This is a genomic window from Occultella gossypii, from assembly GCF_019947135.1.
Lineage (GTDB): Bacteria > Actinomycetota > Actinomycetes > Actinomycetales > Beutenbergiaceae > Occultella > Occultella gossypii.
In genome coordinates this window covers 457139-514809 of record NZ_JAGSHT010000010.1, presented here as the reverse complement: position 1 = coordinate 514809, position 57671 = coordinate 457139, and the positions used below count along the sequence as shown (strand labels likewise).

Sequence of the window (57671 nt, the reverse complement as noted above, 5' to 3'; positions counted from 1 at the left end):
GCTATTGCCCGGACTGCGCGTTCGTCTACAACACCGGCTTCGACGCCGACCTGAACGCCTACGGACACAGCTACGACAACGCCCTGCACTTCTCAGCAGTGTTCCAGGCGTATGAGCAGGACCTTGCTCAGCGGCTCATCGACACCTATGACATCCGAGACTCCGACGTCGTCGAGATCGGCAGCGGAAGTGGGCATTTCCTCGGGCTCGTGTGCGCGCTCGGGGAGAACCGCGGAACGGGCTTCGACCCGAGCTACGACGCGGAACACGCCGAACCGCTCCCGGCCCGGGTGCAGGTGGTGAACGAGTACTTCTCCCGTGAACACGTGGACGCGAAGGCGGACCTGGTGGTCTGCCGGCACGTCCTGGAGCACGTCGACGACCCGGCCGGGATGCTGCGCTCTCTGCGCGAGGGCATCGGTGACCGCTCGGACACCGTGCTCTACCTTGAGGTCCCGAACGGACTCCTGGCGTTGCGCCGACTGTCCGTTGGCGACCTCATCTATGAGCATGTCTCCTACTTCCTCGCGTCATCGTTGCGCACCGCGGTGGAGTCGGCCGGGTTCGAGATCCTCGACCTGCGTGAGTCCTACGACGGCCAGTTCCTCTCCGTGGAGGCCCGACCGACGCAGGTGCCACAGGCGCCGAGGCCGACGCCCCCGGACGCGGAGGTTCTGGCGGACATCCAAGGCTTCGACGAGCGTGCCCGCGCACGAGTGACGGAATGGGCGGACCTGTTGGATCGTCTCGCCGCCGCCGGCGAGCGCGTGGTCGCGTGGGGGGCCGGCGCGAAGGCCGTCGGCTTCTTCAATGTGCTCGGTGTGACCACCGGCGTCGACCGCGTGGTCGACGTCAACCCCCGCAAGCAGGGCACCTTCCTCGCCGGGACCGGGCAGGCCGTCGTGCCGCCAGAGGCCCTCGTGACCGACCCGCCAGGAACCGTCCTGGTGATGAACCCCTACTACGCCACCGAGATCGGGCAGATGCTCGCAGATCTCGGTGTCGACGCCAACGTCCAGACCGTCTGATCCGGAGACACGAATGTCCGAAGTCCTGACCGGCGGCCCGTGCCGCTTCTGCGGAGCCACCCTGACCCGCACGTTTGCCGACCTGGGCATGTCCCCGCTGTGCGAGAGTTTCGTGGCGGCGGACCAGGTCAACGCGATGGAGCCGTTCTACCCGCTGCACACCTGGGTGTGTGACCAGTGCTTCCTGGTGCAGCTGCAGGAGTACGTGACCCGCGAGGAGATCTTCACCGAGTACGCGTACTTCTCGTCCTACTCGGACGCCTGGCTGGAGCACGCACGCACCTACGTGGAGAAGATGATCGCTGAGCGGAGCCTCGGCGCGGACAGCCTGGTCGTCGAACTCGCCAGCAACGACGGCTATCTCCTCCAGTACTTCGTGCAGGCCGGTGTGCCGGTCCTCGGCATCGAGCCGGCGGCGAACGTGGCGAAGGTCGCCGTCGACGAGCGCCACGTGCCAACCCTGGTGGAGTTCTTCGACGAGCAACTGGCGCAGCGGCTGGTCGCCGAGGGAACAAGGGCGGACCTCATCGCAGGCAACAACGTGCTCGCGCAGGTACCGGATCTCAACACGTTCGTGGCCGGGATGAAGCTCCTGCTCGCGCCCGGGGGGCTGATCACGATCGAGTTCCCCCATCTGCTGCGGCTGATGGAGGAGAACCAGTTCGACACCATCTATCACGAGCACTTCTCCTACTTCTCACTGGTGACCTCCGATCGGATCTTCGCCGCGCACGGCCTCGTGATCCACGACGTTGAGGAGTTGTGGACGCACGGCGGCTCGTTGCGGATCCACGCCACCCACGCGGGACCGGACGCGCCGGCGTTGAGTGAGCGTCTGCTCGCGCTGCGCCAGCGGGAACTGGACGCCGGATTGGAGCAGCCGGAGACCTATGAGCTGTTCGCCGAGCAGGTCCGCGAGACCAAGCGCAAACTGCTCGATTTCCTCATCGGGGTCAAGCGCGACGGCGCACAGGTGGTTGGGTATGGGGCCCCGGGAAAGGGGAACACCCTGCTCAACTACTGCGGGATCGGCACCGACTTCCTCGACTACACGGTGGACCGGAACCCCTACAAGCACGGCCGATACACACCCGGCACGCACATCCCGATCCACGAGCCGGGCCGGATCGCCGAGACCAAGCCCGACTACGTCCTGATCCTGCCGTGGAACCTCAAGGACGAGATCGTTGCGCAGTTGGACTACATCAAGGAGTGGGGCGGCCAGTGCGTCGTGCCGATCCCGGAGGCAACGATCGTCGATTGGCCGTTGGTGGGGAACCCGCGATGAAGGTCGTGCTGTTCGCCGGCGGCATGGGGATGCGGATGCGCGAGTTCTCCGAGTCCGTACCGAAGCCGATGGTGCCGATCGGCTCGCGACCGATCATCTGGCACCTGATGAAGTACTACGCCCACTACGGGCACACGGAGTTCATCGTGTGCCTCGGATACAAGGGTGAAGTCATCAAGGAGTACTTCCTCAACTACAAGGAATGGCTCAGCAACGACTTCGTGCTCTCCGGTGGTGGCCGTGAGATCACCATGCTGCACACCGACGCCCAGGACTGGAAGATCACCTTCGTCGACACGGGTCTGGCGACCAACATCGGTCAGCGGATGGTCAAGGTCAAGGATTTCCTCGGCGACGACACGGAGTTCCTCGCGAACTACAGCGACGGACTCTCCAGTGTCCCGTTGCCGGCACTGATCGACCACGCACACGAGCACGACGCCATCGCGACGTTCCTGTGCACGAAACCGAGTCAGACTTTCCACATCGTGGGCCTCGACGAGGACTCACACGTGACCGGGATCACCGAGTCCAGCGCCGCCGGGATGTGGGTCAATGCAGGGTTCTTCGTGCTGCGTCGCGAGATCTTCGACTACATCGGACCCGGTGAGGAACTGGTCTACGAGCCGTTCGGGCGACTCGTCGAGGCCCGCAAGCTTGTCGGCTACAAGTACGACGGGTTCTGGGCCGGGATGGACACGTTCAAGGACCGACAGGTCATGGAGGAGATGAACGCCCGCGGCCAAGCACCGTGGAAGGTCTGGGAGCAGGATCCGGCGGCGCCCGCATGATCGGTCTCGACCTCGGCGTCGATGAGGTCCAGCCCTTGCGGGTGCTGGCGCTCGGCGCCCATTGCGACGATGTGGAGATCGGCTGCGGCGGAACGCTCGGCCGGCTAGCCCGCAGACCGGGCGGCCTCGAGGTCCGGTACGAGGTGTTCTCCTCCAATCCCCAGCGCGCCGAGGAGGCACGGGCTGCGGCGACCGACCTGCTGCGCGAGGCCCGAGACCTGAGCATCTGGGTGGGGGAGTACCGGGAGTCCTATTTCCCCTACGTGGGTGACGCGATCAAGGATCGGTTCGAGCTGGTCAAGTCGGAGTTCGACCCGCACCTCGTGCTCACCCACCAACGTCACGACCGGCATCAGGATCACCGGACCATCTCGGACCTGACCTGGAACACCTTCCGGGACCATCTGATCCTCGAGTACGAGATCCCGAAGTGGGACGGCGACATGGGCGCGCCCAACGTGTTCGTGCCGCTCTCGGAGGACGACGTGGCCAACAAGCTGCGGGTGCTGGGCGAGCACTACGCCTCGCAGTTCGCGAAGCCCTGGTACGACGACGACACATTCCGCGGGCTCATGCGCCTGCGGGGGATGGAATGCCACGCGCCCGGCCGCCACGCCGAGGCGTTCTACAGCCGCAAGGCGGTACTACTCGGAGGAGACGCATCGTGAAGGTCCTGGTCACCGGCCACAACGGCTACATCGGGCAGGTGATGGTGCCGCTGCTGCGGGCGGCCGGTCATGACATCGTCGGCCTGGACACCTTCTACTACGAGGGCTGTCAGTTCGATGACGAGGTCAGCCCCACCGAGGTCATTCGCAAGGACCTCCGCGACGTCAAGCCGACCGATCTCGAGGGTTTCGACGCCGTGATCGCCCTGGCCGCGTTGTCCAACGACGCCCTCGGTGACCTGCGGCCTCAACTGACCTACGACATCAACCACCTCGGCACCGTGCAGCTGGCCGAGTCCGCGAAGCAGGCAGGAGTCGGCCGATTCCTGTTCTCCTCCTCGTGCAGCCTCTACGGAGCCGCCGGCGACGAACACCTCACCGAGGAGGCGGGCTTCAACCCGCTGACCCCGTATGGGGAGTCGAAGATCAAGGTGGAGCAGGATCTGACCCACCTGGCCGATGAGACGTTCAGCCCGGTCTACCTCCGCAACGCGACCGCCTATGGCGTCTCGCCGAGCCTGCGTGCCGACCTCATGGTGAACAATCTCGTCGGCTACGCCATCACGACCGGCAAGGTCCTCATCAAGTCCGACGGCATGCCGTGGCGTCCGCTGATCCACATCGAGGACATCTCCCGAGCGTTCCTCGCGGCACTCGAGGCGCCCCGTGAGGTTGTGCACGACCGCGCCTTCAACGTGGGGGTCACCTCGGAGAACTATCGGGTCAAGGAGGTCGCCGAGATCGTCGCGCAGGTGGTGCCCGGATCGGTGGTGGAGTACGCGCCCGGCGCGAGCCCGGACGCACGCAACTACCGGGTGGACTTCACCCGGATCGCTGCCGAGTTGCCGGCCTTCCAGTCGAAGTGGACGGTGCCGGCCGGAGTCGAGGAGCTCTACCGCGCCTATCGGGACCATGGCCTCACGGCCGAGGAGTTCACGTCGGCCAAGTACCTGCGGATCCGGACGGTCCTCGACCACAAGGAAGCCGGGCGCCTCGACGAGGAGCTGCGCTGGCGGTGACGGACCATGGTGGCCCGCGGCAGAGCCTGCCGCGGCCTCAGGTCTGATCGGCGTTGAGGTAGGCGGCGGCCTGGAGCTTGAACAACTCCGAGTACTGTCCACCGGCGGCCATGAGTTCGTCGTGGGTGCCGTGCTCCACCACGCTCCCGGCCTCCATGACGTAGATCCGATCCGCACTGCGCACCGTCGAGAACCGATGTGAGATGAACAGTGCCGTTCGACCCTCAAGGGTGTGTCTCAGACTCGCGAACAGGTCGTATTCGGCGCGTGGGTCGAGGGCGGCCGAGGGCTCATCCAGGATGACGAACGGCGCATCCCGGTAGTAGCCCCGCGCGATCGCGACCCGCTGCCATTGGCCACCCGAGAGGTCACGGCCGCCCGCGAACAGACGCGAGAGCGGAGTCGCGTACCCGTCCGGCAGGGACTCGATCGCCCCATCAGCACCCGCGGCGCGCGCTGATGTGCGCATACGGTCCGGATCCAGCGGGCGGGTCACATCACCGATAGCGATGTTGTCCTCGGCGCTGAGCGCGTACCGCACGAAGTCCTGGAAGATGACCGCGATGCGGCTGCGCACGCTGGCGAGGGACCATGCTCGGATGTCGGTCCCGTCCCATCGGACCGCGCCCTCGTCCGGTTCATACAGGCCGGCGACGATCTTCGCGAGGGTGGTCTTGCCGGATCCGTTCTCTCCGACGATGGCTACCACCTCGCCCGCCCGAAGTTCCACGGTGGCGCCGCGGACGGCGGGCTGGTCCGAGCCCGGGTAGGTGAAATGGACCTTGTCCGCGGACACGACGGCGAATCCGGTCGGCGCCTCGGGGCCCCGCGAGTCCTCCTTCGCCGGCTCTGCGAGCCGGAGGAATCCTTCGAGGTCCTCTAGGAACAGGCCCGACTCGAAGATCCGCTGGACCCCGGCGAAGAGGGCCTGGACCTGGCTCGCGAGCATCCGGATCGCAACAATCGCCGCGCCCGCGCCGGCGACTGTGACCTGGCCGTCGAGGATCAGCCAAACGAGTGCGGCGAGCGTGAGCACCAGCACGATGGCACTGCCCAGGTTGCCGATGGCGGAGAGGGTTGCGCGGCGCCGCAGGTGGGTGCCGAGTGCACCCAGGTACGTCGCGTACGCGGTATCGAACCGGCCGTGGAGCCAGTCCGCGAGGTGGAAGGCACGAATCTCCTTGGCCTCGTCCCGTCCCGTCTGCACGAGCGTCAGGTACTGACGCATCCGTAGCACCGGAGTCTGGGCCACCGAGAAGTCGAACTCCAACCGGCTCTCCCGGCGGCTGGTCAGCAGTACCGGCAGCCCGCCGATCAACAGGAGCGGCAGCAGGAGTGGGCTGATGCTCACCAACGCCGCCCCCACGCCGATGCTGGCGGCGAGGGCACCACCCATGGAGATCAGGCCCTGGGTCACCTGGAACGGACGGGAGAGGGCGTTCGACTGCACCCGCTGGAGGCGGTTGAAGAAGTCGGGCGACTCGAAGTTGCCGAGCCCGACCCCGGTCGAGACGTCGAGCACCTGGTCCCACATCGAGCGGGCGACGAGTTCCCCGAGCATCCGCTGCATGTGCCCCTGCACGGCGCCGATGATGGATGTCACCGCAGTCAGGCCCGCCAACAGCAGCACTGGCGTCCATAGCGACGCCGTCGCACCCGTACCCTCCTCCAGATCGAGGATGGCGGTCAGCACGGCCTGCACCGAGAGCACCTGACCGGCCAGCGCGAGCGCCGCGGCGACCTGGAGGACGAGCAGTCCGACGAACAGCCCGCGCCCGGATGCCCACACGAGACGGACGCTCTGGCGGATGAGGACGGACAGCCGGCCCAATGACTTGCGTTGGGAGCGCGCCTGGGCACGCAGCGTCACGGGGTCGACGTAGTCGTCACCCTCGGCAGCCGCCATCCACGTTCTCCTCGCCGTATGGACCGGCTCTCATTGAATCAACAGAAGCCGCAGCCCGTGCCCGGTATCGGGCTCAGAGATTCATGTGGAGGATGACTGGCCGTCCGGTCCGGTCGAAGGGCGGATCCGATCGGGGTGGCTGTACACGTTCAGGCGGTCCGACCGCGAGAAGCCGATCAGCGTCAACCCCGCCCGCTCGGCCAGGTCCACGGCCAGCGACGAGGGTGCGCTGACCGCGGCGAGCATCGGAACTCCGGCCATCTGCGCCTTCTGCACAAGTTCGAAAGAGGCACGGCCGGAGACCTGCAGAACCGTGTCGGACAGCGGCAGCCGGCCCTCGCGCCAGGCCCACCCGACCACCTTGTCCACGGCGTTGTGGCGGCCCACGTCCTCCCTCACGCACAGGAGCTCGCCTGTGGCGTCGAAAAGCCCTGCGGCGTGGGTCCCGCCGGTCCTGCCGAACATGGCCTGCTCAGCGCGCAAGCGATCAGGAAGTTCGAGCAGTACCTGAAGGTCGAACATCGCGGCCGGCGGCGCAACGGGTCCGTCGAACTGTGGCATCCGGCCCAGAGCCTCGATGGAGCTCGTCCCGCAGATGCCACACGAGGACGAGGTGTACACCCGGCGTTCGGCCGTGACGGCCGGGCCGGGCACCCCGGGCGCGAGCGTGACGTCGACGATGTTGTAGGTGGCCTCACCACCGGCCGCGACCCCGGGTCCGTACCCGATCCGGGTCACGTGGTCCGGGCGGTGCAGCACGCCCTCGGAGACGAGGAATCCGGCGGCCAGGTCGAAGTCGTGCCCGGGGGTGCGCATCGTCACGGTCAATGAACGCCCGTCCACCCGCAGCTCCATCGGCTCCTCACCGGCGAGCGTGTCCGTGCGCACACGTTCGGTGCCGTCCGCGAGCAGCGTCTGCACCCGCGAGCGCTGGGTCGCCCGGGTCATCGTCGCGTCCACCCTGCTGCGGTCACGAGGCCAACGGTACGCCGCGCCTGCACCGGCGGGCGCCACCCGACGTCGCTACGATCGGAGGACATCCAGGAGGAGGACCGATGGCGAAGGCGCCGCGTACGGGCATCGACGAGAGCCAGTTGCGGGTGGGCCCGCCGAAACGCACGTCCGTCGGTGTCCCTGGCATCGCGCACGCGATGGCGGTGGCACTGGACCAGATGGGACCGGTGCGGTCCGCGCAGACCCTGCTCCGCGTCAACCAGACCGACGGCTTCGACTGCCCCGGCTGTGCCTGGCCCGAGAAGAAGGAGCGGCACACCGCCGAGTTCTGCGAGAACGGGGCCAAGGCGGTCGCCGAGGAAGCCACGAGGCGGCGAGTCCCGCCGTCGTTCTTCGTCGAGCACTCCGTCGCGGACCTGCGCACGAAGGACGACTACTGGCTCGGCCAACAGGGCCGCCTTGCCCACCCGATGATCCTCGACGCCGGCGCCACGCACTACCGGCCGATCTCGTGGGACGACGCGTTCGACGAGATCGTCGCCGAACTGCGGGCCTGCGACCCGGACGAGGCGATCTTCTACACGTCCGGCCGCACGTCCAACGAGGCCGCGTTCCTCTACCAGTTGATGGTGCGCGGCTACGGCACGAACAACCTGCCGGACTGCTCGAACATGTGTCACGAGTCCTCGGGTTCGGCCCTGGGCGAGACGATCGGGATCGGCAAGGGGTCGGTGTCACTGGAGGACGTGGAGAACGCGTCCCTGTTGATCATCGCCGGGCAGAACCCTGGCACCAACCACCCGCGGATGCTCAGCTCCCTGGAGCAGGCCAAGCGAAACGGCGCCGTGATCGTCGCGGTCAACCCCTTGCCCGAGGCCGGCCTGCTCGGCTTCCACAATCCGCAGACGGCCCTCGGGCTGACCAAGGGGATCGAACTCGCAGACGACTTCCTGCAGATCCGCCTCGGCGGCGACCAGGCGCTGTTCCAGGCTCTCGGCAAGCTGCTCCTCGAGGCGGAAGCAGACGGGCGTGCGACGGCAGGCCGCGACACCGTGCTCGATCACGAGTTCCTGCGCAGTTCGGTGAACGGGTTCGAGGCGTACGCAGCGCACGTCGGCGCGCTGGAGTGGGCCGAGGTGGAGACCGCCACCGGCCTGACCCGCGCGCAGATCGAGGGCCTTGGGGAACGGCTGCTCGCCTCGCCCGCGACCGTGGTCTGTTGGGCCATGGGACTGACCCAGCACCGGCACTCGGTGGCGATGCTGCGCGACATTGTGAACGTGCTGCTGCTGCAGGGCAACATCGGCCGCCCCGGTGCGGGCGTGTGCCCCGTGCGCGGGCACTCGAACGTGCAGGGCGACCGGACGATGGGAATCTTCGAGAGGATGCCCGCCGACTTCCACGATGCCCTGGACGCGGAGTTCGACTTCGCGTCCCCTCGCGAGCCAGGTGCGGACACGGTGGCCGCGATCGAGGCGATGCGGGACGGACACGCCAAGGTGTTCCTGGCCATGGGCGGAAACTTCATCAGGGCCACGCCCGACTCCGCAGTGACGGAAGAGGCCATGTCCCGGATGCGGCTGACAGTCCAGGTCTCCACGAAGCTGAACAAGTCGCACGCAGTCACCGGCCGCCGCGCGCTCATCCTGCCCGCACTCGGGCGCACCGACCGGGACACCCAGGCCGGCGGCGACCAACGGGTCACCGTGGAGGACTCCATGTCGATGGTGCACGCCTCCCACGGCCGGCTGGAGCCGCCGAGCCGGCACGTCCTCTCCGAGGTCTCGATCATCTGCCGGCTGGCGCGGCGATTGTTCGCGCGGCCAGATGATGCGGACGGCGACGGCGTGTCCACCGGCTCCGGTCCCACCGAAGCCGACGGGGCCGCATCCGGTCCCGTGGGCGGAGCAGCGCCGGACGCGTGGCGGCCAGAATCTGGTGTCACCCCGAGCGTCGGCGGTAGTTCGCCCACCTACTCGCCCCCACGGGTGGACTGGGCCGCGCTCGAGGGCGACTATCGGCTGATCCGCCGACACATCGAAGCGGTCGTGCCAGGCTTCGCCGACTACGAGTCCCGGATCGACGAACCTGGCGGATTCGCCCTGCCCCACCCGCCACGCGACTCACGGACGTTCGCGACGCCATCGGGACGCGCCGAGATGACAGCGAACACCCTCGACTATCCGCGGGTGCCTCCTGGCCGGCTGATCCTGCAGACGATCCGCTCGCACGACCAGTTCAACACCACGATCTACGGCAAGGACGACCGGTACCGGGGTGTGCATGGTGGCCGCCGGGTGGTCTTCGTGCACACGGACGATCTGGCTGAGGCGGGTGTCGCTGATGGAGACATGGTCGACCTGATCTCTGAGTTCGAGGGTCTCGAGCGGCGCGCGGAGGCGTTCCGTGCGATCGCCTATCCGACTGCGCGTGGCTGCGCGGCGGCGTACTTCCCCGAGACGAACGTGCTTGTGCCGCTGGGCTCCTTCGCCGAGACCTCCCGGACACCCTCGTCCAAGTCGGTGATCATCCGCATCGAGCGTGGTGACCTCGACTCGGGCACGAGCACCGACGCATACACCGGGTGATGTCGCCGGAAGGGCGGGTGATTGGGCCGCCGGGAGCCCCTTGTCCGAGGGTGAGGGCTCGAGTGATCCCAATCACAGTACGGACGGTTCCGGTTCGACGCGGTTGATGGCGCTCAGAATCAGTTGGCCGCGCGATCTGAGCGCGTCTTCGGTGACAGAGGGTGACTCTCCACTTTCGCCGGCGTGCTAGCCCTGTTACCTTGCCGTTATCAAATGGTGGCTCCGGTGACCGAGTTTCGGCTTCCGGTACCGCCATGGGTACGGGTGTTCGCTCGCACCGCGGAGTCTTGCGATGCGGAGGACGCTCGGGGTCGGGGGACCCACCTGCTCCACGACGAGGCGCGCAGCTGGTCCCAAGGTCTTTCGGGTTCTCGGTCCGGCGATGGTCTGAGCCGTGGTGTGGAAAGGTCCGGCCACGTGAGTTGCCAGGACCTCGACGTCCGAGGGTCGATCTCACCGAGATCCGCCTGAACACCGAGGGAGAACCCAAACTGTGATCAGCAGTAGAACCAGAGAACGTCGCACGAGCGGCGCTCGAGTCGCGATGGCAGCCGTGCTGCTCACGGCCGTGGGAGGTATGGCCTCGGCCACTGCCAGCCCGGCCGACACCGCGGTCCGAGACCAGCCAACCGGGCTGACGGAGTCCGGGAGTATCACAGTGCGTGAAGACGGGGCGGTGATCGACGCACTGCATGTTCGAGGCTCCATCGCAATCCAAGCGGACAATGTCACGATCAGGAACACGACCGTGACCTATGGCGGCTACCACAGCATCCGGATCTATCCCGGTGCCACGGGAACCGTCATCGAGGACTCCACAGTCGTGTGCCTCGATGGCGACCGCACCAACGGGATCGTGTTTGGCGGCTACACCGCAGAGCGCGTCGCACTTGAGGGCTGCCGGAACGGCTTCATGACTTCGGACGCCAACCCCGCGACTGTCACCGACAGCACCGTGGACGGTGTCCCATTCGAGCTGGTTCCCGGTGATGGTGGGGCTGGACCCGTCGAACCGGAGCCGACTCCTGAGCCCACCCCCGAGCCGGAGCCGACGCCGACGCCGACGCCGACGCCGACGCCTGAGCCGGAACCGACCCCCGAGCCGACGCCCACCCCTGAGCCGACGCCTGAGCCGGAACCCACACCGGAGCCGACGCCTGACCCGGAACCCACGACGCCTCCCGTGGTGGAGGGTGAGTGGCCCACGCCCGAGACGACCGGTCCGCGGTACGCATCGCAGTCCACGAGTGGATCGCTGTCCTCCTCAAGCGATGGACAGGTGATCGAGCGGGTCACGGTCAATGGCCGGCTGACCGTGAGCCACGACAACGTGGTGGTGCGAGATGTCCTAGTCAACGGGAGCGGCACGTACATGGTGCAGGTCCTGCCCACGGCCGACGGGTCATGCCCGACCAATGTGAGGTTTGAGTACGTTGAGGTCAACGGCGCGAATGCGGCGGAGAACGATATCCCCCTCTACTCGCCTGAATGCGGTTACACCTTCGATCACGGTCACGTGCACAATGTCGGCCGGGCGTCGAGAGTCGTCCACGACACGACGATCAGTAACTCGTACATCTTCTCGAATCGCACAGGAGACTCCGGCGCTCACCGCGGCGGTATCGGAAACAACGGTGGCTCCGGGAACGCGTTGATCAACAACGTGATCATGTGTGAGGGGGGCGGTTGCTCGGCCGCGCTGCCGATGTACGGCGACTTCGCACCTGTGACGGATTACCTGATCCAACACAACCTGCTGGCAACGACTGGCTCCTACTGCGCGTACGGCGGGAGCCTCGGCAGCAAGCCCTTCCCGGACGGATCCAACATCCGGTTCATCGATAACCACTTCTCGACTGCCTTTGGCCCGAACTGCGGTCGATACGGCCCGATCAGTGGCTTCGAGAACGGTGTCCGCGGGAACGTCTGGAGTGGCAACGTCTGGCATGAGACAGGTCGGCCGCTCTAGGTCACGAGCACTCTAGTCAGACATATATTCGCAACGCAGATCCATGGTCCGACTCCGGGCCATGGATCTGCGTCGTTGTAGGCGTCACAGTCCTCGATCGACCCACGGACCGCCAGCCCAATGGGCGCCGGCGGGCTGAAGATTCCGTCGGATCACCCCAGGGTGACCCCCGCGGCCCGCGTCGAATCACCCGTCGTTCACCACACGACTCCGGTCGCCGTGGCCTACTTTCGAGGAAGCCACAACCCGCCGCCGGGAGTGGGGCGTCGCGTCATGCACCGAGGTTGGCCAGTTTCCAGCCACGGTGAGGCGAGTCCGACGCCGGCAGGCTACGAGTTGGCGGCACACAGGGACGAGGAATCATGGGGCACGAAGTGGCGAGATCGATGGACAGGCTGGGTGCCGATGCCTCGGCTCTTCTAGCCCACGTCGCCCGCCCCCACGAGCGACATGTCGAGGGCCGCCCGTGAGCGGGACTGCCGCCCCGGCCGCGTCGTTGCGCACGGCGACGAGTTGGTCGTACGCGCTCTCATTGGGAAAGATGGGAATCAGCCTGGGCCTCGCTTTCGTCCTGGCAGCGATGCTCGGACCGCGGGCGTTCGGTGTCATCGCGATGGCGCTCGTGTTCATCAACTTCGTCGAGATGCTGCAGCAGCAGGGCCTCATGCCCGCGATCGTGTCCCGGAAGGTTCTTACCGACCTGCATGCTGACACGGCGTTCTGGCTCGTGACTGGCGTCGGCCTGGTCTGCACGATCGCCGCTGTCGTCTCAGCGTCCTGGTGGGCGGACGTCAACGGCCTTCCCGAGCTGGCCGCCGTCATTCGGATTCTTGCGCTCACCGTGCCACTGACGTCGACGGTGGTCATTCACGAGGCGCTTCTTCGTCGTCGGCTCGCGTTCAAGCAGTTGACCATTCGAACCTGGGTGTCTCTGATCGCCGGTGGAATCGCCGGTCTGGTCGGCGCGATCCTGGGCCTCGGGGTCTGGGCATTGGTGCTCCAACAAGTCGTCACGTCGATCGTGGCGGTCATCGTGCTCTGGACGGTGTCGCCCTGGCGTCCCAGATTCCGGGTAGACCGCGTGTCGGCACGGGAACTTTGGTCCTATTCGACCCGCGCAGCTAGCTCCAGCCTTGGCCTCTTCATCGGCGGCCGTGTTGACGTCCTCTTGACCGGTGTCCTCTTTGGGCCCGTCGTTGTCGGTCTGTACCGGCTCGCCCAGAGGTTGACCTCGACAGCCGTCGACGTGACGGCACGTGGCATGCAGGCGGTCGCGTTGCCTGGGCTCGCTGGTGTTCAGGACGATCGAATCGCGTTCGCGGCCAGGTTGTTGCGCATGCAACGGATCACCACGGCGCTGGCGTTGCCGCTGCTCGGATTGCTCGCAGGCGCAGCGGGACCCGTCGAGGAGATTCTCGGTCCCGAGTGGGATGGCACTGCCACAGCGATCCGATTGCTCACGATCATGCAGGCTTTCGCGGCAATCTCGCTTCTGCTTGGGCCAGCACTGCAGGCGTGGAACAGGCCGGGCACGCTGTCAATCGTGATCTGGGCCACTAGCGCGCTGAAGGTTCTCGCGCTGGTCGGAGCCGCCTGGGCTGCTGACGAGGCGATTGGTCTCATCGCCCTCTGCGTCGCGATGATCGTCGCCACGGCCATTGGCTCGGTCGTGATCGTCGTGGTCTCCTCCAGAGTCCTGCGCGTACGACTGACGGCCATGCTCCTGGCTTGGCTGCCCGGTGCCGTCGGTGGGCTCGCCGCAGTTGCCGTGACGGGGGGCGTCGTGCAGTTGGTTGCGCTGCCGGCTCTGTTCGAGTTGCTCATAGCCGGTGTCGTCGGCTCCCTCGTCGCAGGACTGATTCTCTGGGCATTGGCGCCCGAGATTCGGAGCACCGTCGGAAGCCTGCGGGCACGACTGCGCCGATCCCCCAGGCCCGCAGACCACGAGCCCATTCCGGTCACAGTCGAGAGCGAACCCGTGCGGGAGCGAGCATGAGGCGCCGAGCCATGCAGCGGCGGAGCAAGGTGCGAGTGACGCTTGTGCTGGTTGTTAGCAGTGCACTGCTAGGCGGATGTGCGTCCGGGCCAGTGAGCAAGGATGGGCCGGAACGTGTGGCCTCGGGGGACGTGGTCCACACGGTCGCGGACTTCCCCACGATGGGAAGCACAGGGCCACTTGTTCCGGAGTCGTCGCTGGAGCCCTCAGATTCCGTTTCGTCCGAGGAAGACGGCCAGGTTATCGAGGGCCTGGAGGTGGACGGGCGTGTGCGGGTGCAGCACGACAACGTCATCGTGCGAAATGTTCGCATCAACCACATCGCCACCGGACCGGGACAGTACGCCCTGCTCATCGAGGAGAGTCCGGACGGTACCTGCCCAACCGGCGTCGTCATCGAGAACATCGAGATCGTCGGCGATCCGGCCGTCCTTGTTGATGATGCCAAGGCCGTCTACGCGCCGTGCCCGTTCACTCTTGAAAACTCTCGAATCTTCGGTGTTGGTACCGGTGTGCGCCTGACTTCCGACTCCGTGATTCGCGGCAACTTCATCTTGGCTGATTTCAGTACGGAGGGTTCCGACACCCACCGGTCAGCGATCGGGATCAACGGAGGGTCTGGCAACGTCATCGAGGGAAACACGATCACCTGTGGCGGTCCGGGTTGCTCAGGAGCCTTTGTGATGTACGGAGACTTTCAGCAGATCAGCGACATCCTCGTGACTGGGAACCTCTTCAACACAACCGGCTCCTATTGCACCTACGCGGGCTCGCTTGATTCAAAAGAGTTCCCGGTCGCAAGCAATGTTCGATACATCGATAACACATTTGGACGGACGTTCTTCGACACCTGCGGCCGGTACGGCCCGGTGGCGGGCCGTGACAGCGACGGTGGGCCAGGGTTCGTCTGGGAGGGCAATGCATGGGAAGGGACGGGTGAAGATGTACCGATCTCGTGAGATCACACCTTGGCTGGGGACGCACCAATGAACGCGACCGTCGGCGTCCTCGGCGGAATGGGACCCATGGCGACAGTGGAGGCCTTTCGACGGATCACGATGGCGACGCCAGCCGACATCGATCAGGACCACCTTCATGTCATCGTCGACTCCGACCCGTCTGTTCCGGACCGCACGCGGGCGTTGCTCGAGGGCGGCGAAGATCCTCGTCCGTACCTTCTCCGGAGCGCGGACCGGCTCGTCGGGGCGGGAGCCGAGGTCATTTGCATGCCTTGCAATACCGCCCATGCGTACTACGACTGGCTGCAGGCGCGTGTGCCTGTGCCTATCGTCAACATGATCACTGAGACCGTCCGGATCGCATCGTCGTCCGGTCGGAGCAACTTCGGGCTGCTCGCCACAGCCGGAACCTGCGCAACGAACGTATACGGCTCGGCCTTCGCCGACGCGGGCCTGCGGTTGCTGCAGCCACAGGTAGACGAACAAGCCAGGGTTAGCAGGGGCATCGCCCGGATCAAAGCCGGCGACCTTGACGTGCTTGATGACTTCAGTAGGATCGCCGACCGCTTGCTTTCGCAAGGGGCCGTGGCCCTGGTGCTGGGTTGCACCGAGATCTCGCTCGTCGCCGACGAGTTGGCTCTACGCTATCCAATCATTGACGCGCTAGGAGTTCTTGTCGCTGCTACGATCGCGCGTGCCACCGGTCCGACGTCCATGGCCGTAATCAACGGTCCGGAGGGGGCAAGCGATGTCGCATGAAGCGCTGCTCGTCACTGGCCCACCCGGCCAGGATGCGGCGCCCCGTCGGCGTGCTCTGGTGGCCGAGGCTGCGCGCCGCCTGCCTCGACCCAGTTCGGTGCGAATCTTGGAGGGCGACACCTACTGCATCGCACTTGCGGACACACATCCGGCCGGGGGTACCTTCGCTAGCTTTGAGGAGCGACCCGGTGGGGGCGCCACCCTGGTTGTCGCGACTACTCGGGTCGGCATCGATCACGCTGGGATTGGTGCGGATTCCTCCAGCGCGGGCTCGGAGGCGGGGCACATCGCGATCGAGCTGGAACCGGGCGGAGTCGCCACGGTCCGGGCGGATGGTGCAGCGTTCCTGCCGGGATATTGGGCAGAGGTCGACCAGAGTTTCGTATTCTCCACCCACCTCGCGTCGCTCGTCAGCCTTGGACTTCCCGCGGACATCGATGAGCAGGGTTTGTCTGAGTACTTGGTGACGCTCCATCCACTCGGTGATCGCACAGTCCTCAGGAACGCAAGGATCCTCGGTGCTGGCGCGATCGTTCGATGGCAGCTTGGGTCCGAGACTCGAGTCACGACCGATCCACTCTTCACCCCGACGGACGACAGACTCAGTGACTCCGAGGCAATCGAGGAGTTCGGGCGCGTCTGGCGAGCGATCATCGGGGACATCGCGACGCGAACTGTGGACGAACGGCCTTTGCTCGGCCTCAGTGGAGGTCTGGACAGCCGCGCGATCGCAGTGCAGGCCGTCGAAATGGGATTCCGACCGATGTCCTACACGTACGGCTCAAGCGGCACGTACGAGGGTCGAATCGCAGCTCGGCTGGCCGGTGACTTGGAGCTACCACACGTCGTGATCCCTGTTACCGACCGTGACGTGCTCCGTGGTGCCCCTGAAGCGTTCTCTCTTCTCGACGGTGCCCACAGCCCTGGTGAGATGTACGAGCTCTGGTTCCGGGACAGACTGGCAAGCATGACCGGCTCGATCATCAACGGCCTCGCCGGTGGTCCTTTGTGGGGCGACGACAAGGGCTTGGGTGTGCGTGGTGCGGGCGAGGCTCTCGAGCGTCAGTGGCATCGGTACGCCGGTGAGGCGAACACCATTGGCCGGTTCGTGGAACCGAGCCTTGGCAGGGACCTGTCGGGGCTGGTGAGGTCCGGTCTGAACGACTCGATGTCGGACTGGGATATGGACGCACGTGGCGACATGGTGATTTTCTGGAAGTTCGCGAACCGGCAAACCAGATGGGGCGGCATGCTGATCAACGCCCTCAGGCGAATCGGGATCCGCACCGAGGCCCCGTTCCTCGATGCTCGCTTCCTGACATTTGCCGCTCGATTGACAACGGACCAACGCCGCAATGGGAACTTGTACCTGCGCGCGCATCGGGAGCTGTTCCGGAAGGCGGCCGGGATCCCCCGGAGCGACGACGGCAACTCGCCGAACGGACTTGACCATGTCTACTGGTCCGGAGACACGTCCTATCTCCGTCAATTGGCTGAGCTGACTCGATCGCACCCCATCTCCGGAGCTCGGCGGGCGCTCAGGCGTGTGGAGCAGGTCGGCGCGGACTGGCTCAGCGACCACACGCCTGTCGATGGCCCCGCGCGTAGCGTAGAGGCACGGCGTACGGTATTTCCGGCGGACCTCTGGCTGCGTACGCGTCCGTCGTACTCCGAACGACTTCTGGAATTGGTCGAGGGAGCCGTAGCGAACCCGATCTTCTCGGCACCTGCTCTGGAATCAGCGGTCCTAAGCGTTCGGAGCGGGCGTCCCAATGTGGGGGCGCTAACTCTCGCCAAGATCGCGACGGCACATGCGTGGTCCGTGGACTACGAGAACCGCGCCGCCGCGCTGACGTAGCGGTTCACGGCGGTTTCGGCGTCGATGACGTCTACCAATGAGGAGGCGTCGCTGATGCTCTCCCTGTGGGGGCTTCCCGGCAGGCGGTTCCTCGGCGATCGGAGTATCGATCTCCGCGTGGTCGGTCTCAGCCCAGATACTGCGGCTGCTGTGCCAGATCCAGAGCCCGGGCGGGTCCACCTAGGAGACCTCGAACGTGGCGGAGACCCGCGCCCAGGCTCATTCGCTCGATGAGTCGGAGCACCTGGCCAGCGATCCCATGAGCATCGCTGCCACGGCTGCAGCCGCACTCCTCGTCTTCGTGGCTCCCCCTCGGATCAGATCGTCTCCAAACGGGTAGTCACGACGACCAGCGTTCGAGTGGTGGGCACTCCTCAGACGCCGGTCGGTGACTGAAGGATTGCTTCGTGTCGGCGGTCCCGCGGATCGCCGCCGATTCCCAGGAGCGCGCGGAACGCGGCGCGATGCGTGGGTCTGCCCAGAGCGGCACGGACGCCTTCGTTGAGGACCTGAACCATCCAGTATGCCGTCGATCGGATCGGATCATGTCGCTTCCGGTACAGACGCATCCGGCTCGTGGCGACAAGACTCCAGAGGAAGGGTGATCTGCTCATGTCTCCGCCGGGGTGTCGGACAGTTGCTCGTGGCGTGAAGTAGAGCCGGTATCCAAGGTCCCGCATCCGGAGGGAGTAGTCAGTCTCCTCGGAGTAGAGGAAGAACTGCTCGTCCCATGGCCCGACAGCGTCGATCGCACGCCGTGGGAGGAACATGGCCGCACCGGTGGCCCAGTCGGCCGTGGCCCCTTCGGTGTAGGCAGAAGGGTCGCGGATCATGTCGCCAAGCGGTGCGTAACGGGCTGCTCGATGACCACCGAGCACGGACTCACCCACAGCACGGAGCAGGGTGGGCTCGCGACGGAGTGAGAACTTGAGCCTGCCCTCGGCGTTCTGAATCATGGGGGCGGCGACTCCGACCATGGGGTCGCTCTCGACGACGTCGAGGAGGACCCGGACGCTGTCCGCGGCCGGGACCGCGTCGGGATTGAGGATGTACGTGCCGCGTTTGCCGAGCCCACGCGCATAGCCGAGGTTGATGCCTCCGGCGTACCCCAGGTTCTCGTTGGACCGCACCAGCCGGACCCACGGGGCGATCGTCTCGACGAGGTCCGCCGTGCCGTCACTGGACGCGTTGTCGACGATGGTGACGGCCGTGGAGTCGATGCCGCGCAGCGCGTCCGGGAGTGCTCTCAGGAACTCCTCGATGATGTCGGCTGCGTTGTACGTCACCGCGATCACGACAACGTGGGGCTCCGAACCGTTGTCGGTGCCGACCTCGTTCGATGTAGGAGCGGGCACCGGCACCTGCGTCACCACTGAGCCGGCCTGCCCGTCATCGTTCTCAGTCGTCGCTGCGCCGACTTCAACTTCTTCCGCCAGCCGCTGTAGGCCCGCGGGTCGAGCGAGGCGCTCTGCAGCACGGCGGCGCTCTGAACGAGTTGCGCGGTCCAGTCGGCGACGGTCTGCACCCCGTTGGCCTGTGCGGACAACGGCATCCGTTCACGGAGGTCGGCATCCGTGTGGATGAGCGTGTGCTCGGACCGCGGGTCATCCATGTGGTCCTCGGGGACGAACGGGTAGTAGAACCCGTTGACGGCTCCACCGCGAGCCAGCCGGATGCAGTAGCCCGTGAATGATTCCTCCGGTCCCAAGTAGCCGTGCCGTTCGGTGAGCGCTCGGGACAGCAGGTAGCCACTTCCCTGCACCCACAGGTTGCGCATCAGCTGATGGCCGCCGTTGAAGGTCTGGATCTTCTTCTTCGCCAACTCCGGTCGGGAGTCTTCGGCTGGATGGCGCCAGCTTCCGATGACGCCGAACTCCGGGTTGGCCTCGTGCGCGTCGGCGAAGGTGTCGAGCCACCCCGGTGCCACCCGACAGTCGTCGTCGACCTTGGAGACGAACCGAGCCGTCGACTCGCGCCACAGCCACGTGGTGGGCTCGCGAAGCTTCACGTTCTCGCGGCTGTGGTGGTACCGGTGCACGCGCGGGTCGGTGGTGAACGGTCGCAGGGCCTCGATCGTTGCCTCGTCGTCTCCGTTGTGCCAGAGCCAGACCCGGTCCTGCTCACCCAGTGTCTCGAGCAGCCTCGGCAGACTCAGGTGCAGGTACCCGGCACTCTTGTAGGTGATCATCAGGATGTCTGCCCGATGTGACACGTCAGCGTTCCTCTCGGATGAACTCGGGTCGGCGCAGGCCCCGCACCTTGATCCGCCGCACGGTCCCCGCGAAGGACGAGACCTTCTGGCTCATCCCGAGTTTGAGCCACAGCCGGAAGGTAGGGAGCCCGCGAAAGGTGGGCGTACCCACTCGGGCGAGTCGTAGCGTCAGCAGACGTCCCCAGAGCGCGCCCCTGGTGGACTCGAGGCTCGGCTGTGACGCGGGCAGTTTGTCGAGCGGGAGCGGGCCGCCCTCGATTGCTCCGTCTGCGAGCGCTTGGAGCAGGGCCGCGCGTCCGCGCTCGGTGCGCACAACGACGAGCGAACGACCGTCCTGGCCCTCGGTGCGGCGATACCAGGGGTCGCCGACGGACAGATCGGCGAACTCACCGGTGTGGTCCGGACAGATCATGCAGCGCCACTGACGCCGCTTCGTCAGCGAGCCCCAAGACTCTGCGTAGCTGAGCGACCGGGTGTCTCCGGAGCGGGTCCGAAGCCGGAACTCGCCCGGCCATCCTTCGCCTCGGTAATCCAGGCGTTCGACGTCCGCCGGATCGATACCAAGACCACGGACCAGGTCCGCGGTCCCGGCTGTGGAGGGGGTGCCGGCGCAGAAGATCCCGATCGTCAGGCCGACCTTCTCGGCCAGTTCCGGGCGACGATCCGCGGCTGCGCGAGTCGCGGCGATATCGCACGGCTTCCCGACCACGACACTCGGTCCCTCGGCGGACTCGACCAGGTCGAGGCGCTCGCACGGGTCGGCCGGCGAGTACCGGGACCCCGCAGCCGAGACGATGTCCGCGTAGCTGCGGTTCAGCCGGGTCTCGTTGAGGATCGGCGCGTCCGCGCGTGCCTGCACCTGCAGGGCTCCGACGGCGGCCCCAGAGGTCACCGCATGCGCTGCCAGGGCGCTGACGACCCCACCTGACGAGCCTCGGTGCCGGACGTCCGGGTCCGTGGCCCAGCATTCGTAGAGGTCGAGGATCGGCCCCCACTCGCCACCGAACGGCGCGTCCTTGAGGGTTGCCTCGTCGTGCTGTAGCGCGCGGCCCGGGCAGGCAGCGAGTGCGTCTCCGGCTACCCCGGAGGTGATGCCGACAATGGGCAGGGGGCGGATACCGACGCCGTCGACGTCAGCCATCCGCAGGGCGTCCGGGCGCAGGTAGGCGCACACTCCGCAGCCCGTGCACAGGTGTGCGTCGACCACGGCATCGATGCTGTCGAGGCGGGCGTTCACGCGATCACATTCACGGCGTCGGACTTGGACCAACCGGCCACGGCGGCCAGGACGTCCCGGAGCTGTCGCTGCGACTCATCGACGACCGGGGGCATGGTCCGGGCGAGTTCGTCGCGGAGCCGGGAACGTGAGGTGAAGGAGTCCGCCATCGCGGCGACGGCCTTATCTCCCGCAACGCGACGCGCATCGGCGACCTGTGAGCCCATGCCGCAACTGTCGAAGACGCCCTGGGTCTTGTCGCTGTATGCGTAACCGAAGGTCGGGGTACCGGTCGAGAGAGAACCGATCGTGGAGTGCATCCGGCTCCCGACGAACCAGTCCATCCGGGAGATGCACCACTTCAGCTCGGCTGCGTCGAGGGTTGCCGGGACGGTGCTGGTGCGCGCAACCTCGGCCTCGTCGAGGCCGGCCCGCACGGCCTCGATGCCCGCCACGTCGCTCTCGCCCGCACCGCCGGGCAGGTGCACGTGCGGCACGAACACCACGTGCGCGCCATCCTTGATCAGCTGCCGCACCAGGCTCGTCATCGTCTCGATGTAGTCACCCGCGAGGCCGAAGCGTTCGTGGCCCGATCGGTCGCGCAGGAGTCCGCTCACGTTCACGCCGGCGAGGACCTCACCTTCGAGGGCGGCGAGGGACCGGACGGCCTCACTGTCGGGTTCGCGTGGCTCGAGCGCGAACGCCACATCGACGCCGCGGCGCAACCGCGACGTGTCGGCGTCGGGACCGGCCAGTTCGAGCAACTGGGTATGACTCCACTCGTCGCGCGCGTAGGCGATGGCCGAGGCCCGCACCAGGCGCTCGGCCTTCCGGCGTCCCTCCTGGGTCGTGAACGGGCCGTACGTCTGCGGCAGCAGGATCAAAGGCCGACCGGCCCGGAGGGCTGCCTCCTTCGGTTCAGAGACCGAAGCGAGCCGGGTCGGCCCGTAGAGGTCGGTGAAGCTATCACCGGCGGAGATGTCCAGGATCGCGTCCGCGTCCGTGAACCGACGTGCAGCCGGGTTCAGCTGGGGGGCGAACCGCTGCGCGAGGCGGATCTGCGCCCAGCTCTCGGGCCGGTGCCACCGTCGGGAGAGCCGCACGCCGAGGTACTCGACGTCCGCGTCGGGGTACCGGCCGCTCGATTCCGCGCGACGCCCCCAACCATCGTCGAGGATCGTGAGTCGACTCCCCGGTGACTCCCGCTGGACGGCATCGGCAACTGACCGACCGAGCGCCTCGACCCCCCGGTTGCCATTGCCGATCGCAGCGCCGGCCAGAACCACTCGTAGACTCCTCACTTGCTCAAGTATGGAGGTGGGGCTGTTTCTTCGGGGGCCGTTCGCGGTCCGATTCCAAGTCGATCCCGATCAGACCAGCGTGCCGAGCAGTCCCTGCAACCCGAGGCTCGTGCCCATCACGATCAGCCACAGCAGGCCGCCGAGGAGCAGGGGGGTAGCACCCGCTCGGCGCAGCGCGGGCAGGTCGGTACCCAGGCCTATCGCGGCTAGCGCCATGGTGATCAGGAAGGCCGCGACGGACGCGATCGTCGGCTGGGCGGCAGCAGGAATGAGGCCGAGCCCGTTCCCTCCGGCCACCGCGAGGAAGCCGACCAGGAACCACGGCACCAGGCGCCACAACCGGGGCGATGTGGCTGCACCTGGCTCGGCGGGATCCGCTGCGAGCCGGTCGCGCCGGCTGACCAGCGCCGCCAGGATGGCGACGATCGGGATGATCGCAAGCGTCCGGGTCAGCTTGACCACCACCGCCGTGTCCGCGGCCCCGTCTCCGAAGCTGGTCGCGGCGGCCACCACCGAGGACATGTCATTCACGGCGGTCCCGGCGAGCAGCCCGAAGCCCTCCGGGCTCATCCCGAGAAGGTGGCCGAGCGGCGGGAGGGCGAGCACGGCTGCGATGTTGAACACGAACACCGTGGACAGCGCGTAGGTCACCTTCGTCCCCGTCGGCCGCAGCACCGGGGTGACGGCGGCGATCGCCGACGCGCCGCAGATCGCGGTGCCGACGCCGATCAGGGTGCGCAGGTCCGAGTCCACACGCAGCGCCCGGCCGAGGAGTGCGGCACCGGCGAGTGCGGCGACGAGCGTGCCGATCATCACCGGCAGGCCGCTCGCGCCCACCTCCACAACTTGCCGGATCGAGAGCTGCGCGCCGAGCAGCACCACCGCACACTGCAACAACAGGCGGCTCGCCGTGGTCAGCCCGGGCCCGATCGCTGGGTGGTGGGCGACCTTCGGCGCGCACACGCCCACCAGCGCGCCCACCAGCACCGCGAACACCGGACCGCCGACCAGCGGCACCACCTGCCCGACGGCGGTCGCCACAACGGCGATCAAGGCAGCGAGAAGTAGCCCAGGGAGGCGGGAGCGGTGCCAACGAACGGATTGCGCCGTCGGCGTGGGGGAGCGGAGCACAGATCCAGCGTGACGCCACCGGCGACCGAGCGGTACCTACCAGTTCACGAGATATCCATAGGCATAGGCTATGGACAAGACGACAGGGAGGAGGGCCATGCCCACCACGGTGCCTACTGACCTCAGCCTCGACGCACTGCGGCTGCTGGTGCTGGTCGCCGACCACGGCAGCATCTCCGCCGCGGCCCGCGTCGAGCAGATCTCGCAGCCCTCGGCCAGCAACCGGATCAAGCAGCTCGAGCGCCGCCTCGGCCTGGAGCTCCTGGACCGGCGCAGCCGCGGTGCCGAACTCACCGAGCATGGGCGGATGGTGACGGGCTGGGCCCGCGCCGTCGTCGAGGCCGCGGGTGTGCTCGTCACCGGGGCCCGGGCACTGGCCGCCGAGAGCGAGGGTGACGTGGCGATCGCGGCCAGCCAGACCGTCGCCGAGTACCTGGTGCCGATCTGGCTGGCGCGGTTCCGGGCGCTGGACCCCGAGGCGCGGGTGCGCCTGCGGGTCGCGAACTCCCGCGACGTGATCGCCGCGCTCCGAGGGAGGGAGATCGACCTCGGATTCGTGGAGGGTCCGACGGTGCCGACCGACCTGGTTCGGCGCCGGGTCGGTGCCGACCGGCTCCTGCTGGTGGTCGCACCCGGCCACCCGCTGACGCGGCGGCGCCGGCCGGTGGGCGCCGAGGAACTGGCCGAGCTGCGCCTGGCCTCGCGCGAGGCGGGGTCCGGCACCAGGGACGCTCTCGGCTGGGCCCTCGGTCGCGAACTCGAACCCGGCGTCGAGCTCGACTCCAACGCCGCCGTCAAGGTTGTGGTCGCCTCAGGTGCCTACCCCGCGGTGATCAGCGAGCTCGCCGTGGCCGCGGAGCTGCGGGACGGGCGCCTCGTCTCGGTCCCGGTGACGGGCGTGGACCTGACCCGGACCCTGCACGCGATCTGGCGCCGAGGATGGCGCCCGCCGGCGGCGATCGAGGACTTCCTCGCCGTGGTGCTCGGGAGGCGTTGAATCTCATCTGAAAGAACTCTTGCGAAAGAAGTCTTTCAAGTCTAGAGTCGTCGACATGAAGATCGAGGACCCCCGAGCCATGCGCGCACTGGCGCACCCGTTGCGCTTCGCGCTGCTCGAGCGGCTCGCCATCGAGGGCGAGGCGACCGCGACGGAGCTCGCCGCGCTCACCGACTCGACGCCGTCGAACTGCTCCTTCCACCTGCGCACCCTGGCCGAGTTCGGCTATATCGAACGCGTGCCCGGGCACACCGGCCGGGACCGTCCGTGGCGGGTGGTCGACATTGAGCAGAGCTGGGACGACTACGGGCCCGATGAGGAGTCCACCGCCGCGGTGCGGGCCCTCGGGGCGACGTTCCTGGAGTGGGAGACCACCCGGGTCAGGGCCGCGCAGCACGTCCCGCCGCCCGAACGCTGGCAGGGCAACCTCTTCCAGTCCGGCGCCACCCTCTACGTGACGCCCGAGGAGGCCCGGGCGATCGGTGACGAGATCGGCGAGATCATCATGCGCCACGTGCCCCGCTGGAAGAACCCCGAGACGCGCCCCGAGGACGGCGCCCTGGTCCGGGTGTTCGCCACGAGCTACCTGGTGCCCGAGCCCGGGCAGCAGTCCGAGACAGCCGACGGAGCCCAGTCATGAAGGACGTCCTACGCATCGCCACGTTCCGCCGGCTCCTCGGGGCCTGGACCATCGGCAACCTCGCCGACAGTGCGCTCTTCCTCACGCTTGCGATCTGGGCGAAGGACCTCTCCGGAAGTTCCGGCGCGGCCGGACTGGTGTTCCTCGCCCTCGGTCTCCCGGCTCTCACCGCGCCTCTGCTCGGGCTGCTCGCCGACCGGGCCCGACGGCGGTCGCTGCTGATCGTGGCCAATCTCGCCGCCGCCGTGGTGGCCGCCTCCCTCGTGCTCGTCGACGGCGCGTCGGACCTCTGGATCATCTACGTCGTCGCGTTCGCGTACGGGGCGCTCGGGATCCTGAACGGCTCGGCCCAGTCCGGGTTGCTGCGCGACCTGCTTCCGGACGAGCACCTGGACAACGCGAACGCGCTGCTGTCCACGATTGATCAGGGGCTACGGATCGTCACCCCGGCGATCGGCGCAGGCCTGTACGTGCTGTGGGGCGGCGGTGCGCTCGGGCTGGGCGTTGCCGCGATCCTGGTTCTGACCGCACTCGCACTGCTCACCGTGCACGTCGTCGAGTCCGCGCCGGAATCGGCCGAGGAGCGGGCCGGGTTCTGGACCGAGGCGGCGGGCGGGTTCCGGCACGTTGCGAGCGTCCCGCTGCTCGCTCGGATCGTGATCGTCACGGCCATCGCGTTCGGTGTGCTGGGCGTGTTCGAGAGTGCCCTGTTCGAGGTGGTCGAGAAGGGCCTGGGTATGGAGGCCGCGTTCTTCGGGGTGTTGATGAGCATCCAGGGTGCGGCTGCGATCGTGGGCGGGTTGACCTCGGCGACGGCGTTGCGCCGGCTCGGGCCCGCGCGCACCGTGGGCGTCGCCCTGCTCGGGCTCGGCGTGGCGGCCTTCGGCCTGGCCGCGGATCTGCTGCCGATCCCGCTGCTCCCGGTGGCCGTGGTGGCGATCGCCATCTCCGGGATCAGCGTGCCGTGGCTGGTCGTCGCGCTCATCACCACCCGGCAGCGGCTCACCCCGCCCCGGCTGCAGGGCCGCACCGCAGCCGCGACGAACCTGGCGATGTCGTTGCCGCAGCTGGCCTCGATCGCAGCCGGTGCCGCGCTCATCACCGTGGTGGACTACCGACTGGTCATGGTCGCCGCCGGCGTGGTGCTGCTCGGCTGCGCCGCGGTGCTCCTGATCGGGCGGACCCAGACCCCTGCAGCGGCGGGGGAGACCGCGGACGAGGCCCCGGACCCCACGCCCGAGCCGACCGGGCCCGACGAACTGCCCGGGCTGGCGGCGTAGGATCGCTCCGGATCCCGTCCCCGATCAGGAGTTCAACCGATGTGCTATCCCGTTTCCTGTGCCAACTGCAACAAGACCACCTGGGCCGGGTGCGGTGACCACGTCGACGAGGCGCTGAACGGGGTGCCCGACGACCAGCGGTGCACCTGCCCGCGCACCTGAGAAATCCCCTTCCACGGGCGGCGCTCGCCCGGTACGGTGAATCGATGCGATACCCCGCCGCGCAGCCGTAACTCACCGTCCGCACCCTGACGGTCCGGGCGGTCGCCTTCCTGGCCACCCGGGAGGCCATCCCGTTCTACGCCGTCTACGCCCTCGCGATGTCCGACGGCGGACTCTCGGCCGCGCAGATCTCGTCCTTGTTCGTGGTGTGGTCGCTGACGTCGTTCGTGGCCGAGGTGCCCTCGGGTGCCTGGGCGGACACGGTCGATCGACGACGCCTGCTGGTGCTGAGCGGACTGCTCTACGCGGTCGCGTTCGGCCTGTGGCTGGCCTGGCCCGCGTATGCGGGCTACCTGATCGGTTTCGTCTGCTGGGGCGTCTCGTCTGCGCTGATGTCCGGCACCTTCGAGGCGTTGCTGTACGACCACCTGAACGCCACCGGCGCCGCCCATCGCTACGCCGCGATCAAGGGTCGCGCGCAGACCGCGGCGCTGCTCGCCACGCTCGCCGCGATGGCGGCCGCCGGGCTCCTCGTCAGCCTTGGCGGGTACGCCCTGGTGGGGGCGGTGAGTGTCGCGATGGCGCTCGTGCACACCGCCGTCGCAGCGGCGCTACCCCCGTCCCGGGCGGCGGCCCCGGCACCGACGGGCGACCACGCGTCGGCCGCCCCCGATGACCACCGCCCGGGCGAGCCCGAGCGCGAGACCCAGCAACCGCCGTCGGGCACCAAGGCACTGGCCGAGTACCTGGCGATGCTCAGGTCCGGGCTCGGCGAGGCCGTCCGAGTTCCGCGGGTACGCCGGGTCGCGGTGATCGCCGCAGCCATGCTTGGCCTGACCGCTTACGACGAGTACTTCCCGCTGCTGCTCGCCGAACACGGCTTCGCCGCGGACCGGATCCCCGTGCTGCTCGCGGTCATCGTGGCCGGGCAGGCGCTGGGCACCGCGCTCGCCGGCCGGACCACCGGGTGGAGCCAGCGCCGGATCGCGTGGCTGTACGGCACCGGAGCCGTCCTCATCGGTGTCGGCGCCCTGGCCGGGGGTCCGGCCGGGTTCGTGGCGATCGCGCTCGGGTACGGGGCGGTCAACAACGCGTTCCTCATCGGGGAGGCCCGCCTGCAGGAGAGCATCTCCGGGGCAGCACGGGCCACCGTGACCTCGGTGAGCGGCCTCGGGGCCGAGGTGTTCTCACTGGCGGTCTTCGCGTTCGTGGCCCTCGGGTCGACCTGGTGGTCGATCGTGACGGTCCTTGCCCTGCTGACGGTGCCGAGCCTGGCGACGGCGGTGCTTGCCCGTCGTTGGCTGCCGCCCCATCGACCGGCTTCCGTCCCGGCCGCCGACTGAGCGCAGCGTCCGCGGGAAGCGGTCGCACCGCCTCGGGCGTCACTGGACCATGAACAACTCCACCTCGTGGATGTCGACCTCCAGCACCCAGGTCCACCCGTCAGGTCGCCACCCTGGACCGGGCGGTGGGCCGGCGGTGCGCAACGTCCCGCGGCCGTGCGCGGCGGGTGTGAACTGATACTCGGCGCCGAGGTAGTGCGCGTAGAGTCCGGGCGGCCGCGACGCGGGCGCGGCCCAGACGTCGCCGAGGTCGGCCGATACGGGGGCAGCTGTGACCGAGGCCCGAGAGGGTCCTGCCGATGGCGTCGGGTCGGACCGAGTCACGGGCTCCGGCTCGCCAGCCGCCAGGAGCGCGCCCGGGTAGTACTCGTCGTCGCGCAGGGTCGCCTCGTCCAGACCGAGCGCAGCCACCAGGCCCGGCACCTCGAACGCCCAGTACCCCCAGTAGTGACGCTTCGGGATGAGGTCGTGCCCACCCCAGCCCCAGGTGCCCTTCCAGGCCGGGTACCACTTCGACAGGTAGCCGGCCACCTGCTTGCGTGCCTTCGCGAGATCCCGGGTGGCGATCGCCTGGTCCAGCGGCCCGACGATCCGGGGAAAGGCGAGTTCCGCACCGATCGGGTGCTGTGGCCGGCGGGTGGCGATGAGCCGGTCCAACAGTCTGTCGCCCCAGCCCAGTTCCACAGCCGCGACCACCCGGTCGAAGGTGTGATCGTCGACGTCGAACGTCAGGCCAAGGGTGACCAGCCAGAGCCACTGCCGGTAGAAGTCCTTGTTCCTGCCGACCTGGTACCGGGCCTTGAGCGTCTCCGGAGGAAGCGTCTGGCGGGCCAGTCGATCGGCTCGTTCGGCCGCTCGCAGGATCGCGTCGAACTCCTCGCGCAGGACCGCCGGGGAGGCTCCCTGCGAGTACAGCGCACTGAACCTGGCCCAGCGGTGCTTCATCGCGTCCCCGGCGGCGACGCCCAGGTGCTTGACGTCGCGCCACTCGTCGTCGGGCCTCCGCAGGCGGCGGTCGTCGGACTGGCAGGCCACCGCCTGGTGGACGACCAGATCGTCGAAGTAGGCCTCATCGGCCCTGGGGTCCCGAAGCACGCGCTGCGCGCCCAGGAACCGGCCCACCAGGAGCTGATCCGGCTCGCGTCCGGCCAGGTGCGCCCGGACCCGCAGCGGCTCGGGACCGGAGGACACGCTCTCGACCTCCCAGATCGTGCCCCGGTCGAGCAGCAGGACCTCGGCGGGATCGAAGGGGCCGGCCGCGACGGTCAGCGCGGCCGTCCCCGCCGGGATTGTCAGCTCCACCACGACCTCGGCCCCGGTCAGGTCGAGGTCCGGTGTCCGGCGATAGGTGCGCAGGTAGCTCGGTTCCCGGACCCGGCTGCCGATCCGAGCGTTCCGGTCGATGGCCGCGGTGCTCGTGACAGCGACGGCGTCGAGGGTCTGGGCCGCAGGGTGCTGGCGCAGTTCGGTGTCGAGTTCGTGGATCTGTGCGGCCCAGGCTTCGGTGATCCGGATCTCGCCGCGCAGCGTCGCATCGATCACCGGTCGGGCGAGTGGCCCGTAGCCGCTCAGGTCGCGCGCACGCTGCTCGGCCGCACGCCGCTCGTTCTCGAGCCGCTGGTAGGTGCCCGGGTTGAGGAAGCGGTCCAGGACGGTGGTGCTCTCGTACCGTTGCAACTGCGCGCCGACGCGGCCGGCGCCGGCCGGGTCCTCGACACCGAGCAGCGAGGCCACACCCTGCGCCGGCGCGATGCCTGCCGCCCGCAGTTCCTTGATCCGGCCGGTCCAGGGCCCGAGGTTCCGGTTCGCGTGGTGCGCCCGATCGGTGGCGGACCAGAGCAGTCCGCCCTTGTTCTCTTCGCCATCGAGGCCGTGGAAGAGGTAGCCCATCACCTTCCCGTCCAGCTCGACCGCCACGGCACAGACCGGTCCCCGGGCGTCCCGGGCGTAGAGATCGGGGTTGCCCGGCGCGGACTCCTGCGGCGGGTGGGGCGGCTGCGTCGAGGCCGGCGCGGTCAGCGAGCCGACCCCGGTGAGGGTGAATCCGGCACCCTGAGCGCCCTCGAGGGCACGGAAGGCCTCGGTGGTCACCGGCACGAACTGATAGGTGTCCGAGTCGGTGTCGATCAGGAGCAGGCGCAGCCCAGCCGCCCGCAGCTGGATGTCGACATCGACCAGCAGCGCGGGCACATACTGCCCGGCCTTGACACCTGCCCCGAGTTCAGTGATCACCCGGTCCTCGGTGCCGGAGTCCCAGGCCGGGGGAGTCAGCCCGAGATTGCCGCACGCCGTGTCGACGAAGCGGCGGACCTGCCCCGGATCGTCCTCACCCGACCAGTCGCACCAGCCGATCGTCACCGGGTACGGCGCCTGGCCCACCCCCAGCAGCAGCGTGATCGGGGCCGGCGCTTCGTCGGAGAAGTCGTCGGCCAGGTCCGGGTAGCTCTCGCCGAACTGCTCCGGTCCCACCTGTGCCAGGTACGCGCTGGCCTCGGCCAGCACCCGCCGACCCTGCTCGTTCAGTGCGACGGCTGCCAGGGTGTCGATGTCTGCCACGGCACGATCTTGGCAGGTCAGTCGAGTTCGGTGAGTCGCCCGGCGTCCAGCTGCCAGCGCCGGGTGGCCCGCACCTCGGCAAGCATCCGACGGTCGTGGGTGACCAGCAGCACGGTTCCCGCGAACGACTCCACGGCCTGTTCGAGCTGCTCGATGGCGGGCAGGTCCAGGTGGTTCGTCGGTTCGTCCAGGACCAGGAGATTCACGCCGCGGGCCTGTAGCAGGGCGAGCGCGGCGCGGGTGCGTTCGCCAGGGGAGAGGGACGCCGCCGGGCGGCGCACGTGCTCCCCGCCGAGTCCGAACTTCGCCAACAGGGTGCGCACGTCCGCCTCGGCCCAGTCCGGGACCAGCCGACCGAACAGCACCGGCACCGAATCGGGCTCGTCGAACAGGGCCCTGGCCTGGTCCACCTCACCGATCTCGACCCCGGAGCCCAGGGCCGCCCGCCCCGAGTCGGGCGCGATCCGCCCGAGCAGCAGGCCGAGCAGCGTGGTCTTGCCGGACCCGTTCGCCCCGGTGATGACGATCCGGTCCCCGGCGTCGACCTGCGCGGTCACCGGACCCAGCGTGAAGTCGCCACGGCGGACCACCGCCGCATCGAGTGTGGCCACCACGGACCCGGACCGGGACGCCGTGGCGATGGACATCTGCAGCTGCCACTCCTTGCGTGGCTCCTCGACCACCTCGAGGCGTTCGATCGCACGCTCGGACTGGCTGACCTTCGCGGCCTGCTTCTCCGACCGGGCGACCGCCGCGTTGATGATGTGCTTGTCGCCGTCCTTGGCCTTCTTGCGGGCGTTCCGCACGCCCTTGTCCACCCAGGTCTTCTGCGTCTGCGCCCGGGACTTGAGCGAGCCGAGGGTGTCCGCGTACTCCTCGTACGCCTCGCGTGCCCGTGCCCGGGCCACCTCACGCTCGGCCAGGTAGGCGTCATAGCTGCCGTCGAAGACGTTCACCTGACGCTGGGCCAGGTCCAGTTCGACGATCCCGGTGACCGTCCGGGCGAGGAACTCGCGGTCGTGGGAGACGATCACCATGGGCGCTCGCGAGCCACGCACGAACTGCTCCAGTCGGTCGAGGCCGGCCAGGTCGAGGTCGTTCGTCGGCTCGTCCAGCAGGAGCACGTCGTAACGCTGCAGCAGCAGCGCCGCGAGGCCCACCCGGGCCGCCTCGCCGCCCGAGAGTGACGTCATCTGCGCGTCGAGCGCGACCTTCAGGCCGATGTCGGCGGCCACGCTGGGTACTCGCTCATCCAGGTCGGCCCCGCCCAGACCCAACCACCGCTCCAGGGCGAGGCTATAGGCGTCGGCCCTTGCGCCGTCGTCGGGGTTGTCGGCCATGGCGTGAGCCGCCGCGTCCATCGCCACGCCGGCCCGGTCCACGCCGGTACGCCGACGCAGGAACGCCAGGATGTCCTCCCCGGCCAGTCGCTCGGGTTCCTGGACGAGGTGGCCGACGGTCGCCTGCGGGGGAGCGAGCACGGTGCGCCCGGTCAGCTCCGCCCCGCCGCTACTCGCAGGGTCTTCCGAGCGCGCCGCGAGCGCGGCCAGCAGGGTCGATTTCCCGGCCCCGTTCGCCCCGACGAGACCCCAGACGTCCCCTGGTGCGATCGTGAACGTGAGATCGGTGAACAGTTCGCGGGCGCCGTGGGCAGCACCGAACCCGATCACCTGGAGCGTGGCAGACATGATGGTCAGGGTATGCGGACGCGCCCGCGATGACCGAACCGATATTCAGCCGACCCGCAGCGGCGTCCCCTCCTCCGGGACCACCTCACCCGGCCGCGGGGGCGGCGGCGGGGTGCCCTCGCCGAACGGCCGGCCGCCGAGCTCCTCGCGGTGGTGCGGGGTGAGCCAGTTCGCCAGGTCCGGGCCCTTGGGCACGATCCGGTTCGGGTTCACGTCGGAGTGCACCACGTAGTAGTGCTCCTTGATCTGCGCGAAGTCGATGGTGTCCCCGAACCCGGGGGTCTGGAACAGGTCCCGGGCGTAGGCCCACAGCACCGGCATCTCGCTGAGCTTGGACCGGTTCGTCTTGAAGTGACCGTGGTAGACGGGGTCGAACCGGGCCAGGGTGGTGAACAGCCGCACGTCCGCCTCGGTGATCGTGTCCCCGACCAGGTAGCGCTGCGTGGCGAGCCGCTCGCTGAGCCAGTCCAGCCGCGCGAACAGGCGGTCGAAGGCGAACTCGTAGGAGCGCTGCGACCCGGCGAACCCGCACCGGTAGACACCGTTGTTCACATCGGCGTACACGAGCTGGGCGACCTCGTCGATCTCCTCGCGCAGCCGCTCCGGGTAGAGCTCGGGCGCGCCGTCGCGGTGGAATGCGGTCCACTCGGTGGACAGGTCCAGGGTCATCTGCGCGAAGTCGTTCGTGACCACCGCGCCGGTGGGGACGTCCACGATCGCCGGAACCGTGATCCCACGCGGGTAGTCCGGGGTGCGCTTGAAGTACGCCTCCTGCAGTCGCTCGATGCCGAGCACCGGGTCCACCCCGCCGGGATCGAGGTCGAACGTCCACGACCGGACATCGTGGGTGGGCCCGCACATCCCCATGGACAGGGCGTCCTCGAGGCCGAGCAGGCGGCGCACGATGATCGCCCGGTTGGCCCAGGGGCAGGCCCGGGCCACCACGAGCCGGTACCGCCCGGCCTCGACCGGGTAGCCGTCACGGCCGTCCGCCGTGATCCGGGTCTCGATGTAGGTGGTGTCGCGCGTGTACTCCTGGCCGGGCAACACGTAGGAGCCCTGTTGGTCCTCGCTCATGTCCGTCACTCTAGCTACGGCATCTTGCCGATGCCCAGGCCGGCGAGTGGAGTCCGAGTGTGCACACGCGTCGTTCCATGACGGCATCACCCTGGTGGTGTCCTTCGGCGCCGATACCCTGACAGGACGCGGACGAGAGGACTCTTCATGACCGGCATGACTTCCTTGCTCCAGGTGACGTACAACTCTCGTGCACTCGGCGGACTGCCGACGGCGGACGGTGGCGTCGTAGCATCCGGAATCCTCTACCGGTCGGATGCTCTTTCCACCCTCAACGAGGCAGGGCTTCAGGCACTCTCCGATCAGCGGATCGGCACGATCATCGATCTCCGCACCGACGGCGAGCGGGCACGGGCGGCTGACCTGCTCCCCTCCGACGGCAGTGTGCGGCTGGTTCCGCTGCCCGTGCAGGGAGGCGCGATGGACGAGATGGTGCAGAAGTTGTTGCCCTCCAGCGAGGACGCCGGGTTGTCCGAGGACCAGATATCGGCGCTCGCGGAGACGGTGCCCACGTTGGAGGATCTGTACGTTGCGATCCTGGGCAGCAGTGCGACGCAGTTCGTTGAGCTGGGGCGTGCGGTGGTGGCGGCTTCGGGCTCTGCGCGGCCAGGTGTGCTGTTCCACTGCACGGCCGGTAAGGACCGCACCGGCATCGCGGCGGCGCTGCTTCTGCTCGTCGCGGATGTGTCTCGCGACGAGATCGTCGAGGACTACACCCAGACGGGTGGGAACCTCGCCGGCGGCTTCGCTGAAAGCCTCACCGCGCTCATCACGAGCCTCGGTGTTCCACTCACGCCGCGTCTGAAGACTCTTGCGACGGAATCGCCTGCGTCTGCGATCGAAGCGGCACTGGACTGGATCTCGTCAGAACACGGCGACGTCACGGGCTACCTGCGCACCGGAGGCATGACCCCGGATGAGATTGACGGACTCAAGCGCGTGCTCCGCGGCGCGTAGGGCTGGTCCGCCTCAGCGAGACCGGAGAACCTCATGACCTGCCTCTCTTGGGCGAGGCTGGTCTGGCGTGGCCGTTGCGGGCGGTCCGTCTGAGCGTCAGGTGACCGGCACCTCGGCGAGCCGCGTGAACGCCACGGCCTCCTGCTCGACGTACCGGCGGGCCCTGGATGTCAGCAGCGCCCGCACGAGCCCGGCCAGCGGGCCCTGCCAGGCGAGTCCCAGCACGAGCACGGTGTCGCCCGAGCCGTCGTCACGCACCTCGTGCGTGCCGACCGTGCGCACGCCGGGCGACTCGGCGACCCAGTCGAAGGCCCGGCCCGGGAGCCACCGGGTGAGCTCGTAGGTGGCCGGCGGGAGCCCGGGCTGGCGCACCCGGAACCGGGCGCCGACGCCGACCTCGGCGCCCGGGTCGGCGCGCTGGACCGAATCGACGGTGGGCAGCATCTCGGCCCACCGGTCCAGGTCGCCGACGAGGCGCCAGACCCGCTCGGGCGGCGCGGCGATGCGCGTCTCGACGGTGATGTTCGGGTCAGACATGGTCAAGCCTTCCTGTGGGGCTCGGGCGCCGGGAGGTCGGCGACCGCGAGGTCGATGAAGAGCTCCATGGCGGCGTCGGCCCCCTCGAAGTCGCCGGTGACGAGCGCGTCGTGGAGGAGTCCGCGGGTGGTACCGAGGCCTAGCCGGGCCCGCGCCTGCGCCTGCGCGGGGTCGGACCCGGCCCGGACGAGCATGGCCGTGATCGGCTCCAGCCACGGCTCGACGAGGCTGGTGCGCAGCCCCGCGGCATGGCCCCGACCCTGCATCGCGTGCGCGGAGAGCTCGAAGAAGAACGGCCCGTAGCTCCGGGCCGCGGACGACACCTCCGACCAGAACTGCCTGATCCAGTCGCCCGGCGCGGCGTCCTCGGCCATGAGCGCGGCGAGGGTGCTCCGCTGCTCGGCCTCGACGGCGGCCACCACCTCGGCGAGAAGGCCCTCGCGGGAGCCGAAGTGATAGATGAGCATGCGGTGGCTGGTGCCGATCGCGGCCGCGATGGCGCGCAGGCTCTGGTCGCCGACGCCGGTGCGCGCGAAGTGTTCGATCGCCGCGCGGAGCAGCCGGTCCCGCCCTGTCATCGCCATGTACCAAATGGTACAAACGGTGCCGCTGTCCGGCAAGGGGCCGTCCGCCTTCGGTGCACTGGTCGCCGGTCCGCTCCGTCCTAGTAGCGTGGGTCCTATCCCCACACGTTCCGCCAAGGAGTTCCGCGTGAGCCTGCTGCTCGTCCCGGCCCCCACCCACCTCGAGACCCGCCCCGGTGACGGGTTCGTCTTCACCGAGAACACGGCGCTGGTCGCGCCGCCGGGGGTGGCCCGGTACGCCGCGCGGCTGCTCGGCCTCGGCCTGGACGCCGACGGCGATGCCTCCGACACCGTCGAGCTCACCCTGGGTGCGCAGCCCGGTGAGGCGTACACGCTCACCGTCGACGCCGACCGGATCCTCATCGAGGGCAGCACCGCCGGACTCGTCCGCGGGCTGGCCACCCTGGCCCAGCTGCGCGTGCGCGCCGCCGACGGCGCCGTCCCGGCGCTGCGGATCGAGGACGCCCCACGGTTCGCCCGCCGAGGGCTCATGATCGATGTGGTCCGGCACTTCTTCGGGGTGCCGACGCTGCGCCGGGTCATCGACCTGATGGCCGCCTACAAGCTGAACGTGCTGCACCTGCACCTCACCGACGACCAGGGCTGGCGCTTCGAGTCGGCGAGCCGCCCGGAACTGACCGAGCAGTCCAGCGGCACCGCCGTCGACGGCGCTGCCGGCGGCCACCTGAGCGCCGCGGATCTGGCCGGCCTCACCGAGTACGCGGCCCAGCGCGGTATCGAGGTGGTCGGCGAGATCGACCTGCCCGGGCACACCAACGCGGCCCTGCACGCCGTGCCCGAGCTCAACTCCAGCGGCGTCGCGACCGAGGTCTACACGGGCACCGAGGTGGGCTTCTCGCAGCTCACCCTCGCCCTGCCGGCCACCACCGGCTTCCTGACCGACGTGATCGGGGACCTGGCGGCGCTCACCCCGGGCCCGTACCTGCACATCGGCGGCGACGAGGTGCACACCATGGAGCGCGACGAGTACGTCGAGTTCATCGAGGCCGCGGCGGCGCTCACGGTCGCCGCCGGCAAGGCCCCGATCGTCTGGGGCGAGGGCGCGGTGGCGGACCTGCCCGAGGGCGCCCTGGTGCAGTTGTGGGACACGAACTCGGACCCGGCGCCGATCGCGGCCGCGGCCCAGCGCGGCATCGGCGTGATCCTGAGCCCGGCCAAGCACGTGTACCTGGACATGAAGTACCACGACGGCTACCCGCTCGGCCTGGACTGGGCCGGCACCGTCGGCGTCCGGGACAGCTACGACTGGGACCCCGAGCAGTACCTGCCCGGCGTGGACCCGGCCGCGATCGTGGGCGTCGAGGCCGCCCTGTGGACCGAGACGATCCTCACCGAGGAGGACCTGTTCACGATGCTGCTGCCGCGGCTGGCCGCCGTCGCGGAGGTGGCCTGGTCCGCCCAGTCCGACCGGGACTGGGAGACGTTCGCGCCGCGCCTGGCCGCCCAGGAACCGTTCTGGGGCGCCGCCGGGTACCCCCACGACGCGGACGCGCTCGCGCCGGTCGGCTGATCCGCCGTCCCCGGTGGGCGTGACCCACCGGGGAGCGGAACCGACCCGCGCGAGCGAGCGGACGCCGTCGGGCCTCAGCCGGCCCGGCCCACGCCCGAGGCGAGATCACCGAAGAACGCGGTGACGTCGTCGACGATCACCCGCGGCGCCTCGTGCGCCGTGTAGTGCCCGGGCACGTCGAACACGTGCCAGCGCACGATCGCGGCGTGGTCGCGGTCGGCGAACCGGCGGATCGAGAGGAAGTCCTTCGCGCCGGCCGCCAGCGCCGTCGGCGTGGTGGTGGGCCCGGTGGGCCTGGCATCGGCGGCCATCTCCCGGTACATCCGGATCGACGACCCGCTGGTGCCGGTGAGCCAGTAGACCGCCGCATTCGCGACCACGAACTCCGCATCCAGTCCCACCAGGAGCTGCCCGTTCCAGCCGAGCAGGCCGACGGGGGAGTCGGCGAGGGCGTGCGCCAGCGTCTGCGGGGCCTGGGTCTGGAGCACGTTGAAGGCGCCCATGTTCTCCCAGAACCAGCTCAGCCGTTCCATGCCGGCCTGCTCCTCGGGCGTCAGGTCCGCCAGCTCGGCCGGGTCGCCGGACGGGAACGAGAACAGCTGGGTGACGTGCACGCCGATGACCGACTCGGGGGCGAGCCGGCCCACCTCGGGCGAGATCATCGACCCCGCGTCGTTGCCCACCGCCCCGTAGCGGTCGTAGCCGAGGCGGCCCATGAGCTCCACCCAGGCGGCCGCGATGCGCTGCACGCCCCAGCCGCGCTCGGTGGTGGGCCCGGAGAAGCCGAACCCGGGCAGCGACGGGATGACCAGGTCGAACCCGGCCGCGACGAGCGGGTCGATCACGTCCAGGTACTCCAGGACCGAGCCCGGCCAACCGTGCGTGAGGATCAGCGCGGTGGCGTCCGGGCGGGGTGAGCGCACGTGCAGGAAGTGGATGCGCTGCCCGTCGATCTCGGTGGTGAACTGCGGGTAGGCGTTCAGCCGGGCCTCGAGCGCGCGCCAGTCGAACGAGGTGCGCCAGTACTCGGCCCACTCGCGCACCTGGGCCAGGCTGGTGCCGTACTCGGAGCCGGATCCCTCGATCTCGTCCGCCCAGCGGGTCCGCGCCAACCGGTCCGCGAGGTCGTCGAGGTCTGCTTGGGGGATGTCGATCGTGGTGGGGGTGATCTCGGACATGGGTCGGGCCTTCCATTCGGGGTTGCGGCCGAGGAACCGGAGCAGTTCGTCGGCGGGGTCCGCGCTGGCGCCGGGCACGACCGGGGCATAGGCGCCCCAGGCCCGCAGCGGCTCCACGAGCGCGTGGGCGGTGGGAAGCAGTGCCGCCGCCAGGTCCGCCGTGAGCGGGCTGGGCGCGCCGATCGCCATCGCGACGTCCCAGGCGTGCACCGCGGCGTCCAGCGCCGCCGCGCCGACCGCGAGCTCCGCGCTCATCGGTCCCTGGGGGAGCGGGTTCGGGACCTCCTCGGTGCCCGGTGCCACTGCGGCGAACGCCGTCGCGGAGGCCTCGGTGGCCGCGGTCACCTCGGCGACCGGGTCCGCCGCGCGAGTGGCCGACGGCGAGAACGGGTCCTCGGTCGGGCCGCCGGTTCCGGTGAGGGCCGCGGCGTAGGCCCGCTGGTCGCCCGTCGCGTGGGTGAGGACCTGGGCCACGGTCCAGTCCTGGCACGGGGTGGGGGGCGTCCCACAGCTCGGCCGGGGACTCGCTCGCTGCGGTGGCAGCGTTCCGCAGCGCGGTGTGGGCTTGCGTGAGAACGGTCCAGGTGGTGGTGGCCGGTGCGGTCATCTGACTCTCCTCAAGGTTGGAACGGAATGATTTGTTCCGCATGATTGAAGTGTAACGGAACGCTCCGTTCCGCACAAGAGGTAAGGTGTGGTTATGGATCAGACCCCCACCCCCGCCCTCAGCGGCCGGCGCGCCCAGGCCGCTCGCAACGACGGACTCATCCTGCTCGCCGCGCGCACCGTGTTCCTGCGGGACGCGGCCGCACCCATGGCGGCGGTCGCGAAGGAGGCGGGCGTCGGCATCAGCGCCCTCTACCACCGCTACGAGGGCAAGGAGGACCTGCTCCGCCGGCTTTGCGCGGACGGGCTCGAGCGGTTCGCCGAGATCGCGCAGGCGTGCCTGGACGCGGGCACGGACCCGTGGACCACGTTCACGGAGTTCGTCACCGGCATCATCGACGCCGACGTGCACGCCCTGACCGTGAACCTGGCCGGTACGTTCACGCCGTCGGAGGACCTGGGGCAGCTCGCCCGGGAGGCCTCAGCGCTCGGGGTGCGGATCTTCGAGGCGGCCCGCGACGCCGGGGTGCTGCGCCCCGGGCTCGTGGCCGAGGACCTGACGCTGCTCTTCGACCAGGTCACCGCGGTGCTCGGGGTGGACCCCGAGCGCACCCAGGCCCTGCGCAGGAGGTACCTGACCATCTGGTTCGACGGCATCGCCGGCGACGGCGCACCGGCGGGCGCCACCGGCCGCGGCGCCGCCGACCTCCCTGGGCCGGGGCCGACGCCCGAGGAGGTCGGGCGGCGCTGGGTGCCGCGGGTCTGACGGGCGTCCCGCGGTGCGGCCCACGCACGCCCCGCGCTAGGCTGAACGACCGTGACCAGCTACCCCGCAAACGTCCCCGCACACTCCCTCTCCGACGGATCGACCATCCCGCAGCTCGGGTTCGGCGTCTGGCAGGTTCCCGATGACGAGGCGCACACCGCCGTCGCCGAGGCCCTGCGCGTCGGCTACCGCCTGATCGACACGGCCGCCGCCTACGGGAACGAGGCCGGCGTGGGCCGCGCGCTCGCCGAGTCCGGTCTCGGCCGCGACGAGGTGTACGTGACCACCAAGCTGAACAACCCGGACCAGGGCTACGACTCCACCCTGCGCGCCTACGACGTCAGCCTCGCCAGGCTCGGCCTGGAGACCGTCGATCTGTACCTGATCCACTGGGCCGCGCCCGCGTGGGACCAGTACTCGGACACCTGGAAGGCGTTCGTGACCCTCCTGAACGAGGGCCGGGTCCGCTCCATCGGCGTCTCGAACTTCCAGATCCCGCACCTCGAGCGGATCATCGGCGAGACCGGCGTCACCCCGGTGCTGAACCAGGTCGAGTCCCACCCGTACCTGCAGCAGAACGAGCTCAAGGCGTTCCACGCCGAGCACAACATCGCGACCGAGGCATGGTCGCCGCTGGGCTCCGGGCGTGGCCTGCTCGAGGACCCGGTGTTCGCCGAGATCGCCGCCGCGCACCAGGTCACCCCGGCCCAGGTGGTCCTCGCCTGGCACCTTGCCGTCGGCAACGTGGTGATCCCGAAGTCCGTGACGCCGTCCCGGATCGCGGAGAACCTCGCCGCCGCCGACGTGCGCCTCTCCGGCGACGACCTCGCCCGGATCGCCGAGCTCGACCGCAACCACCGCTACGGCGGCAACCCGGACAACGTGACCTGGGGCAAGCCCGCGCACCTCGCCTGAGCAGCCCCGCCGTCGCCTCCTCGTAGGCAGACGCACCGACCGCCGTCGGCCCGCCTTTCATGCCGGGCCGACGGCGGTCGCTGCGTTCTGCGGGGTGGTCGCCTCCGGTCCCGGGGCGAGGATCGAGCGTGCGCCTAGCATGGTCGTCCGTGTCGACCATCTATGCCTACGGGCCCCTCGGAGCAGGACACGTCAATCCCACCCTCGGGGTGGTGACCGAACTCGTCCGGCGGGGCCACGACGTGACGTACTGGGCGCCTCGCATGTTCGAGGACCGGATCGCCGAGACCGGTGCTCGGTTCGAGCCGGTCACCTCCACCTGGGAACGCATCGGCGGTGGGCCGCCGCAGATGCACGGCAAGGAACTGATCCGGGCGATGGGGCTGCTGCTGGACGAGACCGCCGCCATGGTCCCCGCGCTCGCCGATGCACCGGCCCCGGACCTCGTGCTGCACGACGGGACCCTGGCCTGGTGGGGCAGGGTGCTCGCGCACCAGTGGCAGGTGCCGGCAGTGGAGACGTGGCCCAACTTCGTGGGCAACGAGCACTGGTCGATGAACGCCTACACCAGGATCAACCCGGTCGACCCGCGGTTCCTGTGGCAGATGATCCGGATCGCGAGGTACCTGCGCGGTCAGGGCATCGGTGACGTGGGCGCATTCATGCAGGGCAGATCGGCGGCGGCGAGGCTGGTCACGATCCCGCGGGCGTTCCAGTTCGCGGGCGAGACCTTCGAGGGTTGGGACTTCATCGGGCCGGGCCTGACCGAGCGGGAGTTCCAGTCCGACTGGACGCCTCCGACGGGTGGCGATCCGGTCGTGCTGGTCTCCCTCGGCACCGCCTACAACGACCGGCCCGACTTCTTCCGGATGATGGTCGACTCGGCCGCCGACCGCCGCTGGCACATGGTGCTCGCGATCGGTGACCAGGTCGACCCCGGCCTCTTCGAGGACGCCCCGGACAACGTGGAGATCCACGAGCGGGTGCCGCAACTGGCGGTGCTGCGTCACGCCGACGCGTTCGTGACCCACGCCGGCATGGGCAGCACGATGGAGGCCATCCAGTACCGGGTCCCGATGGTGGCGCTCCCACAGATGGCGGAGCAGCGGGCCAACGCCGACCGGATCGCCGAGCTCGGACTCGGCCGGACCCTCAGCCCGCAGCGACTCGATGCGGATACCGTCTGGGCGGCCATCGACGCGGTGGCCGGAGACGACGTCGTGCGCGACGCTCTCGCCCGGATGCGCGACGAGAGCGTCGCCGCCGGGGGCGCGACACGGGGGGCCGATGTGATCGACCGGGTGCTGACCGGGACCTGATGGGCGCCGCGCCGATCACGGCTGGCGGTCGGTCTGCGCCGCACCGGTCTCGGGGTCGTAGGGATAGGAGAGGTGCTGGTGCACCAGTTCCCACTCACCTCGGCGTCGCTGGAAGATCCGGGTGCCGCGTGACCAGCTCGCCTGCTCGCCGTCCGGCCCGCGGATGCCCATCCGGTTGAGCCCCCACGCGACGGCCAGGTCGCCCTCGGTGAGGATCGTGAGGTCGGGGACGGTCCACACCGGCGTGCTGGCCCCGGCGGCTTCCAGGCCGGTTCGGCAGACCTCCCGGACGGCCGGCAGCCCGACGTGCTGGAGTGGCTGGTCGTGCTCGTAGGAGACCACGTCCTCGGCGATGTGGGCCATCAGGCCGTCCAGGTCCTTGGCCGGGGTGCGATCGAACCAGTCCTCGTGGATCCGGCGCAGCTCGCGCTCATCGGCACCGGCCACGTCGGTGGCGTCGGGCACCGGGTCGGGCGCGGACGGGAAGGAGTGGTGCTCATGGGCGACGATCCACCGGCCCTGCTCCTTACGCAGTCCGATGGTGAGCCGAAGCAGGTTCTGCGGGTCCGCGGCGAGCTCGGCGGGCGTCCCACAACGAACGAGTGCGGATGCGTAGGCGACGTCGTCCCCGGCCGTGACCTCCAAGGACGTGAGTTCGAAGGAGGCGCCGCTGCGCTGCCACTCGAAGAACGGTGGCCAGACGTCGCGGTAGGCCCGGAGCCCGCGAGGACCCTGGCTGGGCGGTGGCACGTCGAACATCGTGACGTCGTCGGAATGGTCCGCGAGGACCGCGTCGAGGTCGCCGCGGTGGACCGCCACGGCCCACCTCTCGATGAGATCTCTGATCTGCACTTCGTCGGTGTGCATGGTTGTCCCTGCCCGTCACTGGGTGGTGGTGCTGTCACCTCTTCCAACCCGGGGACGACGGTGAACTCATCGGTGCCGCGACGATCGGTCCGGGAGATCCAGAGGGAGACCGAAGAGCGGGAACAACTCGGGGGAGAGGAAGGACACGACGCCGGCCACCATGGGGCCGCGCAGGGTCAGGACGTCCAGGCCGGCTGCGGCGTAGCGAGTCCCGGCCGGTTCGCGCAGGTAGGTGCCGAAGGCGAGCTGCCCGTTCGCGGCCGCCGGTAGGAACCGCCAGCGCCCGGGGGCGGCCACGGCGAGGAACGTCCGGATGTCCTCGTGTCCCCGGTACCACCGTGGCAGGGGCGGCATCGAGTAGGTCGCGTCGTGCGTGAGCATCGCGACGATGGCGTCGACATCACCGGACTCCCACGCGGCCGTGTACCGCGCGGCGACCTCGCGCAGCGCATCGGTGCCGATGTCGGCGTAGGTGGTCTGCTGGGTACCCTCCGGGAGGGTGGTGAGCGCACCCCGGGCGCGCTGGAGTGCGCTGTTGACGGCGGCGACCGTGGTTCCCAGCAGGTCGGCGACCTCTGCGGCTCTGAAGTCGAGGACGTCGCGCAGCAGGAGCACCGCCCGCTGGCGTGCCGGCAGGTGCTGGAGGGCGGCGACGAAGGCGAGCTCGACGCTCTCCCGGGCCAGGGTGCGCGCCTCCGGGCCGAGTTCGGCCGCCCACCCCAGTCGCGCGTCAGGGTAGGGCTCGAGCCAGGCAGTCTCGGCGACGGGCGCATGCCCCGGGCTCAGGTCGGTCGGCAGTTCGCGGCGTGCGCGGCGCGCGATGAAACTCAGGCACCGGTTCGTCGCGATGGTGCACAGCCACGCCCGCAACGACCCACGGTCCTGGTACCTCGGGAGGCTGCGCCAGGCCCGGACCAGGGTCTCCTGCACGATGTCCTCGGCGTCATGGACGGACCCGAGCATGCGGTAGCTATGCGTGTGGAGCTCGGCGAGCGTGGGGCCGACCAGCCGGGCGAACGCGTCCTCGTCACCCGCGCGAGCCCGGGCCAGGTCCGAAGGATCGCGCGCCCGGTCCGGCCCATTGCCCTCCAGGCGGCTCATGGTCGCCAGTATGGACGCCGTCATGGTCCGGGTGAACCCCGGAGGTCAGCGGTTCAGCGCCCGCGCCCGGCGCTCAGCTCTGCGAAGGCTGCGGCCACCCGGTCCGTGGTGTCCGGGCCGGCGGCATGATCCAGCCGCTCGCGCAGGGTCCGCCCGGGCACCCAGGTGGTGTGCGCGCGGACCTCCTCGGCGGCGTCGGGGCTCGCCTCGCCGAGTACCCGGAGCAGGGTCGCGTAGGCCTGCTCGTCGTCGATCACGGCGGCGAGGCTCGTGTCCAGGTCGACCGGGCCGGGGGCCGCTGTGGCGACCGGCGCCGGCACCGACCACTCGTGGCTGCCGGAGGAGACCGTCAGTTCCTCGCCGGTGCCCGGCAGGACCACCCGGGCCCGGGTGTTCGGCGGCACCGTGGCGGTGACGGTCACCGTGTCGCCGTCGCGACGCCAGCCGACGGCGGCCGTTCCGTACGGTGTGCGGTGCTCAGCCCGGGCGTGGGTGAAGCCGGGCAGCGGCCGGGGCTGGACGAGCAGGGTGCGGTAGCCCGGCTCGGCCGGGGCCAGGCCCGCCACGACGCGGTGCAGCCAGTCGGCGATGGCGCCGAGCGCGTAATGGTTGAACGACGTCATCTGGCCGGGGTTGATGGACCCGTCGGGGAGGGTGCTGTCCCAGCGCTCCCAGATCGTCGTGGCGCCCATCGTGACCGGGTACAGCCAGGACGGGCACTCGGTCTGGGTGAGCAGCCGGGTCGCCACGTCCAGGTGTCCGGTCCGGGTCAGGGCGTCGGCGATGATCGGCGTGCCGACGAACCCGGTGCCGATCCGGTACCCGCTCTCGCGGACCAGTTCGGCCAGGCGCCGCCCCAACGCGTCGTGCTGGGGCACCGGGGCGATGTCGAACACGATGGCCAGCGCGTACGCGGTCTGCGCGTCGGACATCATCCGGCCGGCCGGGGTCACGTACTCGGCCAGGAACGCCGCCCGGACCTGCTCGGCCCGGTCGCGATAGCGCTGCGCGTCCGCATCGCGCCCGAGGACGGCGGCGGCGTGCGCGGCAAGGTCGGCCGAGCGGAACACGTAGGCACTGGCCACGATGTCCGGGTGGGCCTTCGCGTCGGCGGGACTCTCGGGCGGCGCCGTCGGGTCCAGCCAGTCCCCGAACTGGAACCGGCCCTCCCACAGGTGCCGATCGCCGGCGAGGTCGAGGAGGTGGTCCGTCCACGCCGTCATCGACTCGTACTGCGCCTCCAGGGTGCCGCGGTCCGCGAACCGCTCCAGCAGCACCGAGGGCACCACGGTGGCGGCGTCACCCCAGGCCGCGGCCGGCCGGGCGGGCCCGAGCACGTTCGGCACGATGAACGGGACCACGCCGCCGGCGGCGTGCTGTTCGAGGGCGAGGTCGGCGAGCCAGGAGGACAGGAACGTCCTGGAGTCGAACAGGAAGGTCGCCGTCGGCGCGAACACCTGGATGTCCCCGGTCCAGCCGAGCCGTTCGTCCCGCTGGGGGCAGTCGGTGGGCAGGTAGAGGAAGTTGCCGCGCTGGCCCCAGACGACGTTCTCGTGCAGGCGGTTCACCAGGTCGTGCGAGCTCGTGAACCAGCCGGTGCGCTCCATGTCGCTGTGGATCACCACGGCAACGACGGACGCCGGATCGAACTCACCGGGCCAGCCGGACACCTCCGCGTACCGGAACCCGTGGAAAGTGAACTCAGGCTCCCAGGTCTGCTCGCCGGTCCCGGCGAGCGTGACGGTGTCGGTGGCGGCGGCCGCGCGCAGCGGACGCACCCCGAGTTCACCGTGCTCGAGCACCTCCGCGTGCCGCAGCGTGATGATGTGCCCCTCCGGGCCGCCGACCGTGATCCGCAGCCGCCCGACCAGGTTCTGCCCGAAGTCGAGGATCGTGCGCCCGGACGGGGTGGTGATGACCTCGGTGACGGCCAGCTCCTCGATCCGGCGGACCGGCGGGGACGTGCGCGGTTCGGGGACGACGGTCGGCTCGGCCGTACGCGCGGGCGACCACCCGCCGTCGTCGAAGCCTGCGGCGGACCAGCCGGGCTGGGCGAGCCGGGCATCGTGGGACTCGCCCGGGTAGATCCCGCTCGCGGTGATCGGCCCGTGGCCGGCCCGCCAGGTACCGTCGGTGACGAGTTCGGTGGTGGTGCCGTCGGTGTGCTCGACGATCAGCTGGAGCGCGACCGACGGCTGCTCGGCGTAGACGCGGTGGGCGCGGTCGCGGAAGCCGTACTGCTCGGTGGCCCAGGCGCCGGCGAAGCGGATCCCGACGGCGTTGGCGCCCGCGGCCAGCAGGGCGGTCACGTCCGTGGTCTCGTGGATGAGCCGGTACTGGTAGGGCGTCCAGCCGGGCTTGAGGACCTCGTCGTCGACGTCGGTGCCGTTGATGGCGACCTGGTAGGCGCCGGTCGCGGTCGCGAACAGGGTGGCCCGGCGGACCGGGGCGGGCAGCTCGAACTCGGTCCGGACCAGGCCGGGCTCGGCGGGCTTGGTGGGCGCGGTGAGCCCGATCGGCTCGGCGCGCCACCGGCCCGGCGCCAGGAAGCCGGCGCGCACGGTGAGCGCTTCGCTCCAGTCGGAGGTGACGCCGTCGGCGCCGGTGACCCGCACCCGGACCTCGCCGTCCTGGCCGGGCGTGAGCGCCTCGAACGGCCACGGCACCAGGACCGAGTCGCCCGAGTCGACCGTGACGGTGTTGGTCGCGCCGGCCGAGGTGAACTCGAGCTCGGCGGACCGCTGGGTCCAGTCGCTCGCGTCGGTCTCGGTCCGCCAGCTCAGCCGGGGCGTCGGCGTGGCGACGAAGGACGTGCCACGTGGGACCTCGGCGTCGAGCGCCACCGGGCGTGCTGCGGTCATGGGGTCCACTGCTCCTTTGCGGTGCCGGCCACCAGGGCCGGGTGATTCGGGGGTGCGGTCCGAGGTCCGCCGTGGCCGGGCCTCGGAGTCTTCCGCCGGGTGCGCCTGCCTTCCGCAGCCATCCTGAATCGTTACAAGTGGGTTGTCAATGCCTCGGACGGGGGCCGGCCCGCGAATGCCCGGGGGCTGCGGGCCCGTTGTCGAATTGTTGCCCGGAGTCGTTGACGGCAGACCGAATCGCACGTAGAGTAGCGGTACGTTTGAACCGATTCAATCGGGTCCGTGCTGTGCCGTCATGGTGGACGGTGACTTTACGAGGAGGTAAAGGATGAGCATGCGTCTAGGTGCCCGCAAGGGCTCGGTCGTCCTCGCGGCGGCAGCACTGGTGGCAGGCATGGCCGCCTGCAGTTCCGGAGGTGGTTCCGGCGGTGACCAGGTCGAGATCACGTTCCTCACCCAGAACGGTGAACCGGGCGCCACCGCGGCGCAGGAGCTGGTCGATGCGTTCATGGCCGCGAACGAGGACGTGGTCGTGAATCTCGAGACGCAGCCCCCGGGTGCCGAGGGTGACAACCTGATGAAGACCAAGCTCGCCACCGGCGAGATGGCGGACGTCTTCCACTACAACTCCGGGTCCCTGCTGCAGGCCCTGAACCCGGACCAGAACCTCGTGGACCTCTCCGACCAGGAGTGGGCCGACTCCCTGGTGGAGGACATGCGTACCGTCGTCTCCACCGACAACGGCATGTACGGGGCGCCCTGGGGCACCACCCAGGCGGGTGCCGTGATGTACAACAAGCCCATCTACGAAGAGCTTGGCCTCGAGGTGCCCACGGACTGGGCCGGCTTCATGGCCAACAACCAGGCCATCCTCGACGCGGGCACCGCCGCCCCCATCATCCAGACCTACGGTGACACCTGGACGAGCCAGTTGTTCGTGCTGGCAGACTTCGCGAACGTCACGGCGCAGGACCCGGACTGGGCGGCGGAGTACACCGCGCACAACCGCTTCTACGCCGATCAGCCGGCCCTGCAGGCGTTCGAGAACCAGCAGGAGGCCTTCGAAGCCGGCTACTTCAACGAGGATTTCGCGTCCGCCCTATATGACGACGGCATCCGGATGCTCGCCACCGGAGAGGGCGCGCACTACCCGATCCTCACCGGGGCGGGAGCCGCCGTGGCGCAGAACTATCCGGACAACCTCCAGGACATCGGGGTGTTCGCACTCCCCGCACAGGACGCCGCCGACACCCGGCTGACGGTGTGGCTGCCCAACGCCATGTACATCCCGAACACCACCGAGGGCGAAGAGCTCGAGGCCGCGCAGCGCTTCATCGCGTTCGCACTGTCCGAGGAGGGCTGCCGGATCCAGAACGAGGTGCTCGTCCCGAGCGGCCCGTTCACCACGGACCTGTGCGAGTTGCCTGAGGACGCGGCCCCCACGCTGACCGACGTGCAGACCTACTTCGACGCGGGCCTGACGTCCCCGGCGCTGGAATTCCTGTCCCCGATCAAGGGGCCGAGCCTGGAACAGATCACGGTCGAGGTCGGTTCGGGCATCCGGCCGGCCGCGGACGGAGCTGCACTCTATGACGTGGACGTCGAGAAGCAGGCCCAACAGCTCGGCCTCGAGGGGTGGTAGCGGCCTCGGAGTCCTGACACCCACACCGTCGCGTGCGGCCGCCTCACGCCAGCCACGTGAGGCGGCCGCCGGAGATCAATGGAGATCGCATGACGACCCTGGTCGCGAGCCGTCCCAGCGCCGATGATGCCCTGAAGCCACCCAAACGCCGCCCGATCAAGAGCTCCTACCCCACCTGGTTCTACATCCCGGCGGGGGTGTTCTACCTCGTCCTGTTCGCGGTGCCCACCTTCGCCTCGCTGTACTTCAGCCTGACCCGGTGGACCCTGTTCGACACCGAGTTCATCGGCCTGGACAACTTCGTCCAGTTCTTCAGCGAGCCGATGCTGCTGCGCGGGTTCACGAACACGTTCATCTACGGGTTCCTGACGTCGGGGGCGAAGGTGGTGCTCGGCTTGCTGCTCGGGGTGTTCCTCACCTCGCAGATCGCTGCCCGGGGGTACCTGCGCTCGGTCGTGTTCTTCCCGGTGCTGGTCTCCACGATCGGCGTCGGCATCACGTTCAAGGTGCTCATGGACCCGTTCGACGGGTTGATCAACTCCGGGCTCGCCCTGTTCGGCATCACCGGACCCGGCTGGCTCACCGACCCCTCCCTGGCGCTGTTCTCGATCGCCCTGGTGGACGTCTGGAAGGGCGTCGGCATCGCGACCCTGATCTACATCGCCGGGATCGCCGCCATCCCGCCGGAGTACTACGAGGCCGCGCGGGTGGACGGCGCGAACGGCTGGCAGCGCTTCTGGCGGATCACGGTGCCGCTGGTCCGGCCGGCGACCACCACCGTGGTGCTGCTCTCCCTGATCGGCGGGCTGCGCGCGTTCGACCTGATCTGGGCGATGACCCGCGGCGGCCCGGGGTTCACCAGCGACGTGATCGGCTCGGTCATCTACAAGCAGTACCAGGCCGGCTTCTACGGGCTCTCGACCGCCGGCAACGTGGTGCTGTTCGTGGTGGTGACGGCGATCATCGTGCCCATCGCGATCTGGTTCAACAAGAGGGAGGTGGAGCGATGAAGGCGAAGGCGCTGCGCCGCAACCTGACCGGGGCCGTCGCGGTGCTCGTCTCGATCGTGGTGTTCCTGGTCCCGTTCGCGTTCATCGTGCTGACCGCCGCGAAGTCCGCGCCGGAGGCGTCCCTGCTGGACCTCTCGCTTCCGAGCGAGTGGCTGCTGTGGCAGAACGTCGTCGACGTGATGCAGACCCGCGACTACATGCTGGTGCGGGCGTTCGTGAACAGCACCGTGCTCACGGTGACGTCGGTGGTCCTCATGGTGGTCATGGCTGCGATGGTGGGCTACGTGCTGCAGCGGCGGTCCTCGCGATGGAACCCGATGGTCAACGTCCTCGTGCTGGCCGGTCTGATCGTGCCCCCCGCCGTGGTGCCGACCATCTGGGTGCTGCAGACCATCGGGCTGTTCAAGACGATGCCCGGGATGATCTTCATCGAGGCCACCTTCGGCCTCTCGTTCTGCATCCTGCTGTTCCGCGCGTTCGTCTCGACGATCCCCAAGGAGCTGGACGAGGCCGCGGTCATCGACGGCGCCGGACCCCTGCGACTCTTCTTCCAGGTGGTGCTGCCGCTGCTCAAGCCGGTGGTGGTCACCGTCGTCGTGGTGCAGGCCGTGGCCGTCTTCAACGACTTCACCGGGCCGCTGTACTTCCTGCCCGGAAGCGACAACGCCACCGTCCAGCTCACGCTGTACAACTTCCAGAGCCAGACCCTGAACCAGTGGAACCTTCTGTTCATGAACATCTTCCTGATCACGATCCCGCCGCTGGTGATGTACATCGTCTTCAACCGGCAGATCGTGGCCGGGATGACGTCCGGCGCGGTCAAGGGCTGACGCTGCCGGTGGAGCACCACGAGGCGGCACTCACGCGGTACGTGCGGGACGCCGCCGCGCAGGAGACGACCCTCGCCGTCGTGCTCGTCGGCTCCGTAGCCCGCGGGACCGAACGGCCCGACAGCGACCTCGACGTCTACCTCGTGGTCGACGACGACGCCTGGGATGCGGCGGCCGAGGCGAACAGGCTGGCCTGGAGCGAACGTCACGATGAGGACTACCCGGGCGGCTACGTGGACATCAAACTCGCCAGCCCGAGTTACCTCGCGGCCGCGGCGGACCGCGGGGACGACCCCACCCGTGCCTCGTTCGCCGGCGCCCGGGTGGTGTTCAGCGCCCTGCCCGGGATCGAGGCGTCCATCGCGGGCCTGGCCACGCTTCCGGAACAGGAGTGGGACCGGCGCGTGGACGCCCACCTCGCCCAGGCCCGGCTGCACGGTCGCTACTTCCTCGGGCAGGCGCACGCGTCCGGTGACGAGTTCCTGCGCCGGCACGCCGCCCTGCACCTGGGGCTGGCTGCGGCCCGGTGCGTGCTCGCCGCCAACCGGACCCTGCTCCGGGGCCCCAAGTACGTCACCGACACCCTCACCAACCTGCCGGACCTGCCAACCGGGTTCCTCCCGCGCTGGCAGCGGGTCCTCGCGCAGGCGGACCCCGCCGACGCGGCGGCGCTGATCGGGTCGCTCGAGGTGTGGCTGCCACGGGTCCTGCCCCGGGAGGAGACGCTCTCGACCTTCATCCGGGACAACGAGCTTCCGTGGCTCACCGGCGCGCTGCCGGCCGAGTACTACTGACCGGCGCCGCTCAGACCCAGGTGGGCAGCAGCATGTGCAGGCGCCAGAACGTGTACGGCACCCACTGGTTGCTCCAGATCGGCCAGTAGAACGCGGACACCACGAGCGCGAGGACCACGATCACCGCCGCCGTCCAGATCCCCGGCCGGCGCTCCCGCAGCGGCACGTCCGCAGGGCCGATCAGCTCGGCGATCACGTAGGTCAGCGCCAGCACCACGAACGGCACGAACGCGACCGTGTAGAACGTGAAGATGGTGCGCTCCGAGTACGCGAACCACGGCACGTACATCGCGAGATAGCCCGCGAGGATCGCCCAGGCCCGCCAGTCACGGCGCCGCAGCGCCGCCCAGACCCCCAGGACCAGAGCCAGGGCCGCGCCCCACCAGATGATCGGGTTGCCCACGGCCAGGATCGCCCCCGCGCACCGCTCGGCACCGCACAGGTCCATCGCGCCCGCGTCGGACTCGACCGACCGCCATGCGAACGAGGTCGGCCGCCACTGGATCAGCCATCCCCACGGCTGCGACATGTAGGTGTGCTCGGACGTGAGGTTGTTGTGGAAGTCCCACATCTTCAGGTGGTACTCCCACCAGGAGTTCAGCCAGTCCGGCAGCCACGGGCGCTCGGGCACGTCGGCGAGCGCGTTCACCTCGGTGGCCCACTGGCGGTTGTAGGAGTTCGGGTTAAGCCACCACGGCAGCCACGTGAGCACATAGGTGAGCGCCGCCGTCGGCACCATGGCGAGGAAGGCCGGTACGCCGTCGCGCAGGGCACCGGCCCCCACCCACAGGCGCACCCCGACCGCCCGGCGGGCGCTGATCGTCCAGGCGACCGCGAACAACCCGAACACGGCGACCGCGTAGATGCCCGACCACTTCACGCCACACGCCAGGCCGAGGCACACGCCGGCCACGAGCAGCCACCAGCGCACGCCGACCTTCGGGCCCCACGGGTCCCGCAGCGAGCCGTGTTGGGCGATCTCGACCGAGGCCGCCCGGGCGAGCCGGCGCCGATGTCGCTCCCGGTCGAGCAGCAGCGCTCCGAACGCGGCGAGGACCCAGAAGGACAGGAAGATGTCGAGGATCGAGATCCGGGACATCACGATGTGGATGCCGTCGATCGCCAGGAACAGGGCTGCGGTGCAGCCGAGCAGCGTCGACGAGAACAGCCGCCGCCCGATCCGGGCGAGCATGAACACGCTGATGATGCCGATGACCGCGGCGCTGATCCGCCAGCCCCACGGGCTGTCCACCCCGAGCAGCCGGATCCCGGCGGCGATCATCCACTTGCCGACCGACGGGTGCACCACGTAGTCCGCGGTGGTCTGCAGGTCGGAGTAGTCGCCGGCCGCGAAGTTCTCGTCGGGCTCCTCGTTCCAGTCGCCCTCGTAGCCGAGCGCGAGCAGCGAGTAGGCCTGCTTGACGTAGTAGGTCTCGTCGAACACGAGCCGGGCCGGCCGGTCCAGGTACGCCAGCCGGAGCACCGCCGCGAACGCCGTCACCAGGGCTGGACCGAGCCACGCCCACAGCCGTGAGCCGGGGATCGAGGTCACCTGCAGCCGGCCGAGCAGGCTCCGCTCGATCTGCTCCTGGGTGCGGCCCGCGTACTGCAGCTTCGGCGCGCGCAGCGCTTGGCGCACGCGGGTGGACCACCCGACGGCGGGGGCTGCGTGGTGCGGGTGAGTTTCCGTCCGGTCCTCGTGGCCCGGGCCGGTGGCCCCCGTCGCAGCCGTGCGCTCGCTAGCGTCGAGGTCGGTCGCGTCCGTGTGCCGGGTCGCGCCGGCGTCCTCCTCGACGTCGGGCGCCCCCTCTGCTGACCGGCTCACCCGCACGAGTGTAAGTGGGGCAGACTGGCATGCGTGGCAATCGATCGCGAGTCCGAGGGTCCCGATCCCGACGGCGGAGCCGGGGTGATCGTGCTCGCGGCAACCCCGATCGGGGACACCGGGGACGCTCCGCCGCGCCTGGTGGACCTGCTCGGCCGGGCGGACCTGATCGCCGCCGAGGACACCCGGCGGCTGCGGGCGCTCGCGGGCCGGCTCGGGGTCACCCTCACCGCCAGGGTGATCAGCTACCACGAGCACAACGAGTCCGAGCGGGCGCAGGTCCTCGTCGCCGCCGCGCAGGAGGGCGCCACCGTGCTGGTGGTCTCCGACGCCGGCATGCCGGGCGTCTCCGACCCGGGCTTCCGCGTGGTCCGGGCCGCCGCGGACGCCGACGTCCGGGTCACCGCGGTGCCCGGCCCGAGCGCCGTCCTCACCGCCATCGCCCTGTCCGGGCTGGCCAGCGACCGGTTCACGTTCGAGGGCTTCGTGGCCCGCAAGCCGGGGGAGCGGGGCCGGGCCCTGGCTGCGCTCGCCGCGGAGCCGCGCACGATGGTGTTCTTCGAGTCGCCGCACCGGATCGCGGACACGCTCGCCGCGATGGCCGACGCGTTCGGCGGCGACCGGGCCGCCGCCGTCTGCCGGGAACTGACGAAGACCTACGAGCAGGTGCGCCGCGGACCCGTGGCCGAGCTGGCCGAGTGGGCCACCGAAGGTGTGCGCGGCGAGATCACGATCGTGGTCGCAGGAGCGCCGCCGCCGGTCTCCGAGCCCGCTGACCACGTGGCCGAGGTGCTGACCCGGATCGAGGCGGGGGAGCGGCTCAAGGAGGCGGCCACCGCCGTCGCCGCCGCGCACGGGGTGAGCCGGCGCGAACTGTACGAGGCTGCCCTGCGGGCCCGGTAGGCACGACGTAGCCTTGGCCCAGTCGGGTGTCGCGGGCACCCCGGAGGAGGAAGGGGGCCGCCATGGCCGTGGACCGCAAGACGATCGTCGCGACGATCAAGTGGATCGGACCGTTCCTGCCGAAGGCGCTCGAACTGATCAAGCAGAACCCGGAGATCTGGCAGAGCGTCCAGGACCAGGCCAACCGGCTCGCCCGGCGCAAGGGCACGGCCACGCAGGATGTGCTGGCCACGATCGAGGTGCTCCGTGACCAGGTCGCCTACCTCGCCGAGTCCGCCGACGACACCGACGAGTCGCGCCGCGCCGAGGCGTGGTCGAAGCGCCTGACCCATTGCGAGCACGCGGCCCAACTGCTCACCGCGCCAGGCACCACGAAGGACGAGCGCAAGGCGTTGGCGGCGCGGGTGGCCACGCTGCGGACTGAGATCTTCACCGCGTTCATCGCCGAGCACGGCGAGGACGCCCAGGGGATCGGTCGGGTGCCCGAGCTCGACGGGCCGGCCGGGTCGGACGAGGCGTAGACCCGCTCCGGCGGCGGCACTCGATCGCCCCCGACGCTCAGCTTGGGCCGCCCTCGATCGCCGCACCCGGCCCCCGGTCGCGTGTCGGTGCTCGCCGCTAGGTTTCGGTGGATGAGCCGACTCGAGCTTCACGACGTGACCGAGAAGAACCTGCGCGCCCTCACCGAGTTCCCCCTCCGCCCCGGTCAGGACCAGTTCGTCGCCCCGGTGGTGCACTCGATCGCCGAGGCGTACGTGACGCCGACGGCCTGGCCGCGGGCCATCGTCGACGGGGACGAGGTCGTCGGGTTCGTCATGGCGAACTTCGACCCGGACAACGAGCTCGAGGCGTTTCGGTGCGGGATCTGGCGACTGAACGTCGCGGCGGGCGCGCAGCGGCGAGGCGTGGGCCGCTTCGCGGTCGAGGAGGTCGCCCGCGAGGCTCGGCGGCGGGGCCGGGACCGGATCACCGTCCTGTGGGTGGAGGGCGAGGGTGGGCCCGAGGAGTTCTACCTCCGGTGCGGTTTCGTGCCGACCGGGGAACGGGTCTTCGGCCAGGTCCTCGGGGTGCGTACCACCACCGAACGCGTCTAGCCGAGTTCGTCCGAGCGCAACAGCTCGACCCCGGCGGCGGCCAGCTCGGCGCGAGCGGCCTCACCCTGCTGCGGGCTCACCGGCACCGTCAGGTCCGTGAAGAGGCGGGTCCGCAGGTGCTGGTCGAGCGCGTCGAGAGCGGTCTCCTTGACGCAGTGGGACTCCGCGATGCCGACCACGTCCACGTCCGCGATGCCCGCGGCGGTGAGGATCTCGGCGAGCGAGCGGCCCTCGGCGTCCGTGCCCTCGAATCCGGAGTAGGCCGCCTCGTAGGCGCCCTTCTTGACCGCCACGTCCGCGTTCAGGTCCGCCAGCGCCGGATGCAGTTCCGCCTCGGGGGTGCCGGCCACGCCGTGCGGGGGCCAGGAGTCGATGAAGTCCGGGGTGTCCGAGAAGTGCTCACCCGGGTCGATGTGCCAGTCCTGGGTGGTGACCACGAGGTCGTAGGCGTCCCGGTGGTTGCGGGCGAACTCGGCGACCCGATCGGCGACGGCATTGCCGCCGTCGACGGCCAGGGCGCCGCCCTCGCAGAAGGTGGGTTGGACGTCCACGACCAGGAGTGCTCTGCCGGTGCTCATGACTCCCACTGTGCCACTCCCACGCGGCGCCTCGACAGCACGCGGCGGTAACGTTTCGCCATGGACTTCCGCCGCATCGAGGGTCTGCCCCCGTACGTGTTCACGATCATCGACGGGCTCAAGCTGGAGGCCCGGCGCGCCGGCCGGGACGTCATCGACCTCGGCTTCGGCAACCCGGACCTGCCGTCCCCGCAGATCGCCGTCGACAAGCTGGCCGAGGCCGCCCACAACGCCCGCAACCACCGGTACTCCTCCTCGCGCGGCATCCCGAACCTGCGCCTGGCGGTGGCGAACCTGTACCAGCGGCGGTTCGGCGTCACCCTCGACCCGGACGCCGAGGTGCTCTCCACGATCGGCGCGAAGGAGGGCTTCAGCCACCTGATGTGGGTGCTGCTGGCCCCCGGCGACGCCGCGATCGTGCCCACGCCGAGCTACCCGATCCACATCTGGGGGCCGTACTTCGCCGGCGCCGACACCCGGCAGGTCCCGATCGGCGACGGTACCGACGGCGGCGGCTACATCGACCGGGTCATGGAGGCCTGGGAGCTGGGCTGGCCCAAGCCACGGGTGGTGGTGCTGTCCTTCCCGCACAACCCGACCACCTCCACCGTGGAGCTGGCGGACCTGCAGCGCCTCGTCGACTGGGCCCGGGACCGCGACGTCGCCCTGGTCCACGACCTCGCCTACGCGGACATGTGCTTCGACGGCTGGACGCCGCCGTCGATCATGCAGTGCGAAGGTGCCACCGAGGTGGCCGTCGAGCTGTACTCGATGACGAAGTCCTACTCGATGGCCGGCTGGCGGGTCGCGTTCATGGTCGGCCGCCGGGACGTCATTAAGGCGCTGTCCCAGCTGAAGAGCTACCTCGACTACGGCACCTTCCAGCCGATCCAGATCGCCGCCACCGTCACCCTGAACGAGGCCACCGAGTACCCGGCCGAGCTCAGCGCGATCTACGAGTCCCGCCGGGACACCCTCTACGACGGGCTCGCCCGCATCGGCTGGGACATCCTCAAGCCGAAGGGCACCATGTTCGCGTGGGCGCGGATCCCCGAGCCCTACCGGGAGATGGACTCGATCGAGTTCGCCACGCACCTGGTCAACGCTTGCGACGTGGCCGTATCACCCGGCGTCGGCTTCGGCCCTGGCGGGGAGGGGTTCGTGCGGTTCGCGCTCATCGAGAACGAACAGCGCATCGGGCAGGCGGTCCGCGGCATCAAGCGCGGCCTGACCAGGCTCACGACGGGCTGACGACGGGCCGACGGCGGGTGCCCGGCCTTACGCTGGCGGCATGCCCACCGCTCTCATCACCGGCGCCTCGTCCGGCATCGGCCTCGCGTTCGCCCGGCACCTCGCGCGGCGGGGCAACGGCCTGGTGCTGGTCGCCCGCAGCACCGGTCGACTCGAGGAGATCGCTGCCGAGTGCCGGGCCACCGGCGCCCCGAGTGTTGAGGTGCTCGGGGCCGACCTGGCGACCTCGGCCGGTGTGGACGCCGTCGCCGCCCGACTCCGCCACCCCGACATCCGCACCCTCGTCAACAACGCAGGCCTCGCCGTCGGCACGCCGTTCCTGAACGCCGACGAGGCGGACCTGCGCCGCCAGCTCGCCGTGAACGTCGAGGCCGTGCTGCGGCTGACCCACGCCGCGCTGCCCGGCCTCGTCGAGCGCGGCAACGGCGCGATCATCAACGTCGCCTCGATCGCGTCCATGCTGCCCGGCCGAGGCAGCACGTACTCGGCCTCGAAGGCCTGGGTGCTGCAGTTCTCCGAGGGGCTCGCGACCGACGTCGCCGCCCACGGCGTCCGTGTCCAGGCGCTCTGTCCGGGGTTCGTGCGCACCGAGTTCCACGACCGCGCCGAGATCGACATGTCGAGGATGCCCGACTGGATGTACGTGGACGTCGACCACCTCGTCGCCACCTCGCTGCGGGACCTCGAGCGCGGCGTCGTGATGAGCGTGCCGGGTGCCCTCTACCGCGCGATCGCGTTCCTGTCCCGGGCGGCGCCGCGGTCGGTGGTGCGCCGACTGGCGTCGTCGATCAACTCCGAGGACCGGGACTGACGTCCGGGTGGTCGGTCACGGCGGGCCGGCCTCTTCGGGCCGGGCCTCGGCCCGCACGCAGCAGCGCCCGGCGCCCGGATCGGCGACCACCCGCCGGCCACACGCGGCGCCCTCGGCCATGCCTCGCACGAGCGAGTAGTTGAGCTCGCAGACCAGCTCCGTGTGCGCCTGCGCGAGCTGGTGGAACGGGCAGTTGCCCATCACCAGGTCGCCGGCCGGCTCCTCCCGCGGGGTGAAGCCCACGCCGGCCAGGGCCGCCTCGAACGTGCCCGCACGCTCGCCACGGGCGCGACCGTCGGCCGCGGCGCGCTCGCGGAGCACGTCC

The 57671-nt window shown here is 69.6% G+C and carries 49 protein-coding genes (2 of these 49 running past the window's edge); 30 read left to right on the top strand and 19 right to left on the bottom strand.

The window, feature by feature from the left end; all coding sequences use genetic code 11:
* The 5 genes in view from KCQ71_RS11330 to KCQ71_RS11310 are tightly spaced (at most 13 nt apart) and all read left to right on the top strand, a layout consistent with a single transcriptional unit that may run on beyond the window.
* Positions 1-1028, top strand: the 3' portion of a protein-coding gene (locus KCQ71_RS11330; protein ID WP_223405862.1) for a class I SAM-dependent methyltransferase. 157 nt of this gene lie to the left of the window's left edge; 1028 of the gene's 1185 nt are visible here — the last part of the coding sequence; its start codon lies off the left edge, out of view; it ends in the stop codon at positions 1026-1028.
* Between the two features lie 13 nt (positions 1029-1041).
* Positions 1042-2316: a class I SAM-dependent methyltransferase gene (locus tag KCQ71_RS11325; protein WP_223405860.1), complete on the top strand. Its 1275-nt coding sequence runs from the start codon at positions 1042-1044 to the stop codon at positions 2314-2316.
* Positions 2313-3107, top strand: coding sequence for a glucose-1-phosphate cytidylyltransferase (locus KCQ71_RS11320; protein WP_223405858.1), 795 nt, complete (start codon positions 2313-2315; stop codon positions 3105-3107). Before KCQ71_RS11325 ends, KCQ71_RS11320 begins: the two co-directional genes overlap by 4 nt.
* Positions 3104-3775 carry a PIG-L deacetylase family protein gene (locus KCQ71_RS11315; RefSeq protein WP_223405856.1) on the top strand — a complete coding sequence of 224 codons (672 nt, stop codon included), beginning with the start codon at positions 3104-3106 and terminating at the stop codon, positions 3773-3775. The genes KCQ71_RS11320 and KCQ71_RS11315 overlap by 4 nt, the downstream gene beginning before the upstream one ends.
* Positions 3772-4794, top strand: a complete 1023-nt coding sequence (locus tag KCQ71_RS11310) for an NAD-dependent epimerase/dehydratase family protein (RefSeq protein WP_223405854.1) — start codon at positions 3772-3774, stop codon at positions 4792-4794. The genes KCQ71_RS11315 and KCQ71_RS11310 overlap by 4 nt, the downstream gene beginning before the upstream one ends.
* 37 nt (positions 4795-4831) lie before the next feature.
* Here KCQ71_RS11310 and KCQ71_RS11305 read toward each other — a convergent pair whose 3' ends face one another.
* Together KCQ71_RS11305 and fdhD are read right to left on the bottom strand one after the other, a co-directional pair.
* The gene (locus KCQ71_RS11305) at positions 4832-6700 is read right to left on the bottom strand and encodes an ABC transporter ATP-binding protein (RefSeq protein ID WP_223405853.1); all 1869 of its coding nucleotides are present in this window, start codon (positions 6698-6700) and stop codon (positions 4832-4834) included.
* A gap of 81 nt (positions 6701-6781) precedes the next feature.
* The gene (fdhD, locus tag KCQ71_RS11300) at positions 6782-7648 is read right to left on the bottom strand and encodes a formate dehydrogenase accessory sulfurtransferase FdhD (RefSeq protein ID WP_223405851.1); all 867 of its coding nucleotides are present in this window, start codon (positions 7646-7648) and stop codon (positions 6782-6784) included.
* A 107-nt stretch (positions 7649-7755) separates the two neighbouring features.
* Here fdhD and KCQ71_RS11295 point away from each other — a divergent pair, with 107 nt between their 5' ends.
* The 6 genes from KCQ71_RS11295 to KCQ71_RS11270 all read left to right on the top strand — a co-directional run bounded on the left by KCQ71_RS11295 (position 7756) and on the right by KCQ71_RS11270 (position 17783).
* A complete protein-coding gene (locus tag KCQ71_RS11295) occupies positions 7756-10242 on the top strand; it encodes an FdhF/YdeP family oxidoreductase (RefSeq protein ID WP_223405849.1) in 2487 nt (828 codons plus the stop codon).
* A gap of 676 nt (positions 10243-10918) precedes the next feature.
* On the top strand, positions 10919-12211 hold the full coding sequence (locus tag KCQ71_RS11290; RefSeq protein ID WP_223405847.1) for a hypothetical protein: 1293 nt from the start codon (positions 10919-10921) through the stop codon (positions 12209-12211).
* 466 nt (positions 12212-12677) lie between these two features.
* The gene (locus KCQ71_RS11285; RefSeq protein ID WP_223405846.1) at positions 12678-14207 is read left to right on the top strand and encodes an oligosaccharide flippase family protein; all 1530 of its coding nucleotides are present in this window, start codon (positions 12678-12680) and stop codon (positions 14205-14207) included.
* 92 nt (positions 14208-14299) lie between these two features.
* The gene (locus KCQ71_RS11280; RefSeq protein ID WP_223405844.1) at positions 14300-15166 is read left to right on the top strand and encodes a right-handed parallel beta-helix repeat-containing protein; all 867 of its coding nucleotides are present in this window, start codon (positions 14300-14302) and stop codon (positions 15164-15166) included.
* 27 nt (positions 15167-15193) lie between these two features.
* Entirely contained in the window at positions 15194-15925 is a 732-nt protein-coding gene (gene cuyB, locus KCQ71_RS11275) for a cysteate racemase (RefSeq protein WP_223405842.1), read from the top strand.
* Complete coding sequence (locus KCQ71_RS11270) at positions 15915-17783, top strand: asparagine synthase-related protein (protein ID WP_223405840.1); 1869 nt, start codon at positions 15915-15917, stop codon at positions 17781-17783. Before cuyB ends, KCQ71_RS11270 begins: the two co-directional genes overlap by 11 nt.
* A 374-nt stretch (positions 17784-18157) precedes the next feature.
* Here the strand turns inward: KCQ71_RS11270 and KCQ71_RS11265 are convergent, their stop codons facing one another.
* The 5 genes from KCQ71_RS11265 to KCQ71_RS11245 all read right to left on the bottom strand — a co-directional run bounded on the left by KCQ71_RS11265 (position 18158) and on the right by KCQ71_RS11245 (position 23643).
* A complete protein-coding gene (locus KCQ71_RS11265) occupies positions 18158-19078 on the bottom strand; it encodes a glycosyltransferase family 2 protein (RefSeq protein ID WP_223405907.1) in 921 nt (306 codons plus the stop codon).
* Positions 19079-19149: 71 nt separating this feature from the next.
* Complete coding sequence (locus KCQ71_RS11260) at positions 19150-19995, bottom strand: glycosyltransferase (protein WP_223405838.1); 846 nt, start codon at positions 19993-19995, stop codon at positions 19150-19152.
* Position 19996: 1 nt separating this feature from the next.
* Positions 19997-21232 carry a Coenzyme F420 hydrogenase/dehydrogenase, beta subunit C-terminal domain gene (locus KCQ71_RS11255; protein ID WP_223405836.1) on the bottom strand — a complete coding sequence of 412 codons (1236 nt, stop codon included), beginning with the start codon at positions 21230-21232 and terminating at the stop codon, positions 19997-19999.
* Positions 21229-22512 carry a polysaccharide pyruvyl transferase family protein gene (locus KCQ71_RS11250; protein WP_223405834.1) on the bottom strand — a complete coding sequence of 428 codons (1284 nt, stop codon included), beginning with the start codon at positions 22510-22512 and terminating at the stop codon, positions 21229-21231. The genes KCQ71_RS11255 and KCQ71_RS11250 overlap by 4 nt, the downstream gene beginning before the upstream one ends.
* 69 nt (positions 22513-22581) lie before the next feature.
* Positions 22582-23643 carry a YeiH family protein gene (locus KCQ71_RS11245; protein ID WP_223405833.1) on the bottom strand — a complete coding sequence of 354 codons (1062 nt, stop codon included), beginning with the start codon at positions 23641-23643 and terminating at the stop codon, positions 22582-22584.
* 97 nt (positions 23644-23740) lie between these two features.
* Here KCQ71_RS11245 and KCQ71_RS11240 point away from each other — a divergent pair, with 97 nt between their 5' ends.
* The 5 genes from KCQ71_RS11240 to KCQ71_RS11225 all read left to right on the top strand — a co-directional run bounded on the left by KCQ71_RS11240 (position 23741) and on the right by KCQ71_RS11225 (position 28065).
* Entirely contained in the window at positions 23741-24640 is a 900-nt protein-coding gene (locus KCQ71_RS11240) for a LysR substrate-binding domain-containing protein (RefSeq protein ID WP_223405831.1), read from the top strand.
* Between the two features lie 55 nt (positions 24641-24695).
* A complete protein-coding gene (locus tag KCQ71_RS11235; protein ID WP_223405829.1) occupies positions 24696-25280 on the top strand; it encodes an ArsR/SmtB family transcription factor in 585 nt (194 codons plus the stop codon).
* Positions 25277-26560 (top strand): MFS transporter, encoded by a 1284-nt coding sequence (locus KCQ71_RS11230; protein WP_223405827.1) that lies wholly within the window; start codon positions 25277-25279, stop codon positions 26558-26560. Before KCQ71_RS11235 ends, KCQ71_RS11230 begins: the two co-directional genes overlap by 4 nt.
* Before the next feature lie 39 nt (positions 26561-26599).
* Positions 26600-26722 carry a DUF8730 family Cys-rich protein gene (locus KCQ71_RS27970; protein ID WP_504739600.1) on the top strand — a complete coding sequence of 41 codons (123 nt, stop codon included), beginning with the start codon at positions 26600-26602 and terminating at the stop codon, positions 26720-26722.
* Between the two features lie 158 nt (positions 26723-26880).
* On the top strand, positions 26881-28065 hold the full coding sequence (locus KCQ71_RS11225; RefSeq protein WP_249422805.1) for an MFS transporter: 1185 nt from the start codon (positions 26881-26883) through the stop codon (positions 28063-28065).
* Between the two features lie 39 nt (positions 28066-28104).
* Here the strand turns inward: KCQ71_RS11225 and KCQ71_RS11220 are convergent, their stop codons facing one another.
* Genes KCQ71_RS11220 through KCQ71_RS11210 form a run of 3 tightly spaced genes read right to left on the bottom strand, consistent with a single transcriptional unit; the run spans position 28105 to position 33386 of the window.
* Positions 28105-30621 (bottom strand): DUF6630 family protein, encoded by a 2517-nt coding sequence (locus KCQ71_RS11220; RefSeq protein WP_223405824.1) that lies wholly within the window; start codon positions 30619-30621, stop codon positions 28105-28107.
* A 17-nt stretch (positions 30622-30638) separates the two neighbouring features.
* Positions 30639-32309, bottom strand: coding sequence for an ABC-F family ATP-binding cassette domain-containing protein (locus KCQ71_RS11215; RefSeq protein WP_223405822.1), 1671 nt, complete (start codon positions 32307-32309; stop codon positions 30639-30641).
* A 45-nt stretch (positions 32310-32354) separates the two neighbouring features.
* A complete protein-coding gene (locus KCQ71_RS11210) occupies positions 32355-33386 on the bottom strand; it encodes a glutathione S-transferase family protein (RefSeq protein ID WP_223405820.1) in 1032 nt (343 codons plus the stop codon).
* A gap of 147 nt (positions 33387-33533) precedes the next feature.
* On the opposite strand from KCQ71_RS11210, the gene KCQ71_RS11205 reads away from it, so the two are divergent.
* Entirely contained in the window at positions 33534-34343 is an 810-nt protein-coding gene (locus tag KCQ71_RS11205; RefSeq protein WP_223405818.1) for a tyrosine-protein phosphatase, read from the top strand.
* Between the two features lie 96 nt (positions 34344-34439).
* Here KCQ71_RS11205 and KCQ71_RS11200 read toward each other — a convergent pair whose 3' ends face one another.
* Both KCQ71_RS11200 and KCQ71_RS11195 read right to left on the bottom strand, forming a co-directional pair.
* On the bottom strand, positions 34440-34880 hold the full coding sequence (locus KCQ71_RS11200; protein ID WP_223405816.1) for an SRPBCC family protein: 441 nt from the start codon (positions 34878-34880) through the stop codon (positions 34440-34442).
* Positions 34881-34882: 2 nt separating this feature from the next.
* Entirely contained in the window at positions 34883-35464 is a 582-nt protein-coding gene (locus tag KCQ71_RS11195; RefSeq protein WP_223405814.1) for a TetR/AcrR family transcriptional regulator, read from the bottom strand.
* Positions 35465-35591: 127 nt separating this feature from the next.
* On the opposite strand from KCQ71_RS11195, the gene KCQ71_RS11190 reads away from it, so the two are divergent.
* Positions 35592-36995 carry a beta-N-acetylhexosaminidase gene (locus tag KCQ71_RS11190; RefSeq protein WP_223405812.1) on the top strand — a complete coding sequence of 468 codons (1404 nt, stop codon included), beginning with the start codon at positions 35592-35594 and terminating at the stop codon, positions 36993-36995.
* Between the two features lie 74 nt (positions 36996-37069).
* On the opposite strand, the gene KCQ71_RS11185 is transcribed toward KCQ71_RS11190, so the two are convergent.
* Complete coding sequence (locus KCQ71_RS11185) at positions 37070-38647, bottom strand: alpha/beta fold hydrolase (RefSeq protein ID WP_308116627.1); 1578 nt, start codon at positions 38645-38647, stop codon at positions 37070-37072.
* Between the two features lie 226 nt (positions 38648-38873).
* Between KCQ71_RS11185 and KCQ71_RS11180 the strand changes: the two genes are divergently transcribed.
* The 3 genes from KCQ71_RS11180 (at position 38874) to KCQ71_RS11170 (ending at position 41779) form a co-directional block, all read left to right on the top strand.
* Positions 38874-39545, top strand: a complete 672-nt coding sequence (locus KCQ71_RS11180) for a TetR/AcrR family transcriptional regulator (RefSeq protein ID WP_223405810.1) — start codon at positions 38874-38876, stop codon at positions 39543-39545.
* Between the two features lie 51 nt (positions 39546-39596).
* Positions 39597-40460 (top strand): aldo/keto reductase, encoded by an 864-nt coding sequence (locus KCQ71_RS11175; protein ID WP_223405808.1) that lies wholly within the window; start codon positions 39597-39599, stop codon positions 40458-40460.
* A 149-nt stretch (positions 40461-40609) separates the two neighbouring features.
* A complete protein-coding gene (locus KCQ71_RS11170) occupies positions 40610-41779 on the top strand; it encodes a macrolide family glycosyltransferase (protein ID WP_223405806.1) in 1170 nt (389 codons plus the stop codon).
* 15 nt (positions 41780-41794) lie between these two features.
* On the opposite strand, the gene KCQ71_RS11165 is transcribed toward KCQ71_RS11170, so the two are convergent.
* From KCQ71_RS11165 to KCQ71_RS11155, 3 genes are all read right to left on the bottom strand, one after another.
* Positions 41795-42646, bottom strand: a complete 852-nt coding sequence (locus KCQ71_RS11165) for a YybH family protein (RefSeq protein ID WP_223405804.1) — start codon at positions 42644-42646, stop codon at positions 41795-41797.
* A 66-nt stretch (positions 42647-42712) separates the two neighbouring features.
* Positions 42713-43747, bottom strand: coding sequence for a sigma-70 family RNA polymerase sigma factor (locus KCQ71_RS11160; RefSeq protein ID WP_223405802.1), 1035 nt, complete (start codon positions 43745-43747; stop codon positions 42713-42715).
* Positions 43748-43800: 53 nt separating this feature from the next.
* Positions 43801-46608: a family 78 glycoside hydrolase catalytic domain gene (locus tag KCQ71_RS11155; RefSeq protein ID WP_223405800.1), complete on the bottom strand. Its 2808-nt coding sequence runs from the start codon at positions 46606-46608 to the stop codon at positions 43801-43803.
* Between the two features lie 328 nt (positions 46609-46936).
* Between KCQ71_RS11155 and KCQ71_RS11150 the strand changes: the two genes are divergently transcribed.
* The 4 genes from KCQ71_RS11150 (at position 46937) to KCQ71_RS11135 (ending at position 50884) form a co-directional block, all read left to right on the top strand.
* On the top strand, positions 46937-48250 hold the full coding sequence (locus KCQ71_RS11150; RefSeq protein ID WP_223405798.1) for an ABC transporter substrate-binding protein: 1314 nt from the start codon (positions 46937-46939) through the stop codon (positions 48248-48250).
* A gap of 89 nt (positions 48251-48339) precedes the next feature.
* Positions 48340-49260 (top strand): carbohydrate ABC transporter permease, encoded by a 921-nt coding sequence (locus KCQ71_RS11145; protein ID WP_223405796.1) that lies wholly within the window; start codon positions 48340-48342, stop codon positions 49258-49260.
* Positions 49257-50090, top strand: a complete 834-nt coding sequence (locus KCQ71_RS11140) for a carbohydrate ABC transporter permease (RefSeq protein ID WP_223405794.1) — start codon at positions 49257-49259, stop codon at positions 50088-50090. Before KCQ71_RS11145 ends, KCQ71_RS11140 begins: the two co-directional genes overlap by 4 nt.
* An 8-nt stretch (positions 50091-50098) precedes the next feature.
* Positions 50099-50884, top strand: coding sequence for a nucleotidyltransferase domain-containing protein (locus tag KCQ71_RS11135; RefSeq protein ID WP_223405792.1), 786 nt, complete (start codon positions 50099-50101; stop codon positions 50882-50884).
* 10 nt (positions 50885-50894) lie between these two features.
* On the opposite strand, the gene KCQ71_RS11130 is transcribed toward KCQ71_RS11135, so the two are convergent.
* The gene (locus tag KCQ71_RS11130; RefSeq protein WP_223405790.1) at positions 50895-52709 is read right to left on the bottom strand and encodes a dolichyl-phosphate-mannose--protein mannosyltransferase; all 1815 of its coding nucleotides are present in this window, start codon (positions 52707-52709) and stop codon (positions 50895-50897) included.
* A 33-nt stretch (positions 52710-52742) separates the two neighbouring features.
* Between KCQ71_RS11130 and rsmI the strand changes: the two genes are divergently transcribed.
* The 3 genes from rsmI (at position 52743) to KCQ71_RS11115 (ending at position 54706) form a co-directional block, all read left to right on the top strand.
* Positions 52743-53612 carry a 16S rRNA (cytidine(1402)-2'-O)-methyltransferase gene (rsmI, locus tag KCQ71_RS11125; protein WP_223405788.1) on the top strand — a complete coding sequence of 290 codons (870 nt, stop codon included), beginning with the start codon at positions 52743-52745 and terminating at the stop codon, positions 53610-53612.
* A gap of 62 nt (positions 53613-53674) precedes the next feature.
* Positions 53675-54133: a hypothetical protein gene (locus KCQ71_RS11120; protein ID WP_223405786.1), complete on the top strand. Its 459-nt coding sequence runs from the start codon at positions 53675-53677 to the stop codon at positions 54131-54133.
* 111 nt (positions 54134-54244) lie between these two features.
* Entirely contained in the window at positions 54245-54706 is a 462-nt protein-coding gene (locus KCQ71_RS11115) for a GNAT family N-acetyltransferase (protein WP_223405784.1), read from the top strand.
* Here KCQ71_RS11115 and KCQ71_RS11110 read toward each other — a convergent pair.
* Positions 54703-55284: an isochorismatase family protein gene (locus tag KCQ71_RS11110; protein ID WP_223405782.1), complete on the bottom strand. Its 582-nt coding sequence runs from the start codon at positions 55282-55284 to the stop codon at positions 54703-54705. The genes KCQ71_RS11115 and KCQ71_RS11110 overlap by 4 nt on opposite strands.
* A gap of 60 nt (positions 55285-55344) precedes the next feature.
* Between KCQ71_RS11110 and KCQ71_RS11105 the strand changes: the two genes are divergently transcribed.
* Both KCQ71_RS11105 and KCQ71_RS11100 read left to right on the top strand, forming a co-directional pair.
* Positions 55345-56535: an aminotransferase class I/II-fold pyridoxal phosphate-dependent enzyme gene (locus tag KCQ71_RS11105; RefSeq protein ID WP_223405781.1), complete on the top strand. Its 1191-nt coding sequence runs from the start codon at positions 55345-55347 to the stop codon at positions 56533-56535.
* A 40-nt stretch (positions 56536-56575) separates the two neighbouring features.
* Complete coding sequence (locus tag KCQ71_RS11100) at positions 56576-57346, top strand: SDR family NAD(P)-dependent oxidoreductase (protein WP_223405779.1); 771 nt, start codon at positions 56576-56578, stop codon at positions 57344-57346.
* 15 nt (positions 57347-57361) lie between these two features.
* On the opposite strand, the gene KCQ71_RS11095 is transcribed toward KCQ71_RS11100, so the two are convergent.
* Positions 57362-57671 carry the end of a helix-turn-helix domain-containing protein gene (locus tag KCQ71_RS11095; RefSeq protein ID WP_223405777.1) on the bottom strand. It continues 359 nt past the right edge of the window, so 310 of the gene's 669 nt are visible here — the last part of the coding sequence; its start codon lies off the right edge, out of view; the stop codon is at positions 57362-57364.

Coding starts and splice junctions, on each gene's coding strand:
- cuyB (WP_223405842.1), top strand. CDS start 15,194: ATGAACGCGACCGTCGGCGTCCTCGGCGGAATGGGACCCATGGCGACA.
- KCQ71_RS11160 (WP_223405802.1), bottom strand. CDS start 43,747: ATGAGCCGCCTGGAGGGCAATGGGCCGGACCGGGCGCGCGATCCTTCG.
- KCQ71_RS11225 (WP_249422805.1), top strand. CDS start 26,881: ATGTCCGACGGCGGACTCTCGGCCGCGCAGATCTCGTCCTTGTTCGTG.
- KCQ71_RS11115 (WP_223405784.1), top strand. CDS start 54,245: ATGAGCCGACTCGAGCTTCACGACGTGACCGAGAAGAACCTGCGCGCC.
- KCQ71_RS11200 (WP_223405816.1), bottom strand. CDS start 34,880: ATGTCTGACCCGAACATCACCGTCGAGACGCGCATCGCCGCGCCGCCC.
- KCQ71_RS11215 (WP_223405822.1), bottom strand. CDS start 32,309: ATGTCTGCCACGCTCCAGGTGATCGGGTTCGGTGCTGCCCACGGCGCC.
- KCQ71_RS11210 (WP_223405820.1), bottom strand. CDS start 33,386: ATGAGCGAGGACCAACAGGGCTCCTACGTGTTGCCCGGCCAGGAGTAC.
- KCQ71_RS11325 (WP_223405860.1), top strand. CDS start 1,042: ATGTCCGAAGTCCTGACCGGCGGCCCGTGCCGCTTCTGCGGAGCCACC.
- KCQ71_RS11155 (WP_223405800.1), bottom strand. CDS start 46,608: ATGACCGCAGCACGCCCGGTGGCGCTCGACGCCGAGGTCCCACGTGGC.
- KCQ71_RS11105 (WP_223405781.1), top strand. CDS start 55,345: ATGGACTTCCGCCGCATCGAGGGTCTGCCCCCGTACGTGTTCACGATC.
- KCQ71_RS11320 (WP_223405858.1), top strand. CDS start 2,313: ATGAAGGTCGTGCTGTTCGCCGGCGGCATGGGGATGCGGATGCGCGAG.
- KCQ71_RS11235 (WP_223405829.1), top strand. CDS start 24,696: ATGAAGATCGAGGACCCCCGAGCCATGCGCGCACTGGCGCACCCGTTG.
- KCQ71_RS11110 (WP_223405782.1), bottom strand. CDS start 55,284: ATGAGCACCGGCAGAGCACTCCTGGTCGTGGACGTCCAACCCACCTTC.
- KCQ71_RS11150 (WP_223405798.1), top strand. CDS start 46,937: ATGAGCATGCGTCTAGGTGCCCGCAAGGGCTCGGTCGTCCTCGCGGCG.
- KCQ71_RS11295 (WP_223405849.1), top strand. CDS start 7,756: ATGGCGAAGGCGCCGCGTACGGGCATCGACGAGAGCCAGTTGCGGGTG.
- KCQ71_RS11140 (WP_223405794.1), top strand. CDS start 49,257: ATGAAGGCGAAGGCGCTGCGCCGCAACCTGACCGGGGCCGTCGCGGTG.
- KCQ71_RS11145 (WP_223405796.1), top strand. CDS start 48,340: ATGACGACCCTGGTCGCGAGCCGTCCCAGCGCCGATGATGCCCTGAAG.
- KCQ71_RS11205 (WP_223405818.1), top strand. CDS start 33,534: ATGACCGGCATGACTTCCTTGCTCCAGGTGACGTACAACTCTCGTGCA.
- KCQ71_RS11100 (WP_223405779.1), top strand. CDS start 56,576: ATGCCCACCGCTCTCATCACCGGCGCCTCGTCCGGCATCGGCCTCGCG.
- KCQ71_RS11195 (WP_223405814.1), bottom strand. CDS start 35,464: ATGGCGATGACAGGGCGGGACCGGCTGCTCCGCGCGGCGATCGAACAC.
- KCQ71_RS11305 (WP_223405853.1), bottom strand. CDS start 6,700: ATGGCGGCTGCCGAGGGTGACGACTACGTCGACCCCGTGACGCTGCGT.
- KCQ71_RS27970 (WP_504739600.1), top strand. CDS start 26,600: ATGTGCTATCCCGTTTCCTGTGCCAACTGCAACAAGACCACCTGGGCC.
- KCQ71_RS11240 (WP_223405831.1), top strand. CDS start 23,741: ATGCCCACCACGGTGCCTACTGACCTCAGCCTCGACGCACTGCGGCTG.
- KCQ71_RS11120 (WP_223405786.1), top strand. CDS start 53,675: ATGGCCGTGGACCGCAAGACGATCGTCGCGACGATCAAGTGGATCGGA.
- KCQ71_RS11230 (WP_223405827.1), top strand. CDS start 25,277: ATGAAGGACGTCCTACGCATCGCCACGTTCCGCCGGCTCCTCGGGGCC.
- KCQ71_RS11315 (WP_223405856.1), top strand. CDS start 3,104: ATGATCGGTCTCGACCTCGGCGTCGATGAGGTCCAGCCCTTGCGGGTG.
- KCQ71_RS11270 (WP_223405840.1), top strand. CDS start 15,915: ATGTCGCATGAAGCGCTGCTCGTCACTGGCCCACCCGGCCAGGATGCG.
- fdhD (WP_223405851.1), bottom strand. CDS start 7,648: ATGACCCGGGCGACCCAGCGCTCGCGGGTGCAGACGCTGCTCGCGGAC.
- KCQ71_RS11165 (WP_223405804.1), bottom strand. CDS start 42,646: ATGCACACCGACGAAGTGCAGATCAGAGATCTCATCGAGAGGTGGGCC.
- KCQ71_RS11180 (WP_223405810.1), top strand. CDS start 38,874: ATGGATCAGACCCCCACCCCCGCCCTCAGCGGCCGGCGCGCCCAGGCC.